General features: G+C 69.5%; 46 protein-coding genes and 3 pseudogenes (1 of these 49 running past the window's edge). 24 read left to right on the top strand and 25 right to left on the bottom strand.

All coding sequences use genetic code 11. The features are described from left to right. The 4 genes in view from ABN273_RS44775 to ABN273_RS44760 are tightly spaced (at most 4 nt apart) and all read left to right on the top strand, a layout consistent with a single transcriptional unit that may run on beyond the window. On the top strand, positions 1 to 284 hold the 3' end of the coding sequence (locus ABN273_RS44775) for an ABC transporter substrate-binding protein (RefSeq protein WP_349455672.1). It extends 994 nt beyond the left edge of the window; the window shows 284 of its 1,278 coding nt (coding positions 995–1,278); the start codon falls outside the window, past its left edge; its stop codon occupies positions 282 to 284. Positions 285 to 288: 4 nt separating this feature from the next. Then, positions 289 to 1,260 (top strand): carbohydrate ABC transporter permease, encoded by a 972-nt coding sequence (locus ABN273_RS44770; RefSeq protein WP_349455671.1) that lies wholly within the window; start codon positions 289 to 291, stop codon positions 1,258 to 1,260. Continuing rightward, the gene (locus ABN273_RS44765; RefSeq protein WP_349455670.1) at positions 1,260 to 2,087 is read left to right on the top strand and encodes a carbohydrate ABC transporter permease; all 828 of its coding nucleotides are present in this window, start codon (positions 1,260 to 1,262) and stop codon (positions 2,085 to 2,087) included. The genes ABN273_RS44770 and ABN273_RS44765 overlap by 1 nt, the downstream gene beginning before the upstream one ends. A gap of 1 nt (position 2,088) precedes the next feature. Further along, positions 2,089 to 3,252: a mandelate racemase/muconate lactonizing enzyme family protein gene (locus ABN273_RS44760; protein WP_349455669.1), complete on the top strand. Its 1,164-nt coding sequence runs from the start codon at positions 2,089 to 2,091 to the stop codon at positions 3,250 to 3,252. 106 nt (positions 3,253 to 3,358) lie between these two features. On the opposite strand, the gene ABN273_RS44755 is transcribed toward ABN273_RS44760, so the two are convergent. Continuing rightward, positions 3,359 to 4,807 carry an arabinofuranosidase catalytic domain-containing protein gene (locus ABN273_RS44755; protein WP_349455668.1) on the bottom strand — a complete coding sequence of 483 codons (1,449 nt, stop codon included), beginning with the start codon at positions 4,805 to 4,807 and terminating at the stop codon, positions 3,359 to 3,361. 376 nt (positions 4,808 to 5,183) lie between these two features. Continuing rightward, positions 5,184 to 5,921, bottom strand: coding sequence for a FadR/GntR family transcriptional regulator (locus ABN273_RS44750; RefSeq protein ID WP_349455667.1), 738 nt, complete (start codon positions 5,919 to 5,921; stop codon positions 5,184 to 5,186). Positions 5,922 to 6,256: 335 nt separating this feature from the next. Here ABN273_RS44750 and ABN273_RS44745 point away from each other — a divergent pair, with 335 nt between their 5' ends. The 3 genes from ABN273_RS44745 to ABN273_RS44735 are packed head-to-tail and all read left to right on the top strand — an operon-like array spanning position 6,257 to position 13,204. Further along, positions 6,257 to 8,638 (top strand): RICIN domain-containing protein, encoded by a 2,382-nt coding sequence (locus ABN273_RS44745; protein ID WP_349455666.1) that lies wholly within the window; start codon positions 6,257 to 6,259, stop codon positions 8,636 to 8,638. A 50-nt stretch (positions 8,639 to 8,688) separates the two neighbouring features. Further along, on the top strand, positions 8,689 to 11,508 hold the full coding sequence (locus ABN273_RS44740) for a carbohydrate-binding protein (RefSeq protein ID WP_349455665.1): 2,820 nt from the start codon (positions 8,689 to 8,691) through the stop codon (positions 11,506 to 11,508). Positions 11,509 to 11,518: 10 nt separating this feature from the next. Continuing rightward, on the top strand, positions 11,519 to 13,204 hold the full coding sequence (locus ABN273_RS44735; RefSeq protein ID WP_349455664.1) for a ThuA domain-containing protein: 1,686 nt from the start codon (positions 11,519 to 11,521) through the stop codon (positions 13,202 to 13,204). A gap of 20 nt (positions 13,205 to 13,224) precedes the next feature. Here the strand turns inward: ABN273_RS44735 and ABN273_RS44730 are convergent, their stop codons facing one another. The 9 genes from ABN273_RS44730 to ABN273_RS44690 form a co-directional block, all read right to left on the bottom strand. Further along, complete coding sequence (locus ABN273_RS44730; protein ID WP_349455663.1) at positions 13,225 to 14,184, bottom strand: aminoglycoside phosphotransferase family protein; 960 nt, start codon at positions 14,182 to 14,184, stop codon at positions 13,225 to 13,227. A gap of 47 nt (positions 14,185 to 14,231) precedes the next feature. Further along, positions 14,232 to 15,563: an alkaline phosphatase family protein gene (locus ABN273_RS44725; RefSeq protein ID WP_349455662.1), complete on the bottom strand. Its 1,332-nt coding sequence runs from the start codon at positions 15,561 to 15,563 to the stop codon at positions 14,232 to 14,234. After that, on the bottom strand, positions 15,563 to 16,675 hold the full coding sequence (eboE, locus tag ABN273_RS44720; protein WP_349455661.1) for a metabolite traffic protein EboE: 1,113 nt from the start codon (positions 16,673 to 16,675) through the stop codon (positions 15,563 to 15,565). The genes ABN273_RS44725 and eboE overlap by 1 nt, the downstream gene beginning before the upstream one ends. A gap of 2 nt (positions 16,676 to 16,677) precedes the next feature. Beyond that, the gene (locus ABN273_RS44715) at positions 16,678 to 17,523 is read right to left on the bottom strand and encodes a TatD family hydrolase (protein ID WP_349455660.1); all 846 of its coding nucleotides are present in this window, start codon (positions 17,521 to 17,523) and stop codon (positions 16,678 to 16,680) included. Beyond that, positions 17,524 to 18,030, bottom strand: a complete 507-nt coding sequence (locus tag ABN273_RS44710) for an EboA domain-containing protein (RefSeq protein WP_349455659.1) — start codon at positions 18,028 to 18,030, stop codon at positions 17,524 to 17,526. After that, positions 17,975 to 18,868 carry a sugar phosphate isomerase/epimerase family protein gene (locus ABN273_RS44705; protein WP_349455658.1) on the bottom strand — a complete coding sequence of 298 codons (894 nt, stop codon included), beginning with the start codon at positions 18,866 to 18,868 and terminating at the stop codon, positions 17,975 to 17,977. The genes ABN273_RS44710 and ABN273_RS44705 overlap by 56 nt, the downstream gene beginning before the upstream one ends. After that, positions 18,838 to 19,683, bottom strand: a complete 846-nt coding sequence (locus ABN273_RS44700; RefSeq protein ID WP_349455657.1) for an SCO3242 family prenyltransferase — start codon at positions 19,681 to 19,683, stop codon at positions 18,838 to 18,840. The genes ABN273_RS44705 and ABN273_RS44700 overlap by 31 nt, the downstream gene beginning before the upstream one ends. Next, positions 19,680 to 20,813: an inositol-3-phosphate synthase gene (locus tag ABN273_RS44695; RefSeq protein ID WP_349455656.1), complete on the bottom strand. Its 1,134-nt coding sequence runs from the start codon at positions 20,811 to 20,813 to the stop codon at positions 19,680 to 19,682. Before ABN273_RS44695 ends, ABN273_RS44700 begins: the two co-directional genes overlap by 4 nt. A 125-nt stretch (positions 20,814 to 20,938) precedes the next feature. Then, the gene (locus tag ABN273_RS44690; protein WP_349455655.1) at positions 20,939 to 22,165 is read right to left on the bottom strand and encodes an ROK family protein; all 1,227 of its coding nucleotides are present in this window, start codon (positions 22,163 to 22,165) and stop codon (positions 20,939 to 20,941) included. 149 nt (positions 22,166 to 22,314) lie between these two features. On the opposite strand from ABN273_RS44690, the gene ABN273_RS44685 reads away from it, so the two are divergent. The 14 genes and pseudogenes from ABN273_RS44685 (at position 22,315) to ABN273_RS44625 (ending at position 38,762) form a co-directional block, all read left to right on the top strand. Further along, positions 22,315 to 23,745 (top strand): sugar ABC transporter ATP-binding protein, encoded by a 1,431-nt coding sequence (locus tag ABN273_RS44685; RefSeq protein WP_349455701.1) that lies wholly within the window; start codon positions 22,315 to 22,317, stop codon positions 23,743 to 23,745. Further along, on the top strand, positions 23,746 to 24,759 hold the full coding sequence (locus ABN273_RS44680) for an ABC transporter permease (RefSeq protein WP_349455654.1): 1,014 nt from the start codon (positions 23,746 to 23,748) through the stop codon (positions 24,757 to 24,759). After that, positions 24,756 to 25,706 (top strand): ABC transporter permease, encoded by a 951-nt coding sequence (locus ABN273_RS44675; RefSeq protein ID WP_349455653.1) that lies wholly within the window; start codon positions 24,756 to 24,758, stop codon positions 25,704 to 25,706. The genes ABN273_RS44680 and ABN273_RS44675 overlap by 4 nt, the downstream gene beginning before the upstream one ends. After that, a complete protein-coding gene (locus tag ABN273_RS44670) occupies positions 25,693 to 26,901 on the top strand; it encodes an ABC transporter substrate-binding protein (RefSeq protein ID WP_349455652.1) in 1,209 nt (402 codons plus the stop codon). Before ABN273_RS44675 ends, ABN273_RS44670 begins: the two co-directional genes overlap by 14 nt. A gap of 38 nt (positions 26,902 to 26,939) precedes the next feature. Next, positions 26,940 to 27,773 carry a sugar phosphate isomerase/epimerase family protein gene (locus ABN273_RS44665; RefSeq protein ID WP_349455651.1) on the top strand — a complete coding sequence of 278 codons (834 nt, stop codon included), beginning with the start codon at positions 26,940 to 26,942 and terminating at the stop codon, positions 27,771 to 27,773. 40 nt (positions 27,774 to 27,813) lie between these two features. Further along, entirely contained in the window at positions 27,814 to 29,211 is a 1,398-nt protein-coding gene (locus tag ABN273_RS44660) for an OmpL47-type beta-barrel domain-containing protein (protein WP_349455650.1), read from the top strand. A gap of 504 nt (positions 29,212 to 29,715) precedes the next feature. Next, entirely contained in the window at positions 29,716 to 33,192 is a 3,477-nt protein-coding gene (locus tag ABN273_RS44655) for a ThuA domain-containing protein (RefSeq protein WP_349455649.1), read from the top strand. A gap of 678 nt (positions 33,193 to 33,870) precedes the next feature. Beyond that, on the top strand, positions 33,871 to 34,242 hold the full coding sequence (locus tag ABN273_RS44650) for a carboxymuconolactone decarboxylase family protein (RefSeq protein WP_502911228.1): 372 nt from the start codon (positions 33,871 to 33,873) through the stop codon (positions 34,240 to 34,242). 339 nt (positions 34,243 to 34,581) lie between these two features. Next, positions 34,582 to 35,517 (top strand): RNA polymerase sigma factor SigJ, encoded by a 936-nt coding sequence (gene sigJ / locus ABN273_RS44645; RefSeq protein WP_349455648.1) that lies wholly within the window; start codon positions 34,582 to 34,584, stop codon positions 35,515 to 35,517. 221 nt (positions 35,518 to 35,738) lie between these two features. After that, positions 35,739 to 36,590, top strand: coding sequence for an SDR family NAD(P)-dependent oxidoreductase (locus ABN273_RS44640; protein ID WP_349455647.1), 852 nt, complete (start codon positions 35,739 to 35,741; stop codon positions 36,588 to 36,590). Between the two features lie 208 nt (positions 36,591 to 36,798). After that, positions 36,799 to 37,281, top strand: a complete 483-nt coding sequence (locus ABN273_RS44635) for an alcohol dehydrogenase catalytic domain-containing protein (protein ID WP_349455646.1) — start codon at positions 36,799 to 36,801, stop codon at positions 37,279 to 37,281. 31 nt (positions 37,282 to 37,312) lie between these two features. Next, positions 37,313 to 37,684: pseudogene (locus ABN273_RS59875) on the top strand (AbrB/MazE/SpoVT family DNA-binding domain-containing protein); the annotation flags it as partial. Positions 37,685 to 37,825: 141 nt separating this feature from the next. Beyond that, the gene (locus tag ABN273_RS44630) at positions 37,826 to 38,227 is read left to right on the top strand and encodes a hypothetical protein (protein ID WP_349455703.1); all 402 of its coding nucleotides are present in this window, start codon (positions 37,826 to 37,828) and stop codon (positions 38,225 to 38,227) included. A gap of 190 nt (positions 38,228 to 38,417) precedes the next feature. Further along, on the top strand, positions 38,418 to 38,762 hold the full coding sequence (locus ABN273_RS44625) for an SPW repeat domain-containing protein (RefSeq protein ID WP_349455645.1): 345 nt from the start codon (positions 38,418 to 38,420) through the stop codon (positions 38,760 to 38,762). 213 nt (positions 38,763 to 38,975) lie between these two features. Here the strand turns inward: ABN273_RS44625 and ABN273_RS59870 are convergent. Beyond that, positions 38,976 to 39,317 (bottom strand): annotated as a pseudogene (locus tag ABN273_RS59870) (peptidase inhibitor family I36 protein); the annotation flags it as partial. A gap of 798 nt (positions 39,318 to 40,115) precedes the next feature. Here ABN273_RS59870 and ABN273_RS44620 point away from each other — a divergent pair. Next, the gene (locus tag ABN273_RS44620) at positions 40,116 to 40,895 is read left to right on the top strand and encodes an MFS transporter (RefSeq protein WP_349455644.1); all 780 of its coding nucleotides are present in this window, start codon (positions 40,116 to 40,118) and stop codon (positions 40,893 to 40,895) included. Here the strand turns inward: ABN273_RS44620 and ABN273_RS44615 are convergent. The 9 genes and pseudogenes from ABN273_RS44615 to ABN273_RS44575 all read right to left on the bottom strand — a co-directional run bounded on the left by ABN273_RS44615 (position 40,847) and on the right by ABN273_RS44575 (position 51,396). Continuing rightward, positions 40,847 to 41,683 (bottom strand): AraC family transcriptional regulator, encoded by an 837-nt coding sequence (locus tag ABN273_RS44615; protein ID WP_349455643.1) that lies wholly within the window; start codon positions 41,681 to 41,683, stop codon positions 40,847 to 40,849. The genes ABN273_RS44620 and ABN273_RS44615 overlap by 49 nt on opposite strands. Positions 41,684 to 41,932: 249 nt before the next feature. Continuing rightward, positions 41,933 to 42,790 carry an SMP-30/gluconolactonase/LRE family protein gene (locus ABN273_RS44610; protein WP_349455642.1) on the bottom strand — a complete coding sequence of 286 codons (858 nt, stop codon included), beginning with the start codon at positions 42,788 to 42,790 and terminating at the stop codon, positions 41,933 to 41,935. Continuing rightward, positions 42,787 to 44,208 (bottom strand): aldehyde dehydrogenase family protein, encoded by a 1,422-nt coding sequence (locus ABN273_RS44605; protein ID WP_349455641.1) that lies wholly within the window; start codon positions 44,206 to 44,208, stop codon positions 42,787 to 42,789. Before ABN273_RS44605 ends, ABN273_RS44610 begins: the two co-directional genes overlap by 4 nt. A 17-nt stretch (positions 44,209 to 44,225) precedes the next feature. Further along, positions 44,226 to 44,654: pseudogene (locus ABN273_RS44600) on the bottom strand (bifunctional 4-hydroxy-2-oxoglutarate aldolase/2-dehydro-3-deoxy-phosphogluconate aldolase); the annotation flags it as partial. A gap of 195 nt (positions 44,655 to 44,849) precedes the next feature. Then, a complete protein-coding gene (locus ABN273_RS44595; protein ID WP_349455640.1) occupies positions 44,850 to 45,992 on the bottom strand; it encodes a mandelate racemase/muconate lactonizing enzyme family protein in 1,143 nt (380 codons plus the stop codon). Beyond that, the gene (locus ABN273_RS44590; protein WP_349455639.1) at positions 45,989 to 48,058 is read right to left on the bottom strand and encodes a dipeptide ABC transporter ATP-binding protein; all 2,070 of its coding nucleotides are present in this window, start codon (positions 48,056 to 48,058) and stop codon (positions 45,989 to 45,991) included. Before ABN273_RS44590 ends, ABN273_RS44595 begins: the two co-directional genes overlap by 4 nt. Before the next feature lie 15 nt (positions 48,059 to 48,073). Continuing rightward, entirely contained in the window at positions 48,074 to 48,886 is an 813-nt protein-coding gene (locus tag ABN273_RS44585; protein ID WP_349455638.1) for an ABC transporter permease, read from the bottom strand. Next, positions 48,883 to 49,839, bottom strand: coding sequence for an ABC transporter permease (locus ABN273_RS44580; RefSeq protein WP_349455637.1), 957 nt, complete (start codon positions 49,837 to 49,839; stop codon positions 48,883 to 48,885). Before ABN273_RS44580 ends, ABN273_RS44585 begins: the two co-directional genes overlap by 4 nt. Positions 49,840 to 49,842: 3 nt before the next feature. Beyond that, positions 49,843 to 51,396, bottom strand: a complete 1,554-nt coding sequence (locus ABN273_RS44575) for an ABC transporter substrate-binding protein (RefSeq protein WP_349455636.1) — start codon at positions 51,394 to 51,396, stop codon at positions 49,843 to 49,845. A gap of 170 nt (positions 51,397 to 51,566) precedes the next feature. On the opposite strand from ABN273_RS44575, the gene ABN273_RS44570 reads away from it, so the two are divergent. Beyond that, the gene (locus ABN273_RS44570) at positions 51,567 to 52,676 is read left to right on the top strand and encodes a mandelate racemase/muconate lactonizing enzyme family protein (protein WP_349455635.1); all 1,110 of its coding nucleotides are present in this window, start codon (positions 51,567 to 51,569) and stop codon (positions 52,674 to 52,676) included. Positions 52,677 to 53,167: 491 nt separating this feature from the next. Here the strand turns inward: ABN273_RS44570 and ABN273_RS44565 are convergent, their stop codons facing one another. Together ABN273_RS44565 and ABN273_RS44560 are read right to left on the bottom strand one after the other, a co-directional pair. Further along, entirely contained in the window at positions 53,168 to 54,037 is an 870-nt protein-coding gene (locus ABN273_RS44565) for an NAD-dependent epimerase/dehydratase family protein (RefSeq protein WP_349455634.1), read from the bottom strand. Positions 54,038 to 54,046: 9 nt separating this feature from the next. Continuing rightward, positions 54,047 to 55,015, bottom strand: a complete 969-nt coding sequence (locus tag ABN273_RS44560; protein WP_349455633.1) for a glycoside hydrolase family 5 protein — start codon at positions 55,013 to 55,015, stop codon at positions 54,047 to 54,049. A 173-nt stretch (positions 55,016 to 55,188) separates the two neighbouring features. Here ABN273_RS44560 and ABN273_RS44555 point away from each other — a divergent pair, with 173 nt between their 5' ends. Beyond that, positions 55,189 to 56,385 carry an ROK family transcriptional regulator gene (locus ABN273_RS44555; RefSeq protein WP_349455632.1) on the top strand — a complete coding sequence of 399 codons (1,197 nt, stop codon included), beginning with the start codon at positions 55,189 to 55,191 and terminating at the stop codon, positions 56,383 to 56,385. Between the two features lie 96 nt (positions 56,386 to 56,481). Here the strand turns inward: ABN273_RS44555 and ABN273_RS44550 are convergent, their stop codons facing one another. Together ABN273_RS44550 and ABN273_RS44545 are read right to left on the bottom strand one after the other, a co-directional pair. Further along, positions 56,482 to 56,799: a hypothetical protein gene (locus ABN273_RS44550; RefSeq protein ID WP_349455631.1), complete on the bottom strand. Its 318-nt coding sequence runs from the start codon at positions 56,797 to 56,799 to the stop codon at positions 56,482 to 56,484. 548 nt (positions 56,800 to 57,347) lie between these two features. Next, complete coding sequence (locus ABN273_RS44545) at positions 57,348 to 57,545, bottom strand: ferredoxin (protein WP_349455630.1); 198 nt, start codon at positions 57,543 to 57,545, stop codon at positions 57,348 to 57,350. Positions 57,546 to 57,671 lie beyond the last annotated feature (126 nt).

Below are 57,671 nucleotides of genomic sequence, written 5' to 3'. Positions count from 1 at the left end.
TGGCCGCCGATCTGGCGCGATCCCTGACCTCGACCGACGCCTTGACGGCGTTCTACGCCAAGGCCGGCGCGATCGCGTCCGACACGACGATCGACGTCTCGCAGGCCGGCCCGGCCGCCGCCACGATCGCGTCCGAGATCAAAACCGGCAAGCCCGCCCTGCACGTGGCGCTGTCCTCCAAGACCCTGGACCTGATGGGAAGGCTGTCCCAGCAGCTCCTGAGCGGGTCGACCACCGTGGACAAGGCCGTGGAGCAGCTGGCCGCCTCCGACCGGGCGGGCTGACCGCGTGCCGATCGGAGGCCCGTCGCCGTTGGTCCGACCGGCCGGCTCCGGGCGGGCCGGCGCAGCGACCGTCAAGCACCGGGGACGCCGCCGGGACGCCCGTACCACCCGTGGGGCGCGCGCCGAGCGCCTCGCGCCCTACGTTCTGGTGGCCCCGGCCGCACTGATCATCGTGGTGCTGCGACTGTGGCCGCTGGTCCTGGGGGTCAACTTCTCCTTCACAGGTGACGGCGAGCTCAACGGAACCCCCGTCGGCCTGAGCAACTACCTGGAGCTGGCCGGCGATCCGTTGTTCCGCACCGCGCTGCGCAACGTCGGGCTGCTGGTGCTGCTGCTTCCCGTGGCGGTGGCGATTCCGGGTCTGCTCGCGACCTTCATCTATCTGCGCGTGCCGGGTCATCGGGTCTACCGCAGCGTCTATTTCTTCCCGGCCGTGCTCTCACCGGTGATCGTCGGCGCGATCTTCAACCTCCTGCTCGGGTACGACGGCCCGTTGAACGCCGTCCTCGGGGCGATCGGCGTCGGCCCCGTCGACTGGCTCGGCGATCCGGGCATCGCCATGTTCACGGTCGTCGGCGTGCACGTATGGGCGACGTTCGGGATGGCCCTGGTGGTGTTCCTCGCCGGATTCAGCACCCTGGACGCCTCGCTGCTGGACGCCGCCCGCGTGGACGGCGCGTCGCTCCGCCGGACCATCTGGCACGTGATCATCCCGAGCCTGACGCGCACCATTCAATTCGTCTTCGTGACCACGATGATCGGGATGCTGACGTCCATGTTCGGCCTGCTCTTCGTCATGACCAGCGGCGGCCCGGAGGGGGCGACCTACCTGCCGGAGTACTACATCTGGCACCAGCAGGGACAGATGAACCGGCCGGCGCTCGCCTCGGCCGCCTCGACGGTGCTCTTCGTCGTCATGCTCGTGGTGGGGCTCCTGCAGATCACTCTGCTCCGCCGCGCGGGGAGGCAGGACTGATGCCCGGCAGGCGTCTGGCCAGGTGGGTGGCCGCTGTCCCGATGGCCGTTCTCGCCCTGGCGACGATCTATCCTCTCGTGTTCACGGCCAACGTCGCGATGAAGACCCGGCGCGACTACATCCTCGACCGGTTCTCCCCGGCGGATTCCCTGCGCTGGGACAACCTCGCCGAGGCGTGGGCCGGCGCCGGAATGGCGCGGTACTTCGTCAACTCGTTCGTCGTCGTGGCATTCGCCGTGGCCCTGCTGCTGCTGTTCGGGTCGATGGCGGGCTTCGCGCTGAGTCAGCTGCGCTTCCGCGGCTCTTCGGTGATCTTCCTGGGCTGTCTCGCGGGGCTGTTCATCCCGTTCCAGGTGATCATGGTGCCGCTCACCAGGGTCATGGCCGACAGCGGGCTCATGGACACGTACCCCGGACTGATCCTGGCCTACGTCGCGCAGTTCCTCCCGTTCACCGTCTTCCTGATGACGAGCCACTACCGGACCATTCCGGCGGAGATCGTCGACGCGGCCAGGATCGACGGGAACACGGTGTACGGCGTGTACCGGCGGATCATGCTCCCGCTGGGCGTTCCGGCACTGCTGTCGGTCGGCATTCTCGACGCCCTGTTCTGCTGGAACGACGTGCTCATCTCCCTGCTCATGATGCCGTCGCCAGAACATCGCACCCTCATGACCGGGGTCAACGCGCTGCGCGGACAGTATTCCGACGACATCCCCACCTTCGCCTCGGGAGTCCTGATCGCCGCGATACCCGTGCTGATGATTTATCTGTTTCTCCAACGCCAGATCGCCGACGGCGTCACCGCCGGTTCCACGAAGGGCTGACATGCGGATCACGGGGTATCGCACCACGACGACGATCCAGGACTGGGGCCGTCCCGTCGGTGACGCCAACGGCGTCTTCGCCGACGGAGTGGTCTTGGTGCCGCTCGTCATGGTGGACACCGACGAGGGGATCACCGGCATCGGCCTCGGGCCGCACGTGGAGATCGACGCTGTCTTCGCCGCGATCGAGGGCGAGGATCCGCGTGGCGTGACGGCGCTCTACGACCGCATGCTGCGACAGACCTTCAAGGCGGGCCACGCCGGCGCCGTGTTCGGCACGATCGGCGCACTCGACACCGCCTTGTGGGACATCAAGGCACAGGCGGCCGGTGAGCCGCTCTGGCGGCTGCTCGGCGGGCGCGACCGGCGGGTGCCCGCCTACGCCTCGGGCCTCGACATCGGCCTGACCGACGACGAACTCGTCTCGGTCTACCAGGTCTACGCCCAGCACGGTCTGCGCGCGGCCAAGATCAAGGGCGGCCTCGACACTGAACGCGACCGGCACCGCCTGACGCTGGTACGGGACGTCCTGACCGAGGCCGGGCACGGATCACGGCCGGGCCTGATGCTCGACGTGAACGAGGCCTGGACGCGCAAGCAGGCGGTCCGGCACGTCTGCGAGCTCGAACGCACGCTGGATCTCACGTGGATCGAAGAGCCGGTCCGGCGGTGGGACGCCGACGGCCTGGCCGCCGTCGGTCGCGGGATCCGCGCCTCCGTCGCCACGGGGGAGAACCTCACCGGGCTCGAGCAGTTCCGTCCACTCCTGGCCGCGGGGGCCGTCGACATCGTCCAGACGGCCGTGGTCTGGGGGGTGACCCACTTCCTCCGGGTGTCCGCGCTGGCGCACGCCCATGACCTGCCGGTCAGCCCGATCGGCACCACGCCGGTCGCGCTGCTGCACGCCGCGACGTCGGTGCCGAACCACCTGGCCAGCGAATTGCAGGACCTGCACCCGCCGCTCGGAGTATCGCTCGACCTGTACGTCGAGGACGGCGCGTTCATCCTCGGAGACTCGCCGGGCCTCGGCATCACCATCGACGAGCACGCGATCAACGCGTTCACCCGCCGGCCGGACGCCAGGGCCGCCGAGGGCCCCAACATCCGGCCGGAGCACGCCGGACGACGCCTGCTGGCGGTCACCGGCGGCTTCCAGCAGACCTAGTGTCCCGGTGTCCGGCCTCGTCCGGATGCCGGCCACCGTCTCCCCCTGATGGGCGGAGTAGGTGGCCGGCGTCCGGGTTCGCCGAGGGTCCCGTCCTGGGACCGGGTCAGCGGTAGCCGGCGGCGATGATGTTGGCCTGGACGGCGTTCTCCGTGGCGTCGGTGGGATAGCCGGCGACCACAGCTCCTTCGTAGAAGGTTCCGGCGCTGAGATTGGCGCCGCCGTCGGGCTTGCAGCAGTCGCCGCCGCTTCCCAAGACGATGGCCCCCTGCTTCTTCATCGGGCTGTAGCCGTTGGGGAGCGGCCCGTCGTACAGGGTGTACAGGCTGCCGGACTGCGCGTTGCTGCCCTTGATGGCGAACCGGGTCGTGCCGTTGTTCTTCAGCGTGGCGGTGACGAACTTGTGGGGGAAGGCCCGCTGGTTGGGGTTCCAGGATTGGCTGCCGCCGGGGTAGAGCCCCCATTCAAGGTCGGCCTGGACCCAGGGGCCGGTTCCCTGGCAGCCGCCGAACCAGCACTGCGTGCTGAAGTTGATGGCGTCCATGGCGCCGGCGGCGTCGGCCTTCCTGGTCGTCTCGCTGTTGCCGTAGTCGAAGCAGCAGCCGCCGTTGACGTGGGTGCCGCTGGTGACCATGTACATGCCTTCGGGTGCGCTGCCGGTGGGCACACCGGTCAGGTGGCCGTCCCGCCAGTAGCTGTTGCCGGGATTGATGTAGAGCGAGTACGCCTTGCCGCCGCCGACGGTGAGCGACTCGGTGGTCGCGATCGCGGGCCTGCTCTGAGGGGAGCCGGGGACCACGCTGGATCCCTGGTACCACAGGTCGTTGCCGCGCCCGGACTGGTCGTACACGACGGTCATGACGCACGTGGCGCCGGCGCAGAACGAGTCCTGCGCCGCGGCGTCGGCGACACCGCCCGCGCTCAGCACGCCGATGTTCCTGGTCGTGTTGTCGGAGGAGCGCCTGACCTGGTAGAGGTTGCCGTTGTACGAGCCGTGGAGCGCCCGTGTCGTGCTGTGCGCGGCCACGCATGGCGTGCCGCCTGAGGCGTAGATGTCGCACGGGCGCGCGCCGGGCGGCGGCGGGGTCGGCGTCGGGCTGGGCTCCGCTCCGGTGGTCCATTTCTGGTTGTTTCCGCCGTGGCAGGTCCAGATGTGCACCCTGGTGCCGTTGGCGGTGCCGGTGCCGCTGACGTCCAGGCACTTGTTCGCCCCCACCGCGGTGACGGTGCCGTCGGCGTTGAGGCGCCATTTCTGGTTGTTCTGGCCGTTGCAGTCCCAGATGATCACGCTGGTGCCGTCGGCGGTGCCGGCGCCGTAAACGTCCAGGCACTTGGTGCCGTAGATTCGCAGCTCATCGGAACTGGTGGAGGTCCACTGCTGGTTGGCCTGTCCGTTGCAGTCCCAGATCTGCACCTGCGCGCCGTTCGTCTGCGAGGCGCCGCTGACGTCCAGGCACCGCCCCGATCCCACGCCCACCAGCGGCGCGGTCGCTGCCGAGGCCGGTGCCGACCAGGTCAGGGCGGTGGCCAGGAGCATTGCCAGCGCCGCCACCACAGACGCGACGACGGCCGCCCGAGAGCGCCACCCACGCCTCGCACGGCCCGATAAGGGAACGGATGAAGGCTGCATTGTCGTACTCCTCGGAGGTAGGGCGAGACGGAGACAGCCGCGCTTGGAGGCCCATGCGAATCGATTCGCTAATGTATTGAATCAACTGAGGAGGGGGAGACGGCGGTGTACAGCGAAGCACATACGACGGGCGGACCGCCTGTCAAGGCTCCGTCCTGTCCGCCTGCCTGCCGGAAGCCCTGCCCCAGGGCGCTCATCGGCGGCGCTCGCAGTCGGGCTCGATGAAACGTTCATCCGCCGCCGACTCGGCTGATCACATCCCGTCGGTTCCCAGCTGGGCGAACCGGTTCGGATGGCCGGATCACTGGGATGAGAAGAGGCGCTGCTGGATCTCTCTCCGGTAGTCGTCGAGGGTGTTGTCGATGTGCGTGGCCGCGGCCTGGGCGGCCGCTTCCGGGTCACCGGCGCGGATGGCCTGGTAGATGGCCTCGTGCTCCTCGACGGCCTTGGCGGCGTGCCCGCCCACCGAGCCGCGCAGCCCGATGAGGTTGGACTGCGCCTGCAGTCTGCGGGCCTCTCGAACGGCGACCTGGAGGAACATGTTGTGCGAGGCCGTGGCGATGGCGGCGTGAAAAGTGTCGTCGCCCTTGTTGAACAGGTCTTCTTGTCCGGTCTCGAAGCCGTGGCGGCACAAGCCGGCCGCCTCCTCGATGGTCCTCAGCTCCGCAGGGTTGGCGCGGCGGGCAGCCAGCCGGCTGGTCTCCATCTCCTGCGCCCGGCGGAATTCGAACAGCATGTAGACGTGGTCGAGGTCGGTCGGGAGGAAGAAGGACGCCCAGCGCCCGGTGCCGAACATCCCCTCGTCGTCGGCCACGTACAGGCCGCGGCCCTTCTGGGCGCGTACCCGGCCGAGCGCGGACAGTATCTTCACCGCCTCGCGTACCACGGTGCGGCTGGTGCCCAGTTGCCGGGCCAGCTCGATCTCGGTCGGCATGCGGTCGCCCGGACGCAGGCCGAGCCGGACGATGAGCTCCAGTACCTGCTCGGCTGCCACCTCGTAACCCGGCCGGTATCCGCTCTCGCGCGGGGTGTCGGTCACCGTGCTTCCTCCTCGCCGTTCCCTGCAAAGTATGACTGATGAGGGTGCCCTCCCAAGTTCAGACGTAGTGCCGATTAGTACGACACATATGAACGGTTCATACGAGAGCGATCGGCGCGGGCGTACGCATTGGCGGGCATCGCCGCTGGTGAAAGAAGGAAAGCGGCTAACTGTGGCCATGCCTTGGATGTGCGAATGGCGAAATAAGCGGGCTTAAGGCCTTGACGGGTATCAATACTCACAACGTAATTAGTAGCGAAGACCCTCAGAAGGGCGTCACCTGCCTGAGCAGCAGGGCGTGACCTGGCCACACCCGTCCCCCCAAAGGAACCACCGTGCAGTCATCTTCGCCCGCCACGGCGCTGAGGCCGATTCTGATCGGCATCGTCGCTGCGGCGCTGGCCGCGGCGTTCACCCTCGTCGTCGCCGCCACCCCGGCCCTTGCCGCCACCACCACCCTGTACGCGTCACCTGCCGGCACCGGCACCTCCTGCACGTCCGCCCAGCCGTGCTCGCTGGCCGCGGCGCAGACGGCGGTACGTTCGCTGAACGCTGAGATGTCCGGTGACATCGTCGTGGAGCTGGCCGGCGGGGTGTATCGGCTGTCCGCGCCGCTCCGGCTGACCGCCGCCGACTCCGGCAACAACGGCTACTCCGTCAGATGGCAGGCCGCGGCAGGGGCCGTTCCGGTCATCAGCGGAGCCAGGGCGGTCACCGGCTGGTCGCCGGCCGACTCCGCGAAGAACATCTGGCGCGCCGACGTCGGCGCCGGGATCGACACCCGGCAGCTGTACGTCGACGGCGCGCTCGCCACCCGGGCGCGCACCGCCGTCAACCGGTCCGACTTCACCGCGAGCAGCACCGGGATGAGGTTCACCAGCGGCGCGCTGAGCTATCTGAACAACCTCGCCAACCAGAGCCGGATCGAGATGGAGAGCGTCGGTTCCTTTACCGACCGGTACGCGCCGGTGCAGAGCATCAGCGGAAACCTCATCACGATGCGGCAGCCCGCCTGGAACAACAACAACTTCGGGTACGACACCTTCACCAGCCCGCACCGGGCGGGGCCGCTCTACCTGGCCAACGCCTACGAGTTCCTCGACTCGCCGGGGGAGTGGTACCTCGACCCCGCGACCGGCGCCCTGTCCTACATCCCGCTCGCCGGACAGAACATGGGCAACCTCAGCGTGGAGCTGCCGGTGCTGCAGTCGCTGGTGCACGTCGGGGGCACGTACGACGCGCCCGCGCACCACATCACCTTCAGCGGGATCACCTTCACCGGCACGAGCTGGCTCGGTCCCAGCGGCAACCAGGGCTATGTGGACCAGCAGACCGGCGCCTACATGGCCGGCAACTGGAGCTGGCCCGCCTTCACCTCCTGCCATCAGGGCTGCCGCCAGTTCGAGGCGACCCGGCCGCACTGGTCCCAGATGCCCGCCGCCGTGCAGGTCTCCGCGGCGAACACCATCACCTTCACCGACTCGCGCTTCGTCAACCTGGGGCAGACGGCCATCGGCATCGGCAACGACGCCAACGCGCACGCCAGCGGTGTCGGACTGGGCGCCGCCGACATCACGGTCACCCGGTCGGAGATCGCCCGCAGCTCGGCCGGCGGCATCGTGGTGGGCGGCGTGCGCGCCGACGCTCACCACCCGAGTGACCAGCGGATGGTCAACCGGAACATCACCGTCAGCAACAACCGCATCCACGACCTCGGTCTGGACCACCGGGGCGTCGTCTCGGTCCTGACCACCTACGTCACCAACACCGACGTGTCCCACAACGAGGTCTACAACATGCCGTACACCGGCATGTCGATCGGGTACGGCTGGGGCGCCAACGAGCCGGGCGGCAGCACCCACTACGCCGACCGCGGCCTGTACGACTTCCAGCCGCGTTACACCACGCCCACCACCGCCTCCGGCAACCGGCTCATCGGCAACTACGTGCACGACGTCATGCGACAGATGACCGACGGCGGCTGCATCTACACCCTGTCGTGGAACCCGGGCGCGGTGATCAGCGACAACCACTGCCTGCGCACCAACGGCTGGTTCGGCATCTACTTCGACGAGGGCTCCAGGTACTACACCGTCAGGAACAACGTGCTCTCGAACACCGGCACCTGGGCCACCGCCAACTACTGGTACGGCGAGAACATGGGCAACTTCACCGTCACCGGCAACTGGTCGACCAACGGCAGCACCAACATCACCAACGGCGACCGCGGCAACGTGGTGAACAACAACGTCACCGTCACCAACGGCGCCTGGCCGGCCGGCGCCCAGGCCGTGATGGCGTCCGCCGGGCCCCAGGGCGGGCCTTCGGGCAGCACGGGTGCGTTCAAGGGTGTGGGGTCTGGGCGGTGCCTGGACGTCAGCGGCGCCTCGCAGGCCAACGGCGCGCAGGTGCAGATCTGGGACTGCAACGGACAGGCCAACCAGCAGTGGACCTCCACCAGTACCAGTGAGCTGCGGGTTTATGGCGGAAAGTGCCTGGACGTGAACGGGGCAGGGACGGCGGACGGCACCAGCGTGATCATCTGGGACTGCAACGGGCAGAACAACCAGAAATGGCGCCTCAACGCCGACGGCACCATCACGGCGGTGGGGGCGAACAAGTGCCTGGACGTGACCGGGTACGGCACCGCCAACGGCACCAAGGTGCAGATCTGGACCTGCACCGGCGGCACCAACCAGAAGTGGGCCCGCGCCTGACGCCGTCCGACGACGCGCCCTCGGCGCCCCATTGTCAGGAGGGAACACTCATGTCCCGACGTCCGTGGCTCACCTTGCTGACCACGATGGCGCTGGTCACTCCCGGAGCACTCGCGCTCAACGCCTCCCCGGCGAACGCCCTCGTCATCCCGGCGTCTGACTACCAGCAGGTGTCTCTCGCGTCGGGAGGTGCGGAGCTGGGGGAGGCGATGTCGCTGGCCGTGATGCCGAACCGGTCGGTGGTCCACACGGCCCGCGACGGCACGGTACGCGTCACCGATGTCAACGGCAACACGAAGGTGGCCGGCAGGCTCAACGTCTACAGTCACGACGAGGAGGGCCTGCAGGGTGCGGCGGTGGACCCTGACTTCGCGTCGAACCGGTACTTATGGCTCTACTACTCGCCGCGGCTGAGCACGCCGAACGGTGATGCGCCGGGCAACGGCACGCAGGCCCAGTTCGACCAGTGGAAGGGCGAGCTGCACCTGTCCCGGTTCACCCTCAAATCGGACGACACTCTCGACATGACCAGCGAGAAGGTGGTCCTGCGGGTCCAGAACGACCGTGGCCAGTGCTGTCACGTGGGCGGGGACATCGACTTCGACGCCGCCGGAAACCTCTATCTGACCACCGGCGACGACAGCAACCCCTTCGAGTCCAGCGGCTACTCCCCGCTGGACGAGCGGACCGACCGCAACCCGCAGTTCGACGCGCAGCGCTCGGCCGCCAACACCAACGACCTGCGCGGCAAGCTCCTGCGCATCAAGCCGCAGGCCGACGGCACCTACACAATTCCCAGTGGCAACCTGTTCCCGCCGGGGACGGCGAAGACCCGGCCGGAGATCTACGCGATGGGCTTCCGCAACCCGTTCCGGATGAGCGTGGACAAGGCGACCGGCATCGTCTACCTCGGCGACTACGGGCCGGACGCGGGTGTGACCAACCCCAACCGCGGGCCGAGCGGGCAGGTGGAGTTCGACCGCATCACCGGCCCGGGCAACTACGGATGGCCGTACTGCACGGGCACGAACACCACCAGCGAGACCTACAACGAATGGAACTTCGCCACCAACGGCACCGGTCCGAAGTACAACTGCGCGGGCGGCCCGACCAACAACTCCTTCCGTAACACCGGGCTGACCACGCTGCCTCCGGCGAAGCCGGCGTGGATCAGGTACGCGGGGGACGCCGGGAGTCCGCCGGAGTTCGGCTCCGGGTCGGAGTCGCCGATGGGTGGTCCGGTCTACCGTTACGACCCCGACCTGAACTCGGCCGTCAAGTTCCCCCAGGCGCTCGACGGGCGGTATTTCGCCGGTGAGTACGGCCGGCGCTGGATCAAGGCGATCGAGGTCAGGCCGGACGGCGCCTACGGGGAGATCTCGGCGTTCCCCTGGTCGGGGACGCAGGTGATGGACATGGCCTTCGGCCCTGACGGGGCCCTGTACGTCCTCGACTACGGCACTGGGAACAACAACCAGGCGCTGTATCGAATCGAGTACATCGGCAACGCCAACCGCAATCCGATCGCCAGGGCGTCCGCCGACAAGACGTCGGGACCGGCCCCGCTGACGGTGAACTTCTCCTCGGCGGGCAGCTCCGACCCGGAGGGCAGCGCGCTGACGTACTCGTGGAACTTCGGCGACGGCACCACCTCCACGGCGGCGAATCCGAGCAAGACCTACACGACGAACGGCGCCTACACGGCGACGCTCACGGTCCGGGACCCGCAAGGGCTCACCGGCACGGCGAGCGTGATCGTGAACGTCGGTAACACCGCGCCGGCGGTCAGCCTCATCACCCCTGCCGACGGGCAGCTGTTCTCCTTCGGTGACACCGTGCCCTTCCAGGTCACCGTCACCGACCCGGAGGACGGCACGATCGACTGCGCCGGGGTCACCGTCGCCTACCTCCTCGGCCACGACAGCCACCGCCACCAGATCACCTCCAAGACCGGCTGCTCGGGCTCCATCCCGCTGCCGGCCGACGGTGAGCATGACACCGCGGCCAACATCTACGGCGTCTTCGAGGCCTCCTACACCGACAAGGGCGGTCTGACCTCCACCAGCGCCCGTACGCTACAGCCGCGGCACCGGCAGGCCGAGCACTTCGGCGCCCAGCAGGGCATCCAGACGGCTGACCACGCCACCGCGGAAGGCGGCAAGACGGTCGGCTTCACCGACGACGGCGACTGGGTCTCCTTCCAGCCGTACAACCTGGGCAACGCGACGAGGATCACCGCCCGGGTCTCCTCGGCCGGCGCGGGCGGCCGGATCGAGGTGCGGGCCGGTTCGGCGACGGGCACGCTGCTGGGAACGGTGAACGTGGCGAGCACCGGCAGCTGGGACACCTTCACCGACGTCTCGGCGAACCTCGGCGGCGCGCCGGCTGGCACGACGACGCTGTACCTGGTCTTCCGCGGCGCGACAGGGCAGGGCTACCTGTTCGACGTGGACGCCTTCACCCTCGACACCGGCACCTCGCCCCCGGGGAGCACGAGTGCGCTGCGGGGTGTGGGGTCTGGGCGGTGCCTGGACGTCAGCGGCGCCTCGCAGTCCAACGGCGCGCAGGTGCAGATCTGGGACTGCAACGGCCAGGCCAACCAGCAGTGGACCTCCACCAGTACCAGTGAGCTGCGGGTTTATGGCGGCAAGTGCCTGGACGTGAACGGGGCCGGCACCGCGGACGGCACCGCCGTGATCGTCTGGGACTGCAACGGGCAGAGCAACCAGAAGTGGCGCCTCAACGCCGACGGCACCGTCACCGCGGTGGGGGCGAACAAGTGCCTGGACGTCAGCGGCACGGCCAACGGCACCAAAGCACGCATCTGGACCTGCACCGGAGGAACCAACCAGCGCTGGACCCGAGTCTGAAAGGACACCCATGCTGCGACGCCTGTCAGTGACGGTGGCGGCGATCGCCGCCGCCGCGACGATGATCCCCGCCATTCCCGCCCAGGCAGCCGCCTTCAAGGTGCTGGTGTTCTCCAAGACGGCCGGGTTCCGGCACGACTCGATCCCCAACGGAATCCAGGCCATCCGCGACCTGGGGGCCGCCAACGACTTCGCAGTCGACGCCACCGAGGACTCGAACGCCTTCAGCACGGCCAACCTGGCCCAGTACAAGGCGGTGGTGTTCCTCAACACCACCGGTGATGTGCTGAACGACAACCAGCAGGCCGCCTTCCAGACGTACGTGGACGGCGGGGGCGGTTACGTGGGTGTGCATTCGGCCGCGGACACCGAGTACAGCTGGGCGTACTACGGGCAGCTGATGGGGGCCTGGTTCAACAACCACCCGGCGATCCAGCAGGCCACCGTGCGCAACGAGGACCGGGCGCACGCCGCGACCGCCCACCTGGGGGCGACCTGGTCACGTACCGACGAGTGGTACAACTACCGCTCCAACCCCCGCTCGAACGTCCGGGTGCTGCAGAGCCTGGACGAGGGCAGCTACAGCGGCGGCGGCATGGGCGATCACCCGATCACCTGGTGCCATCCCCAGTCCTCCGGCCGCGCCTTCTACACCGGCCTGGGGCACACCAAGGAGTCGTACGCCGATCCGAACTTCCGCACGCTGCTGCTCGGCGGAATCCGGTACGCGGCCAGGGCCACCAACGCCGACTGCCGCCCGGAGACCGGGTACACGACGTTGTACAACGGCTCGACGACGGGCTGGTCGCAGGCAGGGCCGGGGTCGTTCGCCAACAGCGACGCCACGCTGACCTCCCAGGGCGGCATGGGCATGCTGTGGTACAGCGCCAAGGAGTTCCGCTCCTACTCCCTCAAGCTCGACTGGAAGGTGACCGGCGACTCCAACTCCGGCGTGATCGTCGGGTTCCCTGCCACCAGTGACCCCAACGCGGCGCTCAACACCGGATATGAGGTGCAGATCGACGCGACCGACACCCCGGACAAGACGACCGGGGCGATCTACGGGTTCAAGGCCGCCGACATCGCCGCCCGCGACGCGGCGCTGAACCCGCCGGGTCAGTGGAACACCTATGAGCTGCTGGTGGAGGGCGAGCGGCTGCAGGTCTTCCTGAACGGCACCAAAATCAATGATTTCACCAACACCGATCCGGTCCGCTCGCTCCAGCAGGGCTACATCGGCATCCAAAACCACGGATCCGGCGACGTGGTGTCATTCCGCAACATCCGCGTCAAGGAACTGACCAGCACACCGGGCGGTACGAGCGCGCTGCGGGGTGTGGGGTCTGGGCGGTGCCTGGACGTCAGCGGCGCCTCGCAGGCCAACGGCGCGCAGGCGCAGATCTGGGACTGCAACGGACAGGCCAACCAGCAGTGGACCTCCACCAGCTCCGGTGAGCTGCGAGTCTACGGCGGCAAGTGCCTGGACGTGAACGGGGCCGGCACCGCGGACGGCACCGCCGTGATCATCTGGGACTGCAACGGGCAGAGCAACCAGAAGTGGCGCCTCAACGCCGACGGCACCGTCACCGCGGTGGGGGCGAACAAGTGCCTGGACGTCAGCGGCACCGCCAACGGCACCAAAGCGCGCATCTGGACCTGCACCGGAGGAACCAACCAGCGCTGGACCCGCGTCTAGCGATCAACGAGTGGCCGTAGTCACGACACCTGGGTGCTGAACACGGTGTTGCGGCGCAACTGTTCGGCACACCACCGGAAGTGCCCGTCCCTGTCGTCCATGCCGAACAGATCGTACGTGGTGAGTGCGTATACGGCCTGGTAGGCGGTGAGGACGGCGGGCGCGTAGCCGAGTTCTTGTGCGAAGAACCGGGTGAGTTCGGCGGCGTGCTCCTCGGCGTACGTGCCGTACATGTCCCAGACGGCCGCGGTGACGGCCGCCTCGAAGGCCGGATCGCCTGCGGTCGTGTAGAAGCCGAAGTCGAGTACGGCGACGGGCCGGCCGGCGGCGTCGGTGTGGATGTTGGGCGGCACGAGGTCACCGTGGATCGCTGTGACCGGAGCGTCGGGAAGCGACCGCAGGGCGTTCAGCGTGCGTTCGATCCCCGCGCTGAAGTCCGGCACACGAACGGCCAGCGCAGGGCCGTGCCGCCCCATGGCTCGGACGACCAGGGCCGCGAGCGCGTCCTGGAAACGGTCGTGACCCTGCCACAGCGGACGGTCGTCGCCCTGCACGGTCAGTTGACGCATGGCGTCCGTACCCGGCACCGAGGCGAGGCCACGCAGGACGGCGAGCAGCGCGTTCCTGTGCTGAACGGGCAGCTCGCGCTCGTAGTCCTCGTGCGCGGAGTCGCCCCGCATCGGGACGCCCGGCAGCTCACGCTCGTAGGTCACCACGACACCCTCGTGCTCGTGGACCTGGAAGATCTCCGGCGTGGCGAATGGCAGCCGGTGTTGTGCGATGTCCGCGTACACGTGGCGGGTGAGTTCGGTCGGCGGCCGCCCGGTCCACACCTTGGCGACCTGGCCGCCGCCCAGCCTGTAGACGACGCCCTCGACGCCGGCGCCGATACGGCGGGCCCCTGGGTGTCCGCGGTCCGCGAAGTATCCGGGCCACGGATCGGCGACGCGGCCCGCCTCAGGTTTCAGCGAGATCTCCATGTGCGCATTAGATCAGCAGCTGTACCGGCTCAGCCAGGCATTTTCCGTCAGCGGCTGCTCCGGGCCAGGCCGGCCAGGAGTCCCTTGACCTCGGTCGCCTCATAGGAGTCACGGTCGAAGGGGCCGATGATCAGCGGGCCGTCGTCGGGGACATCGGGCAGCCGGCCGTGACTGCCCCGCACCGGCGCCGGGTCGAGCGGCACCACCTGCATCGTGTAGCGGAAGCCCAGTTTCTTCCTGGCCAGCGCCGCCGCGGCGCGGAGCTTGACGAACGGATCACTCGGGTCCATGAACAGCTCGGCGGGGTCGTAGCCGGGTTTGCGGTGGATGTCCACGAGCCTGGCGAAATCGGGGGCGCGGTCGTCGGAGAGCCAGTAGTAATAGGTGAACCAGGCGTCGGGCTCCGCCACCGCGACGAGCTCACCGGCCCGTTCGTGGTCGAGCCCGTACTTCGCCTTCCCCGCCTGGTCGAGCACCTCGTCCACGCCGGCCAGCTCGGCGATGACGGCGCGGGTGCGGTCGAGATCGGCGGGATCTCGCACGTACACGTGGGCCACCTGGTGGTCGGCGACGGCGAAGGCCTGGGACGTCCACGGGTCGAGGTACTCCATCCCGGCCTGGGTGTAGACCTCCAGGAGACCCGCGGTGCGCAGCGCCCGGTTGATGTCCACCGGGCGGGACGCCGGGGTGATGCCGTATTCCGAGAGCACGACCACCTCGGCGTCCTCGGCGAGGAGCGGAGCCAGCGCGGCGTCGACGGCGCGGGCCGCGGCGATCGCCTCGGGACCGGCGGGGCCGTACCGCTGGAGGTCGTAGTCGAGGTGGGGCACGTAGACCAGCAGCAGATCCGGCCGTTCGCGGGCCAGGATGCGGCGGGCCGCGGCGATGATCCATTGGGAGGAGGCGATCCCCGCGTTGGGGCCCCAGTAGGTGAACAGGGGGAACGGTCCCAGCGCGGCCTCGAGGTCGTCGTGGAGTGAGGGCGGGCGGGTGTAGCAGTCGGGCGACTTACGGCCGTCGGCGTGGTAGACGGGGCGCGGGGTGACGAGCAGGTCGGTCGGCGCGCCCATCGCGTACCACCAGCAGACGTTGGCGGTGCGCAGGCCGGGCGCGGCGGTCCACAGCTGGTCGCCCTGGATGAGCGCGTTGTGCTGGCGCCACAGCAGCACCTCGCCGAGATCCCGGAAGTACCACCCGTTGCCGACGATGCCGTGGTCGCGGGGCATCGAACCGGTCAGCAGGGTGGCCTGCATCGAGCAGGTGACGGCCGGGAGCACGGGCCGCAGCGCGGCCGCCGCGCCCGCCTTCGCCACGTTCGGCATGTGCGCGAGCAGCCGCGGAGTGAGCCCGACGACATTGATCACGATCAGCGGTGCCATCACGTCTCCTTCAGCCCGAGGGCGGCGAGCTGCCCCCGCATCCAGTCGAGCTCGGCGGCGATGCCCTCCGCGATGTCGGCCGGCGCACCGGGAAGCACGTTCCAGGTGTAGGTCTCCACCTCGACGTGCCTGGTCAGCGGCCGTTCTCCGCCGAGGAGCGCGTCCAGCAGGTCACGCAGGTAGGGGGCGCTGGTGGCGAGCGGAGGGGGCGGCGCGTCGTGCAGCGGGACGTGGAAGTGCACGCGCCAGCTCTCGTCCGCGGGCAGGCCACCGGCCAGGGCCTCGCCCAGGTCGTCGGCGTATCCGGTGGCGGAGCGCGTCTGGTGGAGGAAACGGGCCTCGTCGAACGCGGCCAGCGCCCGCTGTGCCCCCGGCGGGACCTCCAAGGCGCACGACGCCTGGAGCTTCACGACCGGCAGCCCGCTGCCGGCGCCCGCGCCGGGTTCCTCGAAACCCACGGCCATGTGGCAGGCGTCCAGGCAGAGTCCGAGGTAGTCGTGGTCCACGTCGCTCAGCAGAGCGGTCGCCTGGGGCGTCGTCTCGACGATGCAACCGGGCTCCGGCTCGAAGCCCAGCCGGATCACCTTGCCGGTACGGCCGGCCAGCGCGCGCAGGCCCTGGGCGACCGCGTCGAGATTGGCCATGACCGCCGCCGCCTTCGCTCTCGTCCACCCGGTCCGCCAGGCGAGGGGAAGGGTGGAGATCGTGCCCTCGGTGACGTCGTCCGGCAGCAGCGCGGCGAGGATCTCGGCGAGCCCGAGCGTGTAGCGCAGCCGCTCCTCGTCGGCCCAGTCAGGGGTGTAGACGCGGTACTTCACGATCTCGTCGTGGAAGCCGCGGTAGGGGAACCCGTTGAGGGTCACGACCTCCAGCCCGAGCGCGGTCAGCCGCTCGCGCAGCCCGGCCAGCTCCTCGGGCCGGGCGAGGAGGTCCGCGGCGGCGTGCTGGGACAGCCACAGCCCGAGCCCGAGCCGTTCGACGCCGAGCAGGCGCCTGACCCGCGCGGCGACGCCGGACAGCTGACCGTGGATGCCGGGGAGATCCTCGGCGGGGTGGACATTGGTGCAGTAGGACAGGTGCACCGTCGAGCCGTCCGGATGGCGCAGCCGCATGGTCAGCCCCGCTTGATCGTGTTGCCGGCGTAGTCCGGGTCGGCTTCCGAGCCGGTCCCGAGGTCGAGTCGGCCGCTCTGCCCGTAGAAGGCGACCGGATTGCGCCACAGCACCCGATCCACGTCGTCCTCGCCGAAGCCGGCCGCGAGCATGACGTCGGCCACCTCGCGCGTCTTGAGCGGGTCGCTCCGTCCCCAGTCGGCGGCCGAGTTCACCAGCATCCTGTCCGTGCCGTACTCCTTGAGCAGGGCCACCATCCGGTCCGGGTCCATCTTGGTGTCGGGGTAGATCGAGAACCCCATCCAGCAGCCCGAGTCCGCGACCATGCCGACGGTCATCTCGTTGAGGTGGTCGACCAGCACCTGCTCGGGAGGCGTGCCGGCGGCCCGGACCACGTCGAGCGTCCGGCGGGTGCCCGCGGCCTTGTCCCGATGCGGCGTGTGCACGAGTACCGGGAGATCATTCTCCTGCGCCAGGGCGAGCTGGGCCTCGAAGACCCGTTCCTCCGCTGCTGTCATCGAGTCGTAGCCGACCTCGCCGACCGCGACGACGGAGTCCTTCAGCAGGTATCGCGGTAACTCGGCCAGCACCCCCGCGCACCGCGGATCGTTCGCCTCCTTCGGGTTGAGCGCGAGCGCGCAGTGGTGGTGGATGTCGTACTGCGCGGCGCGGTACGGCTCCCAGCCGAGCAGCGCGTCGAAGTAGTCGAGGAAGCTGCCCACGTTGGTACGGGGCTGCCCCAGCCAGAAGGCGGGTTCGACGACGGCTCGGACCCCCGCGGCGTGCATGCGCTGGTAGTCGTCGGTGGTCCGGGAGGTCATGTGGATGTGGGGGTCGAAGATGCGCATTCAGCTCCTCTCCAGGACGTCGCGCGGGACGGGCCGGCCGGCCGCCCGCAGCTCCGCCGCGTAGTCCGACAACATCCGGGCCAGTTCGGCGTCGAAGCGGCGGTCCAGCTCGGCCACCGCCGCCAGCGGGATCGACATGAAGACGCACTTGAGCACCCCTTGCCGGAAGGAGTGGTCGTCCAGCCACGCCGAGCCGTACGGGCCGAGGGCCGCGGCGACCAGCCGCGCGTCATTGGTGCGCAGCGCGTCCTCCACCAGCCCGACCGCCGTCCCTTCCAGACCGAGCTCATGCAGGACGGTCAAAATCGCCAGCCGCTCGCCGCTGTCGCCGGCCTCGTACAGTCCGCGGATCACCGCGTGGTCGCCGTGCAGCGCGCCGAGCAGCGCGCGCCGGGCGCCGGGGCCGCCCCGCCGTTCGGCCTGCGGGAAGAGCCGGTGGATCGCGTGCGGGTCAGTCTCGACCTGCCGGACGGCCTGTGCCAGCCACTCCTGTGCCGGCTCCTTCATGTGCCCTCCTCAAGAACTCGATCGATCGGCGGGCGACCTGCGGGGCCGCATGGCTGTGCCGGGCCAGCTCCACGGCCACCAGACCCGAGTAGCCGTGCAGAGCGGCGAGCACCGGCACGAAGTCGATCTCCCCCTCGCCGAATTCCAGGTGCTCGTGAACCCCCCGGCGCATGTCCTCGATCTGCACGTGCACGGTGTACGGCAGCGCCCGGCGGACACAGGTGTCCAGGTCTTCCCGCTCCACGCAGTGGCAGTGCCCGACGTCGAGGGTGAGACCGAACCGGGGATGGGCGCCGAGCATCGCACGCAGCCGCTCGAAGCCGTCCAGGTCGGCGACGAGCATCCCGGGTTCGGGTTCGAATCCCAGCGTGACGCCCACCTGGTCGGCCTCGTCGAGCAGCCGCGCGCACTGGCAGGCCAGCCGCGTGTACGCCTCCGCCTCCGGCATGCCGTCGGGCCGTACCCCGCTCCACAGATGCACCACGGGAGCGCCCAGATCGGCGGCGACCCGCATCGCCGTGATCAGGAACTCCACTCTGCGTTCGGCGTCGTCGCTGATGAGGGTCGGATGGTGTTTGCGCAGGGGATCGAGGGTGTAACGCCCGCCCGTCTCGACGACGGCATCGAGGCCGAGGCGTTCGAGGAGCCCGGCGATTCGCGACACCTCCGCGGCCAGGCCGGGGGAGTGGGGGTCGAGATGACCGTGGTCGAGTGTGATCGCCGCACCGGTGTACCCCAGATCGGCCAGGACCGCGAGCGCCTCAGGAAGCCGGTGGCCGGCGAAGCCGTTGGTGCAGTAGGCCCACTTCACGATGTCGCCAGCCGGGATGAGAGCCACCTTCCCAAAGGCAGCGCACACAGCAGCGCGCCCGCCGTCGTGAACCGCCCGCCACCGGCGACCGCCGCCGCCTGGAGCGGGATCAGGCCGAGGATGCTCAGGCGGACGGCCTGCCGCACGTTCTCGGGGTCGGGATGGGTCCGTAACCCGGCCTGGACCGGGAGGGTGGAGGCGAGATAGCCGGCGATGAGGACTCCCGCTCCGGCCCGGGCGGCGGCTCCGTTGCGCACGCAGGAGGCGGCCGCCAGCCCGGCCGCCGCGGTGCTGGCCACGAGCGCGCGCTCGGCGGTCCCGCGTGCCGCCCCCGTCACCTCGGCCCGGCCCAGAACGCTGATCCCGTAGGTGTGCGCGCCTATCGCCAGCGCCGCCGGCACGGCGGCCCTGGCCTGCTCGCCGGCGCCCAGGAGCACGTCCAGCACGCGGCAGACCGCCATCGACGCCGGTCCCGCCGCCGTCCGTTTGAGGCCCAGGTCGTAGGCCCAAACCGCGCCGGCCAGCAGGCCGGCGACGGTGAGACCGCGACGGCCGCCGGCGACGGCGGCGCTGGCCAGGCCCGCGCCGGTCAGGGCGGCCGCGAGACCGAGCGCGGCGCCCGGGTGGACCCGGCCTGACGGGATCGGGCGTTCAGGACGCTCGACGGCGTCCGCCTCACGGTCTGCCCAGTCGTTGAGCGCCATCCCCGACCAGTACATGAGCACCGACGCCAGGGCCAGGCCCGGTGCCGGACGCCGCCCCGCGGCGGCGGCCCCCGCCATGGTGTCCCCCGGCACCGACAGTGCGGCCGGCGCGCGGACCAGCTCGAGCAGCGCCCTCATGACAGCTCCTCGGCGAAGGCGCGCAGCCGGGCGTACTGGGCGGCCAGCGCGTGCTCGTCCGTCCCCAGCGGGCTCTTGAAGAAGTAGCCGAGCTCGGGCAGCACGCCGTGCCGCCCTTTCTCGTGCGCGCGGGCGACCAGCCGGGCCAGGTCCAGGACGAGCGGAGCGGCCAGCGCCGAATCGCAGCCCTGCCAGGTGAACTGCAGCGTCATCCGCACGCCGAGAAAGCCGTCGAAGGTCACGTGGTCCCAGGCGGTCTTCCACTCTCCGAGATCCGGGACGTAGTCGATGTGCGTCTCCCCCTCGACGGGTCCTCCCAGGACCTTCGCGACGACCTGGTCCTTGGAGAGCTGCTTGCTGGATCTGGCGGCCGGATCGGCGAGTGTCGCCCCGTCGCCGCCGCCGAGCAGGTTGAGCCCGGACCAGGAGCGGACCCGCAGTGCGCGGTCGGCGAACATGGGCGCCAGGGCGCTCTTGATCAGGGTCTCGCCGGTCTTGCCGTCACGTCCCGCGTACGGCACGCCCCGGTGGGCGGCGAGTTCCGCCAGGGCGGGCAGGGCCGGCCCGGTGGAAGGGGTGAACTCCACATAGCCGCACCCGGCGTGGAACGCCGCATAGGCGTACAGCGAGCTCGGCGGCAGGACGTCGTCCCCCGCGGCGAGCCGCTCCTCGAGGCCGGCCAGCCTCTCGAACTCCGGGCGCGAGTTCACCGGGGGCTCGGTCGACGACACGTTCACGACGACCACCCGGGCAAGCCCGTGCCGGGCGCGGAAGCCGGCGATGTCGTCGATCAGCCGGGCCGCGGCCCGGCCGCCGTCGCCGGGGACGTAGCCCGGCCTGATCTCGGCGTCGGCGGCGTCCAGATCGGACGCGAGCAGCCCCGGGAGGTCCGGTGAGATGACCCCTGCTCTGCCCAGCTGTTCGGCGCGCTTGCGTAAGGACGTCTCGGTGATGTCATGGCCGCCGAAGACCAGGTCGGCCAGCGGAACCAGGTGCCCGGGAAAGCCGGGGGACTCGCTCACACATCCTTGCGGGGACGCGGCTCCCGCCCTGATGGCCGCGGCGCCCACGATGGCAGTGGTCGCCACGGATCCCCGTGCCCCGATAAGCCACACACCGAGCTTGTCCATGAAAGCTCCATCGTGTCGGGACTACCCCCCGCATGCGGAAGGCATCCGGTTTGTGTGTATCCGCGATGGTAAGAGCTACTTTTGTCGATGGTCAAGCATAAGGACGCCCAACGGCTGTCTTATCATCAGCTGCTTACGGCCATCACCGCCTGGTCCACCGCCTCGGGCGCCAGCACGTGCTCGAGCACCATCACCGCCGCACCGGTGATGCCCGCGCGGTCGCCGAGCTCGCTCGCCAGGATGCCGAGGTGCTGCGTGGCCAGCGGCAGAGACCTGCTGTAGACCACCTCGCGGACGCCGGCGAGCAGGTGTTCGCCCGCCTCCGCGAGGTCGCCGCCGATGACGATGAGCGAGGGGTTGAAGAAGCTGACGACCGAGGCCAGGATCGTGCCGATCTCCCGGCCGGCCTGCCGGACCGCCTGGATCGCGGAGACGTTGCCCGCTCGCACCAGCCTGACGACGTCGCGGCTGTCGGAGGCGTCCTCACCCGCCGCGCGCAGGCGGGCGGCCAGCGCGCCACCGCCCGCCACGGCCTCCAGGCATCCGGTGTTGCCGCAACGGCAGACGACATCCTCGTACGACGGGACCCGGATGTGGCCGATGTCGCCGGCCGCTCCCTGGACGCCGCGATGCAGGCGGCCCTCGCTCATGATCCCGCAGCCCACACCGGTGCCGATCTTGACGAAGATCATGTGCTTGACCTGCGATCGCATCGCCCAGTACTCGCCGAGCGCCATGATGTTCACGTCGTTGTCGACCAGCACCGGGGCGCCGAGCCGGGCGCTCAGCCACTCGGGCACCGCGAAGCGGTCCCACCCCGGCATGATCGGCGGGTTGACCGGCCTGCCGGTGTCGTGCTCCACCGGGCCGGGGAGGCCGACGCCGATGCCGCACACGTCGGCGATGCCGCGTCCGCACTCGCCGAGCAACTCGTGGAAGCTCTCGACGAGCCAGGTCAGCACGGGCACCGGGCCCCGGTCGACGGGCATCTCGGCACTGCGCTCGGCGAGCACGGCGGTCGCGAGGTCGGTGACGGCGAGCCGGGCGTGCGTCACGCCCAGGTCCGCCGCCAGCACGACCCGTGCGCTCTGGTTGAAGGCGAACGTCGTCGCGGGACGCCCGCCGGACTGGATCGCATCGTCGGTCGCTGCCACGAGGCGCTGATTGAGCAGGGCGTCCAGCCGGAGCGACAGCGTCGAGCGGGCCCATCCGGTGAGCTGGGCCAGCTCGGCGCGGGTGCGGGGCCGCCCGTCGCGCAGGATCGAGAGCAGGACCCCTGCGCCAGTGGCCGAGCCACTGGTGTCGATCGGCGTACTCTCAGTCAACACCTGCTCCGTTCGTCGGGACGACATCTTTCGTGATCTCCTCCAGATTATGTCGTACCGGTGGGAACTTTTGCTTGACCGTCGACATAAGCCCGCTTAGCATCCCGCAACATGAGGGATATAAGCCCGCAACTTGCCGGTAGCCCCGGAGCGGGGAGGCGGACCGAGTGCTGAGCATGCGCGGCATCGGCAAGAGCTTCCTGGGCGTGCGGGTGCTCTCCGGAGTCGACCTGGACGTGACGGCCGGCGAGGTCCACGCCGTCGTCGGCGAGAACGGCGCCGGCAAATCCACCCTGATGAAGATCGTCTGCGGGGTTCACGCGCCGGACGAGGGCACGATCGAGATCGACGGTCGGCCCGTCTCCTTCGGCCATCCGCTCGAGGCGCAGCGCTCCGGCATCGCGATCATCTACCAGGAATTCAACCTGCTGCCCGAGCGCACCGTCGCCGAGAACGTCTTCCTGGGGCGCGAGCCCGTCAGGCGGGGCCTGGTCGACCGGGTCGCCATGGAGGAGGCGGCCGCGCGGCTCCTCGACGAGCTGGGCGAGGACTCCTTGGGCCCCCGCGACGCCGTCAAGCGCCTGTCGGTGGCCCAGCAGCAGGTCGTCGAGATCGTCAAGGCATTGTCGGTGAACGCCCGGCTCGTCGTCATGGACGAGCCCAGCGCGGCGCTCGCCGAGCACGAGGTCGAGCTGCTCTACCGGCTGATCGGGCGGCTGCGGGAACGCGGCATCGCCGTCGTGTACATCTCACACCGATTACGCGAGGTCTTCGACCTCGCCGACCGCGTCACCGTGCTCAAGGACGGCTCGCGCGTCACCACGCTCCCGATCGGCGAGGTGACCCCCGACGAGCTGATCCGCCTGATGGTGGGGCGCGACCTCGGCACCTACTTCCCACCCCGCTCGGCCGGCGCCGGCGAGGTACGGCTCAACCTGCGCGGAGCGGGCAACCACAAGCTCCGCCACATCGATCTGGAACTGCGTGCCGGGGAGATCGTCGGCATCGCGGGCCTGCAGGGATCCGGCAGATCCGAACTCGCCAAAGCGATCTTCGGCGCGGAGCCGTTCACCACGGGCGAGATGACCCCGTCGCGCCCGACTTCGGTCCGGGAAGGCGTGGCCATGGGCATCGGGCTGGTGACCGAGGACCGCAAGGCCGAAGGGCTCGCGCTGCGCCAGTCCGTGCGCGACAACGCTCTGCTCGTCGCCCGCGCGGTGGGCGCCAAGGGCCGCAACGGCCTCCGCGACCTGCTCGAACGGGTGCGCCTCTCGCCTCCGCGCCAGGACCAGGAGGTCCGCTACCTGTCCGGAGGCAACCAGCAGAAGGTCGTGCTCGCCAAATGGATGACGACGGCGCCGCGGGTGCTGCTGTTCGACGAACCGACCCGGGGCGTCGACGTCGGGGCCAAGGCCGCGATCCACGACCTGATGCGCGAGCTGGCGAATGACGGCATGGCCATCATGATGATCTCTTCCGAGCTGCCCGAGCTCATCGGCATGAGCGATCGCGTCGTCGTCCTGCGCGACGGCCGCATCGCGGGCACGCTGCCGGCAGGGGCCTCCGAGGAGGCCATCATGCGCCTGGCCGCGGGAGAGGTGGCCTGAATGAACCTGCTCGTACGCGTCCGCCGTCCCGCCCGCCGCGGCGAGGCGCACGGCGGCCTGGCGGCGCTGTTGCGCGAACCCACACAGGTGGTGTTCCTCGCGCTGCTCGGCCTGGTCGCGGTCGGCTGGGCCCTCGCCGCGCTCGATGGCGACCAGTTCCTCACCATGGAGAGCGTCGTCGGGATCCAGCAGCGTTCGGCGGCCCTCGGCATCGTGGCGATCGGGCAGACGCTGGCGATCCTGGCCGGGTCGCTCGACCTGTCCGTGGCGTACCTGATCAGCCTGTCCTCGCTGGTCGCGGCGGAGATCATGGCGGGCCAGGACGGAGGCATCGTGCCGGCCGTCGCCGCGGTGCTGGCGATCAGCGCGCTGGTGGGGCTGGTCAACGGGCTGGTCATCACCAGGCTCCAGGTCCACGCCTTCATCGCCACGCTCGGCGTCGCCCTGATCATCAAGGGCATCGTCGACCACCTGTACGACGGCCCGGCTGGCAAGGTGCCCGAGTCGTTCCAGCTCCTCGGCTACTCCCGCATCGGGCCGATCCCCATCTCCGCCCTGCTCTGGGCGGGCGTGGCGGTCGTGGCCTGGTTCCTGCTGAGCAGGACCCGGCTGGGGTACCGGATCTACGCGGTGGGCGGGAACGAGGAGGTCGCCCGGCTGTCCGGGATCCGTACGGGGCGGGTCATCGTGCTCACCCACGTGCTCTGCTCGGTCTGCGCCGGCATCGCGGGCCTGCTGCTGGCCAGCAGGCTCGGGGCAGGGGCGCCCACGGTGGGCACCGACGGCGGCTACGACCTGGAGTCCATCGCCGCGGTCGTGCTCGGCGGGACCGCGCTGGCCGGAGGCAAGGGCGGGGTCGCCGGAACCGTGGGCGGGGTCCTGCTGCTGGCCGTCCTGGACACCGTCTTCAATCAGCTCGAGGTCAACTCCTTCGTCAAGGACGTGGTCCGCGGCGTGGTCATCGTCATCGCGGTGGCCGTCTACGCCCGGCGCGGAACAAGGCGGTCGGCATGAAGCGGACACTTCCCATCCTCGCGGTCCTCGTGGTGCTGCTGGCCGCGATCGCGGTCGCCAACCCCTTCTTCCTGGAGCCCGCCGGGTTCCTGGCCTTCCTCAAACGGGCCGCGCCGCTGGTGATCCTCGCCGCGGGACAGTATTTCGTCATCGTCTCCGGCGAGTTCGACCTGTCGGTCGGCTCGCTGGTGACGGCCGAAGTGGTGATCGCCGCGCGGCTCATCGACGGCGACGAGTCCGCCACCTGGCCGGTCCTCGCCCTGCTGATCGTCGTCGGGCTGTTCGCCGGACTGGTCAACGGCGTGCTTACCACCAAGCTGCGGGTGCCGTCGTTCATCGTGACGCTCGGCATGCTGCTCATCCTCAGCGGGGCGGTCTTCCTCTGGACGGGCGGCGCGCCGCGTGGTGCGCTGTCGGAGGGCTTCCGGGTGTTCGGCCGGGGCGGCCTCGGGCCGCTGCCGTGGTCGGTGCTGATCCTGCTGGCCGTGGGCGCGGCGGCGATCTGGCTCATGCGCGCCGATTTCGGCAAGACGCTGATGGCCACCGGTGACAATGAGCGTGCCGCGGCGCTGTCCGGGGTCCGGGTCGACCGGGCCAAGATCTTCGCCTTCATGCTCTCCGGTCTGGCCGCGGCCGTCGCGGCGATCCTGCTCGGCGGTTTCGCCGGGGTCTCGGCGCAGGTGGGCCAGGGACTCGAGTTCTCCGCCATCACCGCGGTCGTCCTCGGCGGCGTGGTGCTCGGCGGCGGCCGCGGCTCCGCGCTGGCCGCCATGGCCGGGGCCGTCACGCTGGAGGCGCTGTTCACCTTGCTCAACCTGTACGGAATCTCGGGGGCGCTGGAGTTCACCGTGCAGGGCGTCATCATCATCGCCGCGGTCGCGGCGGGAGCCATCCGACTTCCCCGGAAGTTCACCCCCCGAAGAGGAGACGCCCATGCCGCGTCGTAAGGCCGCAGTCGCCGTTTTCGCCGCGCTCGCTCTGGCCGGCTGCACCACCGACAAGCCGACGGCAACCACCCGACCCGCAGCGCCCGCCGCGAGCGCCAGCCAGAGCGCTCAAGGTTCGGGCACGGGCGCGCAGTCGAAGTTCTTCGTGCAGGCGGACTTCGACGCCCAGCTGGCCATGCGCTCCCAGACGCCGCAGGGCCCCACGGACAAGCCCTGGGAGCAGGCCATCGCGCCGAAGATGATCGACACGGCGAAGTACAAAAAGGACGGGCCGTACCACCTGTGCTTCTCCAACGCGGCGGTCAACAACCCCTGGCGCCAGGTCGGGTGGAAGACGATGCAGGCCGAGGCCGGCCTGCACAAGGAGATCACCAAGTTCACCGCGCTGGATGCCGAAGGCAAGGACGACAAGCAGATCTCCGACATCGCCGAGCTGCAGGCCAAGGGCTGCGACGCACTGATCGTCTCGCCGAACACCACGGCCACGCTCACCCCCGCCGTGACGGCCGCCTGCGGGAAGGTGCCCGTCATCGTGTTCGACCGGGGCGTCGAGACGGACTGCCCGGTGACGTTCATCAAGCCCATCGGCGGCTACGCCTTCGGCGCCGATGCCGCCGAGTTCCTGGTCGAGAAGGTGCCGGCGGGCGGGAAGGTGCTGGCGCTGCGCATCCTGCCCGGCGTGGACGTGCTGGAGACCCGCTGGTCGGCGGCGAAGGTGGTCTTCGACAAGAGCAAGCTCCAGGTGGCGGGGGTGGAGTTCACCGACGGCGACGCCGCCAAGACCAAGAGCATCGTCAGCGACTACATCCAGCGGCACGGCAAGATCGACGGCGTCTGGATGGACGCGGGCGCCACGGCGGTGGCCGCGATCGAGGCGTTCGAGGACGCCGGCCTGCCGGTGCCGCCGATCAACGGCGAGGACCAGCAGGACTTCCTGCAGAAGTGGAAGGACGCGGGCCTCACCGCCGTCGCACCCACGTACCCGACCTACCAGTGGCGCACCCCGATCATCGCCGCGCTGAAGATCCTCAAGGGCGAGGAAGTGCCCGAGATGTGGAACCTGCCGCAGCCGAAGGTCACCAGCGAGAACCTGCCGACCTACCTCAAGCCCAACATGCCGCCGCTGCACTACGCGCTGTGCGGTTGTGAGGACCTGCCCGGGTTCCCCGAGACCTGGGGCGGGAAGAAGAGCTGATCGGCTCCTTTCGCGAACCGACGACGAAGAGGGACGCCATGTTCTCCATCGGAGTGAACACCTGGGTCTGGGTCTCCCCGCTGACCGACGACGACCTGGCGCGGCTTGCGCCCCGCATCGCCGGGTGGGGCTTCGACGTCATCGAGCTGCCCGTCGAGCAACCCGGCGACTGGAACCCGGACAAGGCCGCGGCGGTGCTGGCCGAGCAGGGGCTGGCGGCGTCCGTGGTACTGGTCATGCCGCCGGGGCGCGAGCTCGTGGCCGCCTCCCCGGAGACGGTCCGCGCAACCCAGGACTATCTGCGGCACTGCGTCGACGTGGCGGCGACCGTCGGCTCCCCGGTGATCGGGGGGCCGGCGTACGCCTCGGTCGGCCGTACGTGGCGGCTGTCACCAGACGAGCGCCGGGGGGTCTACACCGAGTTGCGTGAGCATCTGCGGCCTGTCCTGGACCACGCGGCCGAGCGCGGCGTGAAGCTCGCGGTCGAGCCGCTCAACCGGTATGAGACCAGCCTCGTCAACACCGTCGAGCAGGCGCTGGAGGCGCTGCCCGAGGACTGCCACCTGGCACTCGACATGTACCACATGAACATCGAGGAGAAAGACCCCGCCCAGGCAGTGCGGGTCGCGGCGGATCGGATCGCGCACGTGCAGGTGTGCGGCACCGATCGCGGCACGCCGGGGGCCGACCGCTTCGACTGGCCCGGCTTCACCCGGGCCCTGCACGACGTCGGCTATCAAGGGCCGCTCGTCATCGAGTCCTTCACCGCGCACAACCAGAGCATCGCCACCGCGGCCTCCATCTGGCGGCCCCTCGCGGAGAGCCAGGACGCGTTGGCCGCCGACGGCCTCGCCTACCTGCGCGCCCTCTGACGCCCGTTCACCCTCTCTGACATCCGCCGGCGTACGCCCAGTGGTGCCCGCGCCCGGCGGCTACCAGCTCAAGAACGTCGGCAGCGGCAAGTGCGCGGACATCCCGGGCGGCACGACCACGCCCGGCACCCAGCTCGTCCAGTGGACCTGCCACGCGGCCGGCAGCGGCGACGCACCCAACCAGTACTTCACCATGGTCCCGACCGGCGGCGGCGAAGGCCTCTTCCAGATCGTCTCCGCCAAGACCGGGCTGTGCGTCGACATCAACGGCGTCTCCCAGGCCGACGGCGCCGCGGTGATCCAGTGGAACTGCTCGAGCGCCCTCAACCAGACCTTCCGCCTCACCAAGGTCGGCGGAGGCGGTGACCCCGTCGACGAGACCCCGCCGACCACCACGGCGAAGCAGAACCCGGCCGAGCCGAACGGCAAGGACGGCTGGTATACCGCCGCGCCGGTCGAGATCACCCTGACCGCGGCGGACGAGGAGAACGGCAGCGGCGTGGCCGCCACCGAATACCGGATCGACAGTGGCGCCTGGACCCCCTACAGCACGCCGTTCACGGTCAGCGGTGACGGGGCGCACACCCTCGAGTACCGTTCCCGGGACGGCGCGGGCAACGTCGAGCAGGCCCGCTCGCTCACTATGAAGATCGATGCCACCGCCCCGCAGACCACTGCGTCGTTCGCCGCGCCGAACGAGACCGGATGGAGCAAGGACTCGGTCCCGGTCGAGCTGGCCGCGCAGGACACCCACTCCGGCGTCAAGCTCATCGAGTACTCGCTCGACGGCGGCGCCTGGACGGCGTACCCAGGAACGGCCGTGGTGGTGGACGGCGACGGCGAGCACGAGTTGCGCTACCGCACGGCCGACGCGGCGGGCAACGTCGAGGAGGAGAAGGCGGCGGTGCTGAAGATCGACGCCACCAAGCCCATCCTGCTCGTGTCGGGCGTGGCCGACGGGGAGGTGTACGGCGACTCCCAGGACGTGGTGATCAGCTGGGAGGCCGTGGACGCCACCTCGGGCGTCCGCAGCACGACCGGCACCCTCGACGGCGCCCCGCACACGCCGGATTCGGTGCTGCCGCTGTTCACTCAGACGCTGGCGGCGCACACGATCGCGGTGACCTCGACCGACAATGCCGGGAACGCGGTGACGACCTCGGTGCGGTTCAACGTCACCACTTCGCTGCGGGACATGCAGAACCTGCTCGACCGCTTCCGGGCCACCAGCTGGCTGTCAGCGGGCGCGCATGACAAGCTGACGAGCAAGCTGACCCAGGCCCGCAGGGCGGAGGCGTCCGGCAACGACGGCCGGGCGGTGCGGCTCCTCACCGAATTCAAGGGACTCGCCGCGGACGCGAAGCTGGTCCCGCGCGCCGAGGTGCGCCAGGTGCTCACCCGCGACGCCGACAAGATGCTCTCGGTCATCGGCGGCTGACAGTTGAACGTCGGGGGCCGGGGCGCATCGCTGCGCCCCGGCCCGCCGGTGTCCGTGTCGTGGCTGAGGTGGTCGCTGGTGATCGCCCGGCATAGAGCTTGAAAGTTTCACACTCATCGGCGCCTGGTCAATTCGGAATATGCGGCCAACTTTTGTTCGAGGTGAGAGCCGATGGGACAGGTAGACGCCATCTGAAATGCCGATCTCCGATAAGGCAGGAGACCTTCGCTCAGCGTAAGAGGAAAAGCCGGTCTCTGATGCGATAAATAAGCATGCTTGACAGGTTTGTTGGGCAGACCTATTTTCGTTCCGAATCGATTCGACACCTGTCGCATGGTCACGCTCGGCGTCACCGTGCGAAGCGCCGCCCGGCACGACTCCCGCCCGCCGCCTGAGTGCGGGGGAGATCGTCGAAGTGGCCCGGCTGCGGGACTCGGCCCGCACCGAGCCGGCCAAGGCACCCGTCAACTCCGACCGTTGCCGGTACCCCCCAGGAGATCCTTCATGCGAAGACCACGTCTGCTTCCCGCCCTGGCCGCAACGTTATTAGGGCTGTCGGTGTCCTTGGTGCCGCTGGTGGCGCACGCGGCCGCTCCGGAGTTCAAGGTGCTGCTGTTCACCGAGACGGCGAGCGGCGCCTATCGGCATGACTCCATCCCCGCCGGTGTCGCGATGTTCCAGCAGATGGCGACCGACAACAACTTCCAGCTCGACCACAGCGAGGACTCCGCCGTCTTCACGACCGCGACCCTGAACACCTACGACGCGGTGATCATGTTCCAGACCAACGGCATGGTGTGGGACAACGACGCCCAGCGTCAGGCCTTCCAGGCGTATGTGCGCGGCGGCCACGGCATCGTCGCGATCCACAACGCCACCGACATGAACATCGAGGCGCAGTTTCCCTGGTGGGACCAGGTTGTCCTGGCCGGCGCGCACATGACCGCGCATTCGGCGATCCTGCAGGGCACCGCCAAGGTGGCCGACAAGGCTCACCCCGCCACGAAGGGCCTGCCGGATCGGTGGGTGCGCCCAGAGGAGTGGTACAACTTCGACAAGAACATGCGGGGCTCGGTGCACGTGCTGGTGACCGCGGATGAGACCACCTATGACGCGGGGCCGAACAAGATGGGCGCCGACCACCCGATCTCCTGGTGTCACAACCCGGAGGGCGGCCGGGTGTGGGCCACCGCGATGGGCCACCAGGCGTCCTCCTATTCGGAGTCGTCGTTCAAACAGCACCTGCTGGGTGCGGTGAAGTGGGCGGCGGGCGCGGCGCCGGGTGACTGCGGCGGCACGGTCGCGGCCCGGTTCCAGAAGGTGACCCTCGACGGCGCACCGGACCAGCCGATGGAACTGGACGTGGCCGCCGACGGCAGGGTCTTCTACGTTTCGCGCTCGGGCAAGGTGAACCTGATCACCGCCAACGGTGGGGGCACACGCGTCATCGGCACCCTGCCGGTGTACGACGGCGGCGAGGACGGCGGCATCGGGCTGGCGCTGGATCCGAACTTCGCCACCAACGGCTGGATCTACGTCAACTATTCGCCGTCCAATGGCGGTGAGGTGAACCGGGTATCGAGGTTCACCTTCAACGGCACCAGCCTCGACCTGGCGAGTGAGAAGAAGATCATCGAGGTTCCGGCGTACCGCAACGTCGACGAGCCCGGCCACACCGGCGGCTACCTCGCGTTCGGGCCGGGCGGGAACCTGTACATCGGTCCGGGTGACGACACCAATCCCAACGGGTCCAGCGGCTACGCCCCGATCGACGAGCGGCCGGGCCGGGAGCATTACGACGCCCAGCGGTCCTCGGCCAACACCAACGACCTGCGCGGCAAGATCCTGCGCATCCACCCCGAGCCCGACGGCGCCTACACGGTTCCGTCCGGCAACCTGTTCGCGCCCGGCACCGCCAAGACGCGGCCGGAGATCTACGCGATGGGCTTCCGCAACCCGTTCCGCTTCTCGGTCGACAAGGTGACGGGCTGGATTTCGCTGGGTGACTACGGCCCCGACGCCGGCGCCGCGAACCCCAGCCGCGGTCCCGAGGGCACCGTCGAGTGGAACCTGATCAAGCAGCCGGGCTTCTACGGCTGGCCGTACTGTGTCGCCAACAACATCCCGTTCAACGACTACAACTTCGCCACCAACACCTCCGGCGCGAAGTTCAACTGCTCGGCACCGGTCAACGACTCGCCCAACAACACCGGCCTGAGCAATCTGCCCGCGGCCAAGCCCGCGACCGTCTGGTACAACTACCACGTCTCGGCAGAGTTCCCCGAGATCAACTGCTGCGGCGGTGCGGCTCCGATGGGCGGCCCGTTCTACCGCTACGACCCGACCGGCGGCTCTGACCGCAAGTTCCCCGAGTATTTCGATGGCACGCCGTTCTTCTACGAATGGAGCCGCAACTTCGTCAAGGAGTTCCGCCTGGACTCCTCGGGCAATCTCCTGAAGATCAACCCCTTTGCGGCACAACTCGCCCCGCATGCGCCGATCGACATGAAGTTCGGTCCGGACGGCGCCCTGTACATGGCCGACTGGGGCAACGGCTTCGGCCACGCGAACACCGATGACAGCATCTACCGGATCGATTACGTAGCCGGAAACCGCGCACCCCTCGCCAAGGCGAGCGCCAACCCCGACTCGGGCGCGGCGCCGCTGACGGTGGCGTTCTCCTCGGCCGGCTCGTCCGACCCAGACGGCGACGCGATCACCTACGCGTGGGACTTCGGCGACGGCGGGAACTCCACCAGCGCCAACCCGTCCCACACCTACAACGCCAACGGCACGTACACGGCCAAGCTGACCGTACGGGACCTCGGCGGGAAGACGGGCAGCGTCACGTTGTCCATCGTCGTCGGCAACACCCGTCCCAAGGTCGTCTTCTCGGCTCCGCCCGACGGCGGGTTCATCGACTTCGGCGACCAGGTGGCCTACACGGTGAACGTCACCGACCCCGAGGACGGCGCCGTCGACTGCACCAAGGTCAACGTGATCACCGCGCTCGGCCATGACCAGCACGCCCACGACACCGGCCAGTACACCGGTTGCTCCGGGACGGTCACGACCACCGCGTCCGGCCATGACGAGGCCTCGAACGTCTACTATGTCCTGTCCGCCGACTACACCGACAAGGGCGGCCTGAAGGGCAGCGCCGGCATCACCCTGCAGCCCAAGCACAAGCAGGCCGAGCACTTCACCGGCTCGTCCGGAATCCGGATGATCGATGAGCCCGGAGCCGAAGGCGGCAGGCGCGTCGGCGACATCTCCAACAACGACTGGATCTCCTTCAGCCCGATCAACCTGTCCGGGATCGACACGGTGTCCTTCCGCGTCTCGGCGCCGTCCAACACCGGGGCGTCCATCGAGCTGCACGCCGACTCGCCGACCGGCGCCCTCATCGCCTCCAGCCCCGTGCCGGCGACCGGGGGATGGAACACCTACGTGTCCCTGCCCGCGGTGCAGGTCACCGATCCCGGCGGCACCCGCAATGTCCATGTCGTCTTCAAGGCGCCGTCCGCGAACTCGTTCGATGTGGACTCGTTCACCTTCAACGGCAGGGGCGTCGGACAGGGTGACGGCTCGCCCCCGGGCAGCACGAGCGCGCTGCGGGGTGTGGGGTCGAACCGGTGTCTCAACGGCGCCTCGTCGACGAACGGCACACAGGTGCAGATCTGGGACTGCAACGGGCAGCCCAACCAGCAGTGGACGTCGACCGCCGCGGGTGAGCTGCGGGTGTCCGGCAACAAGTGCCTGGACGTGAACGGGGCCGGGACGGCGGACGGCACCGCCGTGATCATCTGGGACTGCAACGGGCAGAACAACCAGAAATGGCGGTTCAACGCCGACGGCAGCGTCACTGCCGTCGGGGCGAACAAGTGCCTGGACGTCAGCGGTGCCGGCACCGCCAACGGCACCAAGGTGCAGATCTGGGCCTGCAACGGCCAGAACAACCAGAAGTGGACCCGCGTCTGAACGCCATGTGACGTCCGAACCCTGGAGCCGGCCCGCCCTCCTGCGGCCGGCTCCGGCGGCGTGCCTGCACCCGGTCGCCTGCGGCTGTTCGTAACGCCGGGCACGCACGTTGTTGCGCTGGCATGCCGATTTGGTGCGGCGCCGCTGGACGTTCAAGCGCCGCAGGCGGGGCCGACCTGCCACACGTCCCTCAGTGCGATCGCCGGTCCTCCGGATGGGCCGGGAGAACCTGTCCCGCTCGGAAATCCGGTTTCGTGCGGTGAGCTGGGGTTTTGCTGCGTGATCAGGGCAGTGGCTGCGACCATCGCGAGGTGGTGTCGGCACCCTGCGCCGCGAACTCCTGGACCGGATCCTGATCCTCAATGAACGCCTCCACGAGTACTCACATGCCGCGCTGGTCGTGCCGCGGTGCACGATCCGCAGCTTCTGGTCTTTGGGTCCGTGAGCCTGCGGACCCTGACCGGTTGCCTGACCAGGCCTCCCGAGCGTCGATCGAACGCGATCAGCACCATCCAAATCGGCAACAGCGCCCACCCAATGATCGTTTTGGGGCGAAGCACCAGCGACCATGCCCGTAGCGTCGCAGCTGGGAGACGCAGATCACATTCGGTTGGCTGTGACATCTGGCCGGGCTGTGTCGTCGGTGGGGTGTACAGCCGAAACGACACGGAGAACAGTGTGAACGCCCGTCTCAACTTTCTTGGCAGCCCGATCGCGGCGAAGCTCCTGAAGCATGTCCTGTCCGCGGGCAAGGTCGTACAAGATTCGCCCCTGCCCGCTACAACGCAGGAGCTGGTGGCGCTTCGCGTCAGCCAGATCAACGGTTGCAGCGTCTGCGTCGACATGCACACCAAGGAAGCCGCGCACGCCGGGGAATCGTCGGTGCGCCTCAACCTGGTCGCGGCGTGGCGGGAGGCGAAGGTCTTTACCGAGGCCGAGCGGGCCGCCCTGGAACTGGCCGAACAGGGCACCCGCATCGCTGACGCCGCCGGTGGTGTCAGCGACGAGGCCTGGGCGAACGGCGACTTCCAGCCCGGCCAGCACGGATAGCGATGCCGATCTGCGTCAGGCTGGGTGGGACGAACTCCAGCAGCCCAGTCCCATCTCCGACCTCTGAAGTTCAAGATACGCAGGACGGAACACGTGCCGCTGAGTCCGTGGCAGCGCCACCGAGGGCTCTGGCCGACCTTGTTGAGGTCCCGCGTGCGTGTGCAGGGCGCGTTCCAGCGTCAGATCACCTCGAGGTTGGCGTTGGCGGAACGATGTTTCATCCCGGCGGTACGACGACGCAACCCCTCGGAGTGTGAGGCGGCGCGTCAATCTCACAGTTCGGCGCGTTGACTCGTCGAACCGGTGAGGGCAGTTGCGACCAAAGGAGTCGGCAATATCATGATCACCCCATCCGAGCCAGGAGACGGCCGGCTGGATCCGGGCCTGAGCGCGATCATGAGCGAACGGCGCCAGCTGATCAATCTCGCCTACCGGCTCTTCGGCTCTCTGGCCGATGCCGAAGATGTCGTCCAGGAGACCTACGCCCGCTGGTACGCCATGACTCGGCAGCAGCAGGAGGCCATCGAATCGCCTGGCGCCTGGCTCACCACGGTCGCCAGCCGCATCTGCCTCGACTTGCTCGGCTCGGCACGGGCCCGGCGCGAGAGGTATGTGGGCGAGTGGATCCCGGAGCCGCTGCCCGATCGTACGGAGTGGAGCAACGGGTGGCCGGGCGGTAGTCCGGTCGACCCGGCTGACCGGGTCACCCTTGACGAGTCGGTCAACATGGCCTTCCTCGTGGTGCTCGAAGCCATGGCTCCGGCCGAGCGCGTCACGTTCATCCTGCACGATGTGTTCCGCTACTCCTTCGCCGAAGTGGCTGAGATCGTCGGCCGTACGCCGGCGGCCTGCCGCCAGCTGGCCTGGCGGGCCCGCCGCCGGATTCGCGCCTCGCAGGGTCCCGCGACTCCGACGGGCCGGCAGGCCAGCATCGTCAGGGAGTTCAAGCAGGCATGGGAGGCTAAGGACATCGACGCCCTCGTCGGCCTCCTCGACCCCGACGCCATGGGGACCGCCGACGGCGGAGGCCTGGTCAGCGCCATGCTGCGCCCGATGGAAGGCGGCGAGCGGATCGCGCGTGCCTTCGTCACCGTCGCCGGCCTGGCACCCGGCCTGACGATCCTGGAGCGTACGGTCAACGGCCAGCCCGGCCTGGTGCTTCAGCAAGACGGCGTCACCGTGGTGGTACTGGCCTTCGACGTCGTAGGCGACCGGATCAAGCGCATCTGGTCGGTACTGAACCCCGAGAAGCTCCGGCCTTGGACGACAGGCTGACGCGCGAACCAGGACAACCGGCCGGACCCCGCTGCCCGGAGCGGGAATCGCCTGCAACCCCCGTACGGAGAAACCTCATGAATTCTCGCCCTGTGGACCAGTGTCGGACTGCTCGCCGTGGTCTTCCGGGTCGGTGGAGCCACCAAGCTGCGCGACGCTGTGGGCCTCCTTGTCACCTGCCAAGAGGACTCGATCTCGGATCAGGAAAGGAAGCAATCAAAATGACCATGACGGAGCAAGGAAGGGTTTCGCTGGCCGGGAGGGTGGCGGTCGTGACCGGGGCGGGGTCCGGTATCGGCGCGGCGACCGCGGCAACGCTGGCTTCCCTGGGAGCGCGGGTGTGCTGCGCCGGCCGTACCGTCGAAAAAGTTGAGCGGACGGCCGAGACGATCGTGGCCGCCGGCGGGGAGGCGTTCGGGTTGCTGGTCGACGTGGCATCTCCGGAGGACAACGAGGCGATGGTCCGCGAGACGGTTGCCCGTTACGGCGCGGTGCATATCGCACATCTCAACGCTGCGACAGGGCACTGGGCCGGTGTTCTGGACTACCCGCTGGAGGAGTGGGACCGCACGATGGCGGTGAACCTGCGTGGCGTGCTGCTCGGTCTGCAGGCAGCGGGTCGGGCGATGCGCGACGTGGGCGGTGGCTCGGTTGTGGTCACTTCGTCGGCGGCCGGGCTCACCGGTGTGCGGATGTCACCGGCGTACGCGGCGTCGAAGCACGGTGTGATCGGTCTGGTCAAGTCGGCTGCGCTGGAGTTGGGGCCGGTCGGTATCCGGGTCAACGCCATCTGCCCTGGATACATCGCCAGCAACGATCTCATGCGGAGGCTGGGCGAGGAGCTCGGCGTCGCCAGCCGGTTTCCGCTGGGCCGGCCGGGGCGCACCGAGGAGGTTGCCAACCTGGTCGCGTTCCTGGCCAGTGAGAGCGCGTCATTCATCACCGGCAGCGTGCTCACCATCGATGGCGGCTGGCTGTCCGGTGGCATTGACCTCGGAAATGACGCCGAGGATCAGACAACCAGCGCCGACCGGATCGCCGCCGTCACCAACACCTACTCCCAGAACTCGTAGGTCTCGCAAGAGCGTCTCGGGCAGACACGCGAAGACGGGCTAACGCCCGAGGTCGGGTGGCCGACGAAAATCCACCTCTGGGTCGGGTAGGACCGCCGCATTCAGGTGAACAGCGTGGGCCGATGGGCGAGGTGGTTGGTGACGGTGGCAGCGGCCATCGGCGCTGGGCCCGACCTTCCCGGTGTCATCGACCTACGCCGTAAGGCGGGTGCCGATCGCGGCATCCAGTGCCTCGGGTCAGCGCGCGATCATCCAGGAGTCCCCGGGCGGCCCTGAGGTGCTGAGGCTGGCCGAGGTGGACCGTCCTGAGCCGATGCTGACGGAGGTCCTGGTCCGGGTGCACGCTGCCGGAGTCAACCCGACGGACTGGAAGTCACGGACGCACGGCAGGCTGCTGGACGATCCGCCCGCCATCCTCGGCTGGGACGTGTCCGGGGTGGTGGAGGCGGTTGGTCCCGGGGTCACCCGCTTCCGACCGGGTGACGAGGTCTTCGGCATGCCGCGCTTCCCGCGCAAGGCGGGCGGCTACGCGGAGTACGTGACCGCCCCGTCGCGGCACTTCACCCGTAAGCCGGCCGGCCTCGACCACGTACACGCCGCAGCGCCGCCGCTGCGGGGTCGAAGAGCAACGGACCGGAAACGTACGCTCGGGGCAAACGACGCAGCTCAACGACGGCGCGAGGATGGTTGAGCGCTCATGTTCGCGACGATAGACGGCTCCGGTGACGAAACGGGGCGCCTCTACATGCCTGCGCACCCCACCTGCATCACATTTTGCTGATCTCCTCAGCCCGCGCGGTCTTACACAAGATCCTGTAAAGGTTGGAGCGTCGTCTCCGCACGACGTCACAGCGGGAGACCAGCTGGCCGATCGCGGTCTTGGAGCGGGCCGGGGGTTTGGCTGTCGAGCACAGCCAAAGCTCGTCGTCGGCCACCGTCGCGAGCGGAGGGTGGCCGACGGCCACGCGGGCACCGCAAGGGTCGGCGAGAAGGGTAAGATCGTCATCCCGAAGGACATCCGTGACATGTTCGGGATCAGCCCGGGCGACACCCTGCTGCTGCTCGCCGACGTCGGCAAGGGTATCGCCGTCCTACCCCCAAGGAGATGGCGGTCGGCCTGGTCGAGACCGTCCTCGGAGAGCCGCCCGCCGCAACGTTCGACAATCGGGGAGAGGCCAATGGGCCAGGCTGAGCAGGATCGGCAACGTCGTGCAGCAAGACCGTGGCATCTGTGGGTGGTAGGGCTCGTCTTACTGGCCCTCTACCTCGTCGGTGCGCGTGACTACATGTTGACCAGGACCCTGAACCAGGGGTACTTCGGCGAACAGGGCTACGGGCCTGCCCAGATCGCATACTTCACTGACTATCCGGCGATCCCGGCCATCTTCTGGACCATCAACATCGCCGCCGGCCTCGCGGCGGCCGTGCTGCTGCTGTTCCGCTCCCGCCGGGCGACCCTGGCCGCATTGATCGCCGCGACGTCCCAGTTGTGCCTGCTCGTCATCACGTTCGGATTCATGGATCGATGGGCCATCCTCGGCCCCAGGTTCTCCCTCATCGACATCGGCGTGTGGGTGCTGACCGTCGGTCTCTGGCTGTACTGCCACGCGGTACACCGGCGAGGCGTCCTCCGGTGACGCCGGGCTGGCGGCGCACACGGCCACGATCGTCGCGGCCACAAGGGGCATGGCACCCGCCCCGCCGCGCTGCCACAACCCGAACACGAAACGCGGGAATGATGGCTCCGTCCCGGAGCGGAACAGCCGGACGGACCAACGGTTTCTGGAATCAGCTGACCGGAGATTTCCGGTCTGCGCGGAGGTTGATATGAAAGCATGGTCATGCTGGCAGGACTGGGCGATCCTGGCCGCCGGCCTCTACGGGATTCTCTCCCCACTCTGGTTCGACGGCGAGCAAGGAGCCACCGGCACACTGCTCACCTTTGGAATCCTCATCGTCGGCACCGCCGTCGTAGCTCTCGCGAGACCGGCCATGGTCTGGGTGAAATGGGTGAATACCGTGTGGGGCACCTTGATGCTCACCGCCCCGTGGGCGTACGGGACGTACGACGACAACTGGGACGTGACGTTGACATCGGCGATCGTCGGTCTCGTCACGATTGCCCTCAGCCTCCATGCAGCGAACAAGGGCAAGGCAGCACAGCGTAGCTGAAACCGGCCTGCGGGCCGGGTCGCCGCCTTCTGGCTACTTCGTCGTGGCACGCCGGATGATGGGGATCAAGGCGGCCTGAGATGCCGCGGGCAGGCGCGCCGCTGAGTGAGGTCGTCGCGCTGCTCCGCGGGCCGGCGGTCGCCGTCGATGGGCAGGGCCGGGGACTGCTTCGATAATGCCGTGATGAGGTGAATTCGTGGCACCGAGATTCAGTCAGCAGATCACCCGAAGTGAACTCGCCCGGTTGTCGCCGACGGAATTGTTCGACAGCTTGTCGTCATCATATCTTGCACCTGGTTTCACCCAGGTCTCTGCACCCTCGTATCCAACGTCCTGGTAGAGCACGGCGTAACAACCGCTCCTGTTTCTGACCGAACTGGTCTCGTTGTCCATGCCGTCGCCGCTGTCCGCACCCCAGGAGTTGCGCCAGTTGAAATCTCTGAAGTTCCTCTTGTTTTCCTGGAAGTTGCGCCAGTGGTCGCCCCAAAGATCCTTGTCCTTGTTGAAGTCCTCGTTTTCGTACAGGCAGACCCATCCGCCGCTGCATTGGCCGTCATCGTCCGCGGCCGCGGGTGCTCACCCAGTTAATGCGACGGTGGCCGTCACAGTGGTGGCGACCGTTATTGAGTCGATCACACGTCCAATCCTCATTGGCCTTCCCTCTCGATCGGGAGTCTACCGAGAATCAACAACGCAGCTTTAGCGCGGAACGCACACGTTGTTGGTGTTGCGTCTACTCGAGCGGGGCGGGAAAGGGCGGTGACCTGCTGCGGTCACCGCCGTTCCCGCGGGTAGCGTCGTGGCGCGCGGACCGGCGCCTGCGGCCCTCAAGGAGACGCGCCCGAGCGATCATTTGCGGAGCATCAGCGAGTTTCTGAGTCGAGAACGCGCTGCGCGTTGCTGACGTAACGCGCCGCCGATCCGCCACCGCGGCCCGCGGAGTTCGGTAGTCGAAGCCGTTGTCGCGCATGCAGTCACTCCATGCCCTGATGGCCGATGCCACCGCAGGGTCTTCCGCGGAACGGTCGACCGCTTTGTATTCCAGGTCGGTGAACCATGAGAAGTTCCGGTCGCCGGCGCCTTTCCGCAAAGTGGAGTCCGCCTGGTCCACGCACCCGCCCTCGTCGAACAGCGCGGACCGTTCATCATCGCTCAAACGATCGGCCCACGCCGCCCTGTCCGCCTGGGCTCGTACTTCTTCCGGCTCGTCCGGGACGTGGTAGCCGTAGCTGCGCGGCGGCTTCGGAGTCGGCCAGGCCGTAGCGGCGGGCGTTCCCCGCGAGCAATGCGTGCTCGCCGGTGGATACCTGCGGTCTGGTCCAGCCGAAACCCTTTGCGGTCATGCATTTCCGCGTGGCGATCGGCGGCGCCACCGTCCTGCTGATCACACCTACGGGCGCCTTGCTCGTGAACGCCGTGACATTCGCGATCTCCGCGATGCTCATCTGGCGAGGGATCAGGCCTCGGCCCGCGCCGGGAAACCGCGGCGTCCGCTGGTCGCCCCTCGCAGACGCGGTGGAAGGGATGCGCTACGTCTTCACCGATCCCTGGTTGCGAGGCTGCCTTCTCCTGGTATGGCTGGTGCCGGCCTTCGGCGTCGAGGCGATCGCCTATCCTCTCGCGCGTGAACCAGGCGGTGGCCCGTCGCTTGCCGGAATGCTCATGGCCACGATCGCCCTCGGTTACGCGACCGGGGCGATGATCCTGATCAGCTGGATCCCCTCCTCCGTCCGCGACCGCATCCTGGCGCCGCTCGCCGTGCTCCCCGGGGTCGCGCTGCTGCCCATGCTCGCGCACCCGCCGGCCCCTGTGGTTCTCCTCCTGCTGTTCTGCTGCGGCGTGGGGTGCTCGTTCGGCACCCCGCTCAACGCGATGTTCGTCCAGCGGACGGATCCGGCTTACCGGGGACGGGCCATGGGTGTCGCGATCGCCGGCATCGCCGCGGGTCAGGGCGGCGGATTCCTCCTGACGGATGGGTGTCCGAGCTCGGTGTCACCGCTTCGGCCACCGTGGGACTGTGTGGTGCCTACGCCCTCACCGCCGTGCTGTGCTGCGGTGCGGCCTATTCGTCGTTGTCCGCGCGTTCAGGTGCTCAGTGGGGACGACCTGAACTGGCGCGGCGATTGGCCGTAGGCCGTGCGGAAGGCGCGGCTGAAGTCGGCGGCGCGGCGAAATCCCCAGCGGGTGGCGATTGCGTGGATCGGGATGTCGGTCAGGGCGGTGTCGGCGAGGTCGCGACGGGCGCGTTCCAGTCGTTGGTCGCGTATCCAGGCTGAGACGGTGTGGCCGTGCTGTTGGAAGAGGCGGTGCAGGTAGCTGACGGAGATGTGGTGTGCGGCGGCGATGGAGCGTGGGCTGAGGTCGGGGTCGTGGAGATGGCGTTGAATGGTGGCGCGTATGCGTTGGGTGAGAGCTTGTGGCTGGGAGCCTGGTCGTGGGATGGGCCTGGATTCGAGGAGGCTGGAGAAGCACGCCGTCACGAGGTCTACCAGCACCATTCCGAGTCGTTGTCCGTCGGCCGGGGTGAGTGTCAGTTTCTCGTTGGCCAGGTCTTGGATGAATCGTTTGAGTAGTGCGCTTACTCCGTTGTCGACCGGCATGCCTTGTCCGAGCAGGGGTGTCATTGCATCGCCTCGTAGGGGGAGCACTGGTTTGGGGATGGTGACCAGGGCCAATTCGAGGGTGTCTCGTCCGTCGGGTTGCAGGTTCATCTCTTCGAGGTGTGTGAGGTCGTGGGCGTAGAGGTCGCCCACGTTCACTGTGTCCTGTCGGCCAGCCCATGTGGCGTTGACGGTGCCGTGCATGGGCAGGATGAGTTGGACGATGTCCTCGTCGCGGGCCCGCACGGGGTGGGCCTCTCGCTGAAGGCGTACCGGGCGAAGTCTCATGACGCTCAGAACAGCCACACCGAGATCGACCACACGTCCACCGGTAGAGAGATCGCATTCGCCGGCGGCAATGCTCTCAGGAGATAAATCCGTGCCAGTGTCCCGATCTCTCCAGCTCGTCGTCCGCAAGCGATCTGTCGCTTTCCCATTCATTGGTATCTCCGCTTCACATCTTCAATCTGTGGCGAGACGAGCCTGGTCCGCCTCGTGGGCACCAAGACGACGGCATCGACGCCCTGATCGCTGGCGCGCGATCGTCATGACGGGATTCGAGCCGGTCGATCAGCCGTACACCGCTGGGCGTTGTCCCCGCGCTCCGGTCGTCACCGCGAAGATTCCTCCGGCGTGCGGCTGCTCGCGCAGCTCCGCCTCGGACAGGCCCACGCGGGCGGTGGTCACGTAGAGGGTGTCGAGGCCGGGGCCGCCGAAGGCACAGCTCGTCACCTTGCGCACGGGGATCTCGACGGTTCTGACGAGCCGGCCCTCCGGCGAGAACCGCTGCACGGCCCATCCCTCCCACAGCGCTACCCACAGGAATCCCTCGGCGTCGATGGTCAGCCCGTCGGGGCGGCCGCGGTCGACGTCGATCAGGCGGCGCCGGTTGCCGAGCACGCCCGTCTGCGGGTCGTGGTCGAAGGCGTCCACGCCGCCCGTCGGTGAGTCCGCGTAGTAGAACGTGCGCCCGTCGGGGCTCCAGCCGAGGCCGTTGGAGACCGAGACGCCGGTCACCATGGTGTGGAGCGTGCTGTCGGGGTCGAGGCGGTAAAGCGCGCCCGCGCCTTGGGCACCGGGGAGCAGGGTCCCGGCCCAGAAGCGTCCCCACGGGTCGGCCTTGCCGTCATTGCAGCGCCCGCCCGGCGGGTCGGTGTCCACCCCGTGCAGGACCGTACGTCCCGAGCCGTCCGCGGCGCAGCCGATGATCCCCGTCGCCGTCGCCAGCAGCAGACCGCCGTCGCGGCGGGTGGCCACGGCGCCGGTCGGCTCGCCCGCGGCGAAGCTCACGTCCTCGCCGGTGGCGGGGGAGAAGCGGTGCACCCGCCCCGCTGGGATGTCCACCCACCACAGCCCCTGCCTTCCTGGGTCCCAAACGGGGCTCTCCGCGACCGTCGCGTGCGCGTCGAGCACCAGCTCGGCGGTCATGGGCGGGGCACCGCGATGCTCTGATGGGCGAGAAACGGCAGCAGGCCGGGCAGCCCGCCCTCGTAGCCGATGCCGCTGTCGCCGCGGCCGCCGAAGGGGATCTCCGGCGTGGCGGGGGTGGCCACGTTGACACCCGCGATGCTCACATCGAGCCCTGCGAGCAGCTCCGCGCCCGCGGCGGTGTCGCCGGTGCAGATGTACCCGGCCAGGCCGTGCGCGGTGGCCGAGAGGTCGGCGATCGGCTCCTTCAAGTCGGTGAAGGATCGGACCAGCGCGACGGGGCCGAAGACCTCCTCGCGCCATTCCGGCCGGTCCGCCGCCGGATCGACGACCAGCGCCGGTGGCACGTACCAGCCGCTCGCCTCCACCCGCCGGCCCCGGTGCACCCGCGCGCCTGCCGAGTCCAGCGCGGCGATGAGACCTTCCAGACGCGCGGCCATCTCGCGGGTGCGTACGGGGCCGAGCGTCGTGCGCTCGTCCAGCGGGTCGCCGGGAACCAGGGCCGAGATCCGCCCGGCGAGGCGGTCGAGGAAGTCGGCGCGTACCTCCTCGTGGACCCAGACGTTGTTGGCGGCGATGCACGAGGCCCCGTTGTTGCGGAACTTCGCCACCATCAGCGTGTCCGCCGCCTCGTCGAGGTCGGCATCGGGCAGCACGATGAACGGCGCGCGCCCGCCCAGCTCCATCACCACGGGTGTGAGGGCCGCCCCGGCCGCCCGTGCGATGCTCCGTCCGACGGCGGTGGAGCCGGTGAAGTGCAGTAGGCACACGCGCCGATCGTCCAGCCAGGCGCCGGTGATCTCCGGACCGTCCCCGGCCACCGTGTTCAGCAGGCCCTCGGGGAGCTCGGACTCGCAGAGCTCGGCGAAGGCGAGGCTGGACAGGAGCGACAGCTCGGACGGCTTGAAGACCACGGCGCAACCGGCGGCCAGAGCGGGCGCGATCTTGCGGGCCGGAATGGAGACGGGGAAGTTCCACGGCGTCAGCACGGCGGCCACGCCGATCGGTCCGGTGCGCACGTGGTGCCGCAGGCCGGGGCGTACCGAGAGCACTTGGTCGGTGAGGGTGTGCGCGAGGCCCGCGTACCAGTCGAAGTAGTCCGCGGCCAGGGCGAGTTCGGCGCTCGCCTCACGGCGGCACTTGCCGGTCTCGCGGGCGACGGTCTCGGCCAGGCCGCTGGCGGCGCGCAGCCGCCCGGCGATCGCGCGTAACACGGCGCCCCGTCGCGGGGCCGGTGTGGCGCGCCATTCCTCAAGCGCGGCGGCGGCGACGTCCACGGCGCGTGCGGCGTCGCGGCCGGTGCCCGCGGCGATGTGCCCGATCGGCCGCCCGGTCGCGGGCTCGACCACCTCGTAACGCGGCCCGTCACCGGCATGGGGGCGGCCGCTCAGGCGTACCCCGGAGATGTCGTCTTGCATGATCGGTCCCTTCTCCGTCATTCGTCCTTGTCGCGCAGCGCGGCCAGGTAGCGGCGCGCGCCGCCCGCCAGCCGGTTCCAGTCCCTGTCCCTGACGGCGTCCGCGTCGATCAGCCCGGCACCGACGCCCACCGTCGCGCAGCCGGCCACAAGGCACTGCCTGCCGAGCTCGGCGGTGACCCCGCCGGTGGCCAGCAGCGGCACGTCGGGAAGCGGCTGGCGCAGTTGCTCGACGTACGCGGCGCCGGCGGGTGCGATGGGGAAGATCTTGACGAGGTCCGCGCCGGCGGCGTGTGCCCGGACGACCTCGGTCGGCGTGAACGCTCCGGGGATCGAGACCAGCCCGGCCGCCTTCGTCGCCGCGACCAGGTCCTCGTCCAAGTGAGGCGAGAGCAGGAACGACGCGCCGGCGTCCGCGGCCGCCCTGACGTGGCCGATCGTTCGTACGCTGCCCGGCCCCGACCAGCGCGCCGCCGCCGAGGCGTCGCGACAGCCCGGCGATCGAGTCGAGCGCGCCGGGGCTGTCCATGGTCGTCTCGAAGGCCGTCACCCCCGCGGCGTGGAGCGCGTCGCTGGCCGCGAGGACGTCGCAGGGGGCCAGGCCACGGTAGATGACCAAGAGTTCAGGAAAGTCCATGCCTCTCACCAGTTCGTGAAGGAACCGTCGCCGCGGAACAGGCGCGGCGGCTCGTTCCAGACAGACGTATGGGCGGCCGCCAGCGCGTCGAGGTCGACCTGCAGGCCGAGGCCCGGCCCCGCCAGCGGCAGCAGACTCCCGTCGCGCCACTCCGGTGCCGTGGTGAACACCTCGGCCAGCAGGCCGCGGGGAATGTAGGGCTGCTCCTGGACGCCGAACGCGGTGCACGCCAGGTTGAAGTGGAGCGCCGCGGCGGTGGCCACCGGGCCGAGGGGGTTGTGCACGGCCACGCGGATGTGGTGCGTCTCGCACCAGCCTGCGATCTTCGCGGCTTCGGTGAGCCCGCCCGCGATGCACAGGTCGATCCGGGCGTAGTCGACCAGCTCCTCCTCGATCAGCGGCCGGAACTCCCACTTCGACGCCAGCTGCTCGCCGGCCGCCAGCGGCACGGCCGTGCGCTCGCGCAGCCTGCGGTAGGCGCCGAGGTTCTCGCACCGCAGCGGGTCCTCCACGAACAGCGGGCGCAGAGGTTCCAGCTCGCGGCAGAGCTGCACCGCCTCGGGCGGGTCGAGACGGGTGTGCACGTCGAGAACCAGGTCCACGTCCTCGCCGACCGCCTCCCTGGCCGCCGCGAAACACTCGACGCCCGCGCGTACCGCCGCGCGCGGCTCGAACGCCTCCCCGGGCGCGGGCAGTGCCAGCCGCAGCGCCCGCCACCCCGCCCCGCGCAGCTCCGCGCAGGCCCGCGCGATCCCGGTCGGATCGCTTCCGTCCGCCCGTACGTGCGCGTAACACGGGACGCGGTCGCGGACCCGCCCGCCCAGCAGGACGTGTACGGGCACGCCCAGCGCCTTGCCCTTGATGTCCCACAGCGCGATGTCCACGGCGGCGATAGCCGAGGCCAGCACCCGGTCGGCGGGGAAGAATCCGCCACGCGACATCACCTGCCACAGCTGCTCCGTGCGCAGCGGGTCCTGGCCGATCAGCAGCGGCCGCAGGTGCTCGAGCGCCCCGCACACCGCCGCCCCGCGACTGGCGAGCCCCGACTCGCCGATGCCGAGCACGCCCTCGTCGGTGTCGACGAGTACGAACAGATAGGTGCGCCGCCCACCCCGGACAGGTGCCGCACGAATGTCGGTGATCTTCATGCCGTCTCCTCGCTGAAGTGGCAGGCCGACCAGCGGCCCGGTGCGACCTCGTGCGCGACCGGCCGCTCCGTGCGGCAGATCTCCCGCCCCACCCCCAGGGCGCATCGCGTGTGGAAGGGACAGCCTGAGGGCGGCGCCAGCGGGCTGGGCACCTCCCCGGACATCGCCACCCGGCTCCGCCGGCGTTCGAGCGCGGGATCGGGCTCGGGCACCGCCGACAGCAGTGCGGCCGTGTACGGGTGCAGCGGCTTGGCACAGACCTCGTCGGCAGGGCCTTCCTCCATGATCTGACCCAGGTACATCACGGCGATGCGGTCGCTCATGTGCCTGACCACGGCTATGTCGTGGGCGACCAGCAGGTATGCGATGCCGAGCCGGTCCTTCAGGTCGAGCAGCAGGTTGACGATCTGTGCCTGGAGCGAGACGTCCAGCGCGGATACGGGCTCGTCCAGCACCAGCACCGACGGGTCCACGGCCAGGGCCCTGGCCAGGGCGATGCGCTGGCGCTGACCGCCGGAGAAGTCGCGCGGCAGCCGGGCCGTCATGGCCGGGTCAAGCCCGACCAGCTCCAGCAGTTCGACCACCTTGCGCTCGATCTGGCCCGGCTCCGCCAGCCCATGGATGCGCAGCGGCTCGGCCACCAGGCGGCCGACGGTGTGCCGGGGGTTGAGCGAGGCGTACGGGTCCTGCAGGACGAGCTGCACCTGCCGCCGCAGTCCCATCAGCCTGCGGCCGTCGCCGGCCGTCAGGTCGCGGTCCCGCACGAGCACGGACCCCGAATCGGGTTTCTCCAGGCCCAGGAGGATGCGGGTGAGCGTGGACTTGCCGCAGCCCGACTCGCCGACCAGCCCGAGCGTCTCGCCGGCGGCCAGCCGCAAGCTCACGCCGCGTACGGCCCGGACCTTGCCGTCGGCGCGCCGGCCGAGCCCGCGCCCCCGCAGGGGGTAGCTCTTGTGCACGTCGCGTAGCACGAGAACATCGGCGACGGGCTTGCGAGGGCCGTGCTCAGGATCGGGTTCGCCGTGCTGGGGTGAGGGTGCGGAGCTCGGCTCGGCTCGCGCATGCGAGCGGCCGGCAACGGAGAGGAGCAGCCCGTCGTCGGTGACCCAGCAGGCGGCCCGGTGGCCGGGATCCCGCGCGGTCAGTGGTGGCGCTGCCGCGTGGCAGCGATCCTCGGCGAACGCGCAGCGCGGCGCGAACGCGCAGCCATCGGGCGGGCGGCGCGGGTCAGGTGGCCGGCCCGGGATTGCTTCCAGCCGGTTCGCGCCGCCGGTGAGGCGGGGCACCGACTTGAGCAGGCTCCACGCGTACGGATGCCGCGGCGCGTCGTGCAGCGCGGCCACGGGGGCCTCCTCGACGATCTGGCCCGCGTACATGACCAGGGCCCGGTCACACAGCCGCGCCACCAGGCCGAGGTTGTGGGTGATGACGGTGACCGCGGTGCCCAGCTCCTTGTTCAGCCGCGCGAACACCTCCAGGATCTGTGCCTGCACCGTGACGTCCAAGGCGGTGGTGGGTTCGTCGGCGATGATGAGCGACGGGTCGCCCGCCAGCGCGATGGCGATCATGACGCGCTGGCGCATGCCTCCGGAGAACTGGTGCGGATAGTCGCCCAGCCGCCGCGCGGGGTCGGGCACGCCCACGAGCTCCAGCAGCTCCGCGGCCCTGGCCCGGGCGCGGCGGCGGTCGTGGCCGTGTGTCCGTACGGCCTCGGCGACCTGTTCGCCGATGGTCATGACAGGGTTGAGCGAGGACAGGGGGTCCTGGAAGACCATGCCGATCTCGCCGCCGCGCAGCCGGGCGAGCTCGGCCCTGGACATGTCGAGGATCTCGCGTCCCCGGTAACGGATGGAGCCGGAGGCGATCCGGCCCGGATCGCGTACGAGCCGCAGCATGCTGCGGGCCGTCACGGACTTGCCGGAGCCCGACTCGCCGACAATGGCGAGCGACTCGCCGGGATGGACATCCAAGCTCACCCCGCGCACGGCCTGCACGCGGCCCTGCCGGCCTGGGAAGTCGACCCACAGGTCGCGCACCTGGAGCATGGGGTCTTGGCTGTCGTTCACGGATTCTCCAGGGGGTCATCCGCGGCGCAGGGCCGCGTTGAGTGCGTCGCCGAGCAGGTTGAGTGCGATGACCAGCCCGGTGAGCACGGCGATGGGCGCCAGAACGCCCCATTGCTGCTCTGCCAGGTAGGGAAGCCCCTTCTCGATCATTCCGCCGAGCGACGGGGCGGGCGGCTGGATGCCGAAGCCCAGCAGGCTGAGCGCTCCCTCCAGGAACACGGCGCCGGCCGCGGACATCACGAAGTTCACCACGAGCGCGTCGACCGCGTTCGGCAGGATGTGCCGCACCAGGATCGCGGTGCGGGAGGCGCCCACGACGCGGGCTCCGGTGACGTACTCCCGCTCGCGCTCGGTGAGCACCGCCGTCCTGGTCAACCGGGCGGTGACGGGGATGCCGCTGATCACGATGACGATCAGCACCGTGGAGAACCCCGGGCCGAGGAACGCCGCCAACGCCGCTCCCATGATCACCGTCGGGACGGCCAGCTTCACGTCGAGCAGGCGCTGGATGAGGACGTCGGCGGCGCGGTGCGTGGTCGCGAGCAGCCCGAAAGCGATGCCGATGGCCTTGCTGAGCGGCACGGTCAGGACGATGATGACCACGTCCTGCCTGATGCCGTACAGCAGCCGGGACAGCACGTCCCTGCCCAGGTCGTCGGTGCCGAACCAATGGCCCGCCGACGGACCCTTGAGCACCGCGCCCGCCTGCTGGAAGTCCGGCGCGTACGGGCTGAGCCACGGCGCGAGCAGGCCGGCCGCGACCAGCACCAGAACGATCGCCGCGCCCGCCGCGCCTCCTGGGGCACGCAGCACCCGGGGCGTTCTCATGACGCCTCACCTTCCAGCCTGACGCGCGGGTCGAGAGCCGCGTGGATGAGGTCACCCGCCACCTGCACGGCGATGAAGACGACGACGAAGTAGACGACCAGGTCCTGGATGATCAAATAGTCATGGTTGACGACCGCGTTCGCCAGCACCTGGCCGAGCCCGGGCCAGGCGAACACCGCCTCGATGACCACGGCGCCGCCGAGCAGGTGGCCGACGCGCATGCCCAGCACCGTGACGACCGGCGGCAGGGCGTTGGGTAAGGCGTGCCGCCAGAGCACCCGCCGGGCGGAGACGCCCTTGGCGTGCGCGGTGTCGAGGTACTCCTCCGCCAACTGCCTGCGCAACTCGGTCTCCAGGAACCTGCCCACGACCACCCCGGAGTGCAGCCCCAGCGCGATGGCGGGCATGGCCAGGTACTGGATGCCGATCTCGGGGTCGGTCAGCAGCGGCTCGCGGCCGCCGGCGGGCAGCAGCCGCACGCTGATCGCGAAGAGCAGGATCAGCAGGATGCCCAGCACGTACTCCGGCACGCCGAAGATCAGGGCACCGGCACCGCGGATGATCGTCTGGGGCACTCGCCGCCGGGCCATGGCCCCTGCGATGCCGAAGCCCGCGCCGGTGAGGACGGTGACGACCAGGCTGGCCAACGCCAGCTCCACGGTCGCGCCCGCTGCCGCGCCGAGGGTGTCGGCGATCGGCGCGCCGGAGATGTAGGAGCTGCCGAGGTCGCCGGTGACCAGGCCGCGGGCCCAGTCGGCGTACTGCTGCAGCATCGGCCTGTCCAGGCCCATGCGCTCCTCCAGGGCGGCCACGGCGGCCGGGTCGGCCTGGTCGCCGAGGATGACCGAGGCGGGGCTGCCGGGCAGCAGGCCGATCAGCAGGAAGACCACGACCGAGGTCAAAAGGACGGTGAGCGCCGCGGTCGGGACACGGCGGGCGAGGTAGGACAGCACGCGTCAGACCACCGTCGAGTTCCCCAGCAGGACGTCGTCCCAGACGGTGTAGTCCCAGCCGGAGACGCCGCTGGTGACGGCGGTGCTGGTCGCGTGGACGAGGTCACAGCAGAACGCCTCGTTCAGGATGAACTCGGTTACGGCGTCGTAGGCCGTGCGCTGCTCCGCCTCGCCCGTGGCGCGGCGGGCGGCCTGGGCGAGCTTCTCGTACCGCTCCGAGTCGAAGTTGAACAGGTTCTGCGTGGTCCGGTAGGGCATGGCGCTGTAGAGGAGGTTGGTGGGGGAGAGGTTGTTGTACCCGTGCTGGCCCATCCACATGCCCTCGAAGGTGCGGCTCTCGATGCGCTCCTGCTGCTGGGTGGTGTTGAGCACGCGCAGCCGCGGCTGGAGCCCGGCCTCGCGCAGGTTGAACTCGACGATCTCCGCGGACTTGCTCACCGGCTGGGCCGACTCCAGGATCAGCTCGGCGCCGTCGGCTCCGGCCTCCTTCAGCATGCTCACCGCCCTGGGCAGGTCGCGGGCGTAGTGGTCGGCGAGTGCCTGGTTGTGCGCCGGGCTGCCGGCCGACCACGGGGTGGCGTTCGGCTGGGCCTTGCCGCGGTAGATTTCCGCGGCGATCCGGCGCCGGTCCAGCGCGTAGTGGATGGCCTGGCGTACTCGCTTGTCCTTCAGCGGGCCCGCGTTGACGTTGCAGCCGAGGTAGACGCCGGAGCTGTAGGTGTCGTACGGGGTGATGGCGAACTTCTGGTCGGACTCGACCTGCCTGAGCTCCATGGGGCCGACCCCGGTGGCCAGGTGCACCTGGCCCGAGCGCAGCGCGGACATGCGGGCTTCCGGCTTGGTGATCACCCTGATCAGGACGTTGTCGAGGCCGGGCCTGCCGGACTCCCAGTACGTGGCGTAGCGGTCGAGCCGCAGGCTGGTGCCCTGCCGGTATTCGGCGAAGGTGAACGGCCCGGTGCCGATCACCTTGGCGCCGGTGATGAGTTCCCGGGCCGACTCCCGGTCCAGGATGATCATCAGAGACAGCGCGTCGAAGAGGTTGCTGACCGGTTCGTCGAAGGCCAGCCGCACGGTCCCGGTGTCCATCACCTTGACTTCGGAGAGCTGCTCGAGCAGCCAGGCGAAGGCGAACGGCGGTTGCATGTCGCGCTGGAACTCCACCGAGAACCGCACGTCGTCAGCGGTGAACGGCCGACCGGAGTGCCAGGTGACGCCCTCGCGGACGGTCAGGGTGGTGACGCGGCCGCCTTCACTCATCTCCCAGGCGGTCGCCAGCTCGGGGAGCACTTCGCGCGTCTTCCTGTCGAGGCGGACCAGACTGTTGAAGACCTGCCTGCGCCAGGTGGCGTTCTGCGCGGACTGGTTGACCACGGTCTTGGGGACGATGTCGGTACCCTGCGCGATGACGAGCCGGCCGCCGCGCGTCCCCGCCGCACTCTTGTTCCTGGCCTCCCGTTCGACGGCGGAGGTGCAGCCGGCGGCGCCCGGGCCCAGCAGGGCCAGGCTCGTGGCTCCCCAGCGCAGGACGTCTCTTCGAGCGGGCGGGTTGATCATGGTGGAATACCTCCGTCGCCCCGCAGGATTAATTCCTGTCTGAAGTTAATATTGCAGTAAGGGCGCCGTCAAGACATTTGGCGCCAGAAGGTCAAGTCTGCGCGGCGCGTTGACGCCCAAGGGTCCGCCTATTATCTTCCGAACGCAACTTATATGAAGGAAGGGCCCGCATGAGCATGCGCATCACCGACCTCCGCCTGCGCCGTTTCCGCGCCACACAGAGATCGACATGGATGTTCCTCGAGGTCGAGACCGAGGACGGCCTGGTGGGGACCGGCGAGTGCTCCGACAGCGGGTGGCCGGAGCGGGTCCCGGAGACGGTCGCGGAGCTGGCGCCCCGCGTGCGCGGGACCGACGTGCAGGCCGGGGGGCAGGACCTCTGCGAACGGCTGCGTCGCGAGTGCGCGGCACACGGCGACCCGCGTACGCGCTTCCTGTGGCGTACCATGATCGGCGGCCTCGACATGGCACTGGCCGACCTCGCCGCGCAGGCGGAGGGCGTGCCGCTGTGGCAGTGGATGGGAGGCGAGCGGCGCGAGAGCGTCCCGGTCTACGCCAACATCAACCGCAGCGGCGGCAGACGCCAGCCACAGGACTTCGCCGCCAAGGCCGCCGCCGCGGTCGCCGACGGCCACGGCAAGATCAAGGTCGCGCCGTTCGACGGGCCGCCGCTGCCCGGTGCATCCATCGTCGACACCGGGCTCGCGATCGCCCAGGCCGTACGCGAGGCCATCGGCCAGGACGCCGAGCTGATGATCGACGTGCATCACAAGCTCTCCAAGGACGAGCTCGCCGCGGCCGTGCCGCGGCTGGACGACCTCGGTGTCGCGTGGCTGGAGGACGCTGTGGACGTCACCGACCCCGAGGCCGTGCGCTGGCTGGCTGCCCGCGCCAGGGCGCCCATCGCCGGCGGCGAGACGCTCCACACCGCGGAGCAGCTGGCCGCCGCCCTGTCCACGGGCCAGCTGAGGGTGCTGCTGCTCGACCCCAAATACACCGCCGGCCTGACGCCGCTGCTGCGCCTGGCGGAGAAGGTCACGGGCGTCGACGTGACGTACCACAATCCCTGCGGCCCGATCAGCACCGCCGTGTGCGCCCATCTGTCGACCATCCACCCCGACGTCACGCTGGTGGAGTTCATGTACGGCGAGGATGTGGACCGCGCCGCCGTGGTCACCCCGCAGGAGACCGTGACGGGAACGGGCCTGCCCCTTTCCACTGCCCCGGGACTCGGCGTCGCCCTCACCCCTGGCCTCGCGTTCCTCCCGGAAACGGCGTGAGCGTGGTCCGTCCGGTGATCCAGGGCGTCAGCCCTGTGCTGCCGACGCCCTTCCGCGCCGACGGGTCGCTGGACCGCCGCTCCTTTGCTTCGTCTCCGAGTACTTTTGGCGGACCTGGCCGGGACCGTGCCACCGGGACACCTGCTGATCGCCTCCGTGGCCGAGCACGCCACCCGCCTGGCCACCCGGCAGGTCAGGCGGTACGCCGACCTGGGCGCGGGCGCGATCAACGTGCTGCCGCCGCACTTCGGCGGCCCTTCCCGCGCCATGGTCCTCGACCATCTGTCCGCGGTGCTCGAGGCGGCCGGGCCGCTGCCGGTGAGGGGCGTACATCCGCGCGCTCAGCGGGCACGGCGTGCCATGCCTTGCCGGGAACGCGGGCATCGACCTGCCCGAGGCACTGGAGGCGGGGGCGGTGGGCGTGCAGCCCGGTGGCGGCTTTGTGGAGCGCTCAACCGGGACGCGTTGCGCCACGTTCCGGGCGACCGTGGTCACGCCGGTGCGCGTTCCGACTCCCGCCAGGTGAACTCCGGCCGCCAGCCGAGCACGCGGGCCGCCTTGCCGACGTCCCACACGGACGCGTGCCCAGGCAGCGGCCGGCGGATGACGGTGTCCGGGTGGTGGCGGCGCAGGAGCTCCTCGGTGGGCACCTCACTCAGGGTGTCGGCCGCGGCCACCGCGAACACCTCCCAGCCGATGCCCTCGGCGGCCATCGCGGCGGCGAAGGCCCGGGCCAGGTCGTGCACCTCGACGTAGGCCCACAGGCCCCGGCGCAGGAAACCCGGCTCGGCCCGCTCCCGGCGGATCCGCTCCCACAGCAGCTCGGGGGTGCCGATGGCGGGGAAGCGCAGCGCCGCCACCGACAGCCCGGTGGCCCGGTGGAACATCGCGCAGGCAGCCTCGTCCGCCTGCTTGGACAGGGCGTAGCCGTCCTGCGGGCGTACCGGGTGCGCCTCGTCGAGCGGCGCGTACAGCGGGGACAGCTCGCGCGGCCCGCCGGAGATGCCCAGCACCGATCCGCTCGACGCCGTCACCACGCGCGGCACGCCCTCGGCGGCGGCGGCATCGAGCACCGCATACGTGGCCGCGGTGTTGGTGGTGTAGATCGTGTGCCCTGGGCCGGTTCGCGGGTTGGGCATGGCGGCGAGGTGGATGATCGCCCGGGCGCCCCGGAAGACCGGCCTGAGCGCGCCGGGATGCGCGATGGGCATGGTGTATACGCGCACGCCGGGGGGCATCGGCGCGGCCACGCGGTCCACGCCGACCACCTCCTCGCCCGCCGCCACCAGATGCTCGACGACCGCCCTGCCGAGCCGTCCCGCCGAGCCGGTGACGACGACGGCGTCCTGCCGCTGGATCATGGTCGATCCTCACACCATGTGAACGGATTCGGGGCGGTGGATGAGCTTCTTGAAGGTGTCGAGCCGCTCGCCTTCGAGCACCCAGGTGCCGTTCGGGGACTCCACGCCCGAGTTGAAGTACGACAGTGCCACCAGCCCGTGGTCCAGCGCGTACTCGTACGCGTCGACCAGCCAGGCGGCGGACTTGCCCGGCTCCCGGGAGGCGTGGCGAACGCCGTACTCGGCCACGAATAGGGGTTTGCCCCACTTGTGGCAGGTGGCGACAGGCGCGCCCCAGATCTTCTCCGGCGTCTTCCACGGGCGGTAGTCGGGGTCCGAGGTGTCGTAGGTCCACCAGGGGTTGTAGTCGTCGACGCCGATGAGGTCGGCCTCGGGGATGTGCCACGCCTCGACGTCGTCGCCGCCCTGCCAGATCCAGCCATTGAGTATCGGGGTCACGGCGATGTTGGGGAACCGGTGCAGGATCGGGGCGGCGTGCTTGTACATCGCGCGGTAGGCCGCAGGCGTCTGCTCGCCGCGCGGCTCGTGGTGCAGGCAGAACCAGACCGGGCCAGGCACGCTGCCGAGCGCCGAGGCCACCTTGCGCAGCCAGGCGTCGTGCTTGCCGTCGGCCACCTCCTGCCAGGGACCTGGCAGCTTGGTCGAGATGACGGGGATGCGATGGTGCTTGATGTCATCCATGGCGACCCGCCGCATGTCACGCCACTGCTCGTCATTGACGTACTTGAAGTAGCTGCGGTGGCAGCCCAGTGTCGTGCCGATGCCGGCCTCGAAGTCCGGCACGGTCTGCTGCGGGCCCATCGAGGACCCGTACACGATCTTGTCCTTGCCCGGGTCGCCGGGGAAGCGCCCCTTTCGCCACCGGGGCGTGGCCGCTGTGGCCGGGGCGGCTGGCAGCAGGCCGAGACCCGCGGCGCTGAGCGCGGCCGCGCCGCCGAGGAGGATCGAACGCCGAGATGGCATGCTGTCGTCGGTCACTTCCTTCTCCCTCGATCGAAGCTGAGATTAAACTTCTAACAGAAGTTAATCGTCAAAACCAGCCCCTGGTACGATCTGAAGCAGGATGGCTCACCCGTTGACGGGCTCAGTCTCCGAACGTTTAATTCCATGGAGCAGAAAATCTGCTGATGGTACGTGGAGGAGTGATGGCCATGCGGAGCCCGAGCGCGGCCTCTCGTGCCGCGGCGACGTTCGACGTGCGTAGGCACAACGTGGCCGCGCTGCTGCGTGTCCTGCTCCGGGAGGGGCCCGCTCCGCGCATCGATCTCGCCGAACGGCTCCGCCTGAGCTCGGGGGCGACTACCCGCATCACGGCCGAGCTGACCCGGGCGGGGCTGCTGGAGGAGCTGCCTGCACTGGTGTCGGGCGACGCCGGCCGCCCGCGCGTGCCGCTCGACCTGGCCTCCACACGCTTCCATACCGTGGGGATCCACGTCGGCCTGCGCCGCACCACCATCGGCCTGGTGGACCTGCGTGGTCGGCTCGTCGGCAGCGCCGTGCGGATCGCGCACGACGGCGAACTCGCCCCCGCGGTCGTGGTCGCCGAGGCCGCTGATCGCGTGGCCGAGCTCGCCCAGAAGACCACCGCTCAGATCATCGGCACCGGCTTCACCACTGTCGGCCGGGTCGACGGGGCCTCTGGCCGCATAAGAGACCAGGACGTGCTCGGCTGGACCGACGTCGACATCCCGGCACTGGCGGCCGGCCGCTTCCCCGGCCTCCTCGTCGTCGAGTCGACCCAGCGCGCTCTGTGCAGGGCGGAGATGTGGTTCGGGGCCGATCGGGCCGTACAGGACTTCGTGCACCTGTTCATCGGCAATGTGATCGGCGCCGGCATCGTCATCAGCCGCGAGCTGCACCACGGTCAGGGCGATGGCGCTGGGCAGATCGCCCATCTCCCGCTCTCCCGGCCCTCTCAGATGCCGTGCGAGTGCGGCCGCGGCGGCTGTCTCATGTCGGTCGCCGGCGATCGCGCCGTAGTCGGCCGGGCCGTGCGCGAGGGGCTGCTCGGCGAGGGCCAGACGATCTACGACCTGGCCGAGCTTGCTCGCGGCGGTGGCGCCCTGGCCGACTACCTGCTGCGCGAGCGCGCCCGCGCGATCGGGGAGGCCGTCGTGATCGTGATGGACCTGCTCGCCCCCGACCAGGTCATCGTCTTCGGCACACCGTTGCTGGTGCCCGACCACATCAACGAGATCCGCGGAGAGGCGCGGCGGTGGATGCGGCGGGAGTTTGACGCGGAAAACGTGATCAAATCGAGCACCCTCGACGACAACGCGCCCGTGATCGCCGCGGCAACCTGCGTGCTCGAGCGCTTCTACGCCGACCCGTTCGCGCTCATCGGCTGAGTTTTTCTGCCGAGCGGAGCCTATCGGCTCCATTAACTCAGGCTTGAAGTTAATGTTGGCCCCCCGCCGCCCGGGGGCAGGGGCCCAAACGGTCCTTCAGCGCGTCAAGACTTTGACAAAGACGGCCGCGTAACCACCGCTCTCGCTGTTCACCTGCAAGGGGTAGAGACCCAAGGCACGCTGCTGGTCGAAGCGCCACTGGTAGCCCGAGCTCGACATCTCGATGAAGTGGGACCAAGTACGCAGGCCGTCCTTGCGCCAGACGGCCGTGTACGTGCCGTCCGGGCCCACGGCCACCTGCGTCGGCCGGAAGCCTTGCTTGGTGCGCTTGGCGTACTCGGCCTGGTGCTGCACGGCCGTCTTCCCGGCGGTGTAGCACCAGCTTCCTCCCGGGTTGGCCGTCCAGACGCCCACGTAACGGGGGCTGCCGGCACCGCCGTACACGTCGACGGACCGCGTGGTAAGCGACGCAGGCGGGAGTCGCCGCAGTTTCCGCCTCGGCAGGCGAGACGGCCGCCGCGGGTGCCGCGACACCGGTCGCCACCGTCATGGCGGCGGCGATTTTCCTGATCGTGGGGATGTCCCCTCCGAGAAAGCTTTTCTGTGGATGGAAGTTAAACCCAGTCCTACTGTGACTGTCAATCGGAGTTAACTGTGCCCTGGAGGAATTCGGCGTGTCCTCGGTCGGTCGGAACGCCGCGGTCGTGTGCTCTCGACCTGGTTCGGCAGCGGGCCCCTCAACCTCATCCCGCCCGACCAGACCCGCCACCCGGCTCGGCCTCGAGTCCCATCCACCGTTCTCCCGCCAGCCCCGAGCTCGCTGAGAGAGGAGGGGGCGGTCGCCTTGCCCAAGATCCCGGCTCGCCTTGCCTCCAGCGCGGATGTGCTGGATGCGCTGGAGGCAAGGTCTGAACCACCGTTGCCCTCTGTTGGCGCGGAGGCGTCGTCCACCCGGGTTGCGCTTACTCCTGCAGGATGGACAGGGCTCGGGACGGGCACAGGGTGACGGCGTGGCGGGCCTGTGCGGCGCTCTGGTCGTCGGGGTGATCGGTCAGCAGGGCCACGATGCCGTCGTCGTCTTGGTCGAAGACGGCCGGCTCGGTCAGGACGCACTGGCCGGAGCCGACGCAGAGGCCGGTGTCCGCTTTGATCCGCATCATGTCCTGCTCACCAGGTGACCGGGAGTTCGTGAACGCCGTAGATGACGGCGTCGGTCTTGAACGGCAGGTCCTCGGCCGGTGCGGCGAGCCGCAGGGTGGGGATGCGGCGGAACAGCGTGTCGAAGA

This window comes from Nonomuraea sp. B19D2 (assembly GCF_040137845.1).
In the GTDB taxonomy this organism is placed as follows: domain Bacteria; phylum Actinomycetota; class Actinomycetes; order Streptosporangiales; family Streptosporangiaceae; genus Nonomuraea.
This window is presented reverse-complemented; position numbering and strand designations above follow the sequence as displayed.

What these genes read in the sequence shown, in the direction of transcription:
- ABN273_RS44765 (WP_349455670.1), top strand. Translation starts at nt 1,260, where the DNA reads ATGCCCGGCAGGCGTCTGGCCAGGTGGGTGGCCGCTGTCCCGATGGCC.
- ABN273_RS44760 (WP_349455669.1), top strand. Translation starts at nt 2,089, where the DNA reads ATGCGGATCACGGGGTATCGCACCACGACGACGATCCAGGACTGGGGC.
- ABN273_RS44740 (WP_349455665.1), top strand. Translation starts at nt 8,689, where the DNA reads ATGTCCCGACGTCCGTGGCTCACCTTGCTGACCACGATGGCGCTGGTC.
- ABN273_RS44735 (WP_349455664.1), top strand. Translation starts at nt 11,519, where the DNA reads ATGCTGCGACGCCTGTCAGTGACGGTGGCGGCGATCGCCGCCGCCGCG.
- ABN273_RS44730 (WP_349455663.1), bottom strand. Translation starts at nt 14,184, where the DNA reads ATGGAGATCTCGCTGAAACCTGAGGCGGGCCGCGTCGCCGATCCGTGG.
- ABN273_RS44725 (WP_349455662.1), bottom strand. Translation starts at nt 15,563, where the DNA reads ATGGCACCGCTGATCGTGATCAATGTCGTCGGGCTCACTCCGCGGCTG.
- eboE (WP_349455661.1), bottom strand. Translation starts at nt 16,675, where the DNA reads ATGCGGCTGCGCCATCCGGACGGCTCGACGGTGCACCTGTCCTACTGC.
- ABN273_RS44715 (WP_349455660.1), bottom strand. Translation starts at nt 17,523, where the DNA reads ATGCGCATCTTCGACCCCCACATCCACATGACCTCCCGGACCACCGAC.
- ABN273_RS44710 (WP_349455659.1), bottom strand. Translation starts at nt 18,030, where the DNA reads ATGAAGGAGCCGGCACAGGAGTGGCTGGCACAGGCCGTCCGGCAGGTC.
- ABN273_RS44700 (WP_349455657.1), bottom strand. Translation starts at nt 19,683, where the DNA reads ATGAGGGCGCTGCTCGAGCTGGTCCGCGCGCCGGCCGCACTGTCGGTG.
- ABN273_RS44695 (WP_349455656.1), bottom strand. Translation starts at nt 20,813, where the DNA reads ATGGACAAGCTCGGTGTGTGGCTTATCGGGGCACGGGGATCCGTGGCG.
- ABN273_RS44690 (WP_349455655.1), bottom strand. Translation starts at nt 22,165, where the DNA reads ATGTCGTCCCGACGAACGGAGCAGGTGTTGACTGAGAGTACGCCGATC.
- ABN273_RS44685 (WP_349455701.1), top strand. Translation starts at nt 22,315, where the DNA reads ATGCGCGGCATCGGCAAGAGCTTCCTGGGCGTGCGGGTGCTCTCCGGA.
- ABN273_RS44680 (WP_349455654.1), top strand. Translation starts at nt 23,746, where the DNA reads ATGAACCTGCTCGTACGCGTCCGCCGTCCCGCCCGCCGCGGCGAGGCG.
- ABN273_RS44675 (WP_349455653.1), top strand. Translation starts at nt 24,756, where the DNA reads ATGAAGCGGACACTTCCCATCCTCGCGGTCCTCGTGGTGCTGCTGGCC.
- ABN273_RS44670 (WP_349455652.1), top strand. Translation starts at nt 25,693, where the DNA reads ATGCCGCGTCGTAAGGCCGCAGTCGCCGTTTTCGCCGCGCTCGCTCTG.
- ABN273_RS44665 (WP_349455651.1), top strand. Translation starts at nt 26,940, where the DNA reads ATGTTCTCCATCGGAGTGAACACCTGGGTCTGGGTCTCCCCGCTGACC.
- ABN273_RS44655 (WP_349455649.1), top strand. Translation starts at nt 29,716, where the DNA reads ATGCGAAGACCACGTCTGCTTCCCGCCCTGGCCGCAACGTTATTAGGG.
- sigJ (WP_349455648.1), top strand. Translation starts at nt 34,582, where the DNA reads ATGATCACCCCATCCGAGCCAGGAGACGGCCGGCTGGATCCGGGCCTG.
- ABN273_RS44640 (WP_349455647.1), top strand. Translation starts at nt 35,739, where the DNA reads ATGACCATGACGGAGCAAGGAAGGGTTTCGCTGGCCGGGAGGGTGGCG.
- ABN273_RS44625 (WP_349455645.1), top strand. Translation starts at nt 38,418, where the DNA reads ATGAAAGCATGGTCATGCTGGCAGGACTGGGCGATCCTGGCCGCCGGC.
- ABN273_RS44610 (WP_349455642.1), bottom strand. Translation starts at nt 42,790, where the DNA reads ATGACCGCCGAGCTGGTGCTCGACGCGCACGCGACGGTCGCGGAGAGC.
- ABN273_RS44605 (WP_349455641.1), bottom strand. Translation starts at nt 44,208, where the DNA reads ATGCAAGACGACATCTCCGGGGTACGCCTGAGCGGCCGCCCCCATGCC.
- ABN273_RS44595 (WP_349455640.1), bottom strand. Translation starts at nt 45,992, where the DNA reads ATGAAGATCACCGACATTCGTGCGGCACCTGTCCGGGGTGGGCGGCGC.
- ABN273_RS44585 (WP_349455638.1), bottom strand. Translation starts at nt 48,886, where the DNA reads ATGAGAACGCCCCGGGTGCTGCGTGCCCCAGGAGGCGCGGCGGGCGCG.
- ABN273_RS44575 (WP_349455636.1), bottom strand. Translation starts at nt 51,396, where the DNA reads ATGATCAACCCGCCCGCTCGAAGAGACGTCCTGCGCTGGGGAGCCACG.
- ABN273_RS44570 (WP_349455635.1), top strand. Translation starts at nt 51,567, where the DNA reads ATGAGCATGCGCATCACCGACCTCCGCCTGCGCCGTTTCCGCGCCACA.
- ABN273_RS44565 (WP_349455634.1), bottom strand. Translation starts at nt 54,037, where the DNA reads ATGATCCAGCGGCAGGACGCCGTCGTCGTCACCGGCTCGGCGGGACGG.
- ABN273_RS44555 (WP_349455632.1), top strand. Translation starts at nt 55,189, where the DNA reads ATGCGGAGCCCGAGCGCGGCCTCTCGTGCCGCGGCGACGTTCGACGTG.
- ABN273_RS44545 (WP_349455630.1), bottom strand. Translation starts at nt 57,545, where the DNA reads ATGATGCGGATCAAAGCGGACACCGGCCTCTGCGTCGGCTCCGGCCAG.